Origin of the sequence: Pseudomonas sp. ATCC PTA-122608, from assembly GCF_001952855.1 — a bacterium.
Classification (GTDB): Bacteria; Pseudomonadota; Gammaproteobacteria; order Pseudomonadales; family Pseudomonadaceae; genus Aquipseudomonas.
In genome coordinates this window covers 1-56,183 of record NZ_LPNO01000014.1, presented here as the reverse complement: position 1 = coordinate 56,183, position 56,183 = coordinate 1, and the positions used below count along the sequence as shown (strand labels likewise).

Annotated in this window: 53 protein-coding genes, 2 tRNA genes and 3 pseudogenes (1 of these 58 running past the window's edge); 26 read left to right on the top strand and 32 right to left on the bottom strand. The window is 60.0% G+C overall.

Features of this window, described 5'->3' with window-relative positions; translation table 11 throughout:
• The 9 genes from AU074_RS15155 to recX all read left to right on the top strand — a co-directional run.
• Positions 1 to 549, top strand: the 3' portion of a protein-coding gene (locus AU074_RS15155) for a baseplate J/gp47 family protein (protein ID WP_076015392.1). The gene continues 492 nt to the left of window position 1, outside the view; 549 of the gene's 1,041 nt are visible here — the last part of the coding sequence; its start codon lies beyond the left edge, outside the window; the stop codon is at positions 547 to 549.
• Positions 537 to 1,136: a YmfQ family protein gene (locus AU074_RS15150; protein WP_076015391.1), complete on the top strand. Its 600-nt coding sequence runs from the start codon at positions 537 to 539 to the stop codon at positions 1,134 to 1,136. The genes AU074_RS15155 and AU074_RS15150 overlap by 13 nt, the downstream gene beginning before the upstream one ends.
• 11 nt (positions 1,137 to 1,147) lie before the next feature.
• A complete protein-coding gene (locus tag AU074_RS34515; protein ID WP_256576903.1) occupies positions 1,148 to 2,269 on the top strand; it encodes a hypothetical protein in 1,122 nt (373 codons plus the stop codon).
• Entirely contained in the window at positions 2,269 to 2,706 is a 438-nt protein-coding gene (locus AU074_RS15140) for a phage tail assembly chaperone (RefSeq protein WP_083676683.1), read from the top strand. Before AU074_RS34515 ends, AU074_RS15140 begins: the two co-directional genes overlap by 1 nt.
• A 28-nt stretch (positions 2,707 to 2,734) precedes the next feature.
• The gene (locus tag AU074_RS15135; RefSeq protein WP_076015390.1) at positions 2,735 to 3,292 is read left to right on the top strand and encodes a glycoside hydrolase family 19 protein; all 558 of its coding nucleotides are present in this window, start codon (positions 2,735 to 2,737) and stop codon (positions 3,290 to 3,292) included.
• The gene (locus AU074_RS15130) at positions 3,280 to 3,792 is read left to right on the top strand and encodes a lysis system i-spanin subunit Rz (protein ID WP_076015389.1); all 513 of its coding nucleotides are present in this window, start codon (positions 3,280 to 3,282) and stop codon (positions 3,790 to 3,792) included. Before AU074_RS15135 ends, AU074_RS15130 begins: the two co-directional genes overlap by 13 nt.
• Before the next feature lie 71 nt (positions 3,793 to 3,863).
• Positions 3,864 to 4,364: a CinA family protein gene (locus AU074_RS15125; RefSeq protein WP_076015388.1), complete on the top strand. Its 501-nt coding sequence runs from the start codon at positions 3,864 to 3,866 to the stop codon at positions 4,362 to 4,364.
• 83 nt (positions 4,365 to 4,447) lie between these two features.
• Positions 4,448 to 5,500, top strand: coding sequence for a recombinase RecA (recA, locus tag AU074_RS15120; protein ID WP_076015387.1), 1,053 nt, complete (start codon positions 4,448 to 4,450; stop codon positions 5,498 to 5,500).
• Between the two features lie 8 nt (positions 5,501 to 5,508).
• Positions 5,509 to 5,976 carry a recombination regulator RecX gene (gene recX / locus AU074_RS15115; RefSeq protein WP_076015386.1) on the top strand — a complete coding sequence of 156 codons (468 nt, stop codon included), beginning with the start codon at positions 5,509 to 5,511 and terminating at the stop codon, positions 5,974 to 5,976.
• A gap of 67 nt (positions 5,977 to 6,043) precedes the next feature.
• On the opposite strand, the gene AU074_RS15110 is transcribed toward recX, so the two are convergent.
• Positions 6,044 to 7,153 carry a TIGR00730 family Rossman fold protein gene (locus AU074_RS15110; RefSeq protein WP_076015385.1) on the bottom strand — a complete coding sequence of 370 codons (1,110 nt, stop codon included), beginning with the start codon at positions 7,151 to 7,153 and terminating at the stop codon, positions 6,044 to 6,046.
• A gap of 375 nt (positions 7,154 to 7,528) precedes the next feature.
• Entirely contained in the window at positions 7,529 to 7,969 is a 441-nt protein-coding gene (locus AU074_RS15105; protein WP_076015384.1) for a PA3611 family quorum-sensing-regulated virulence factor, read from the bottom strand.
• 209 nt (positions 7,970 to 8,178) lie between these two features.
• Between AU074_RS15105 and AU074_RS15100 the strand changes: the two genes are divergently transcribed.
• From AU074_RS15100 to AU074_RS15090, 3 genes are all read left to right on the top strand, one after another.
• Entirely contained in the window at positions 8,179 to 8,889 is a 711-nt protein-coding gene (locus tag AU074_RS15100; RefSeq protein WP_076015383.1) for a tRNA-uridine aminocarboxypropyltransferase, read from the top strand.
• A gap of 253 nt (positions 8,890 to 9,142) precedes the next feature.
• A complete protein-coding gene (erdR, locus tag AU074_RS15095; RefSeq protein WP_003208636.1) occupies positions 9,143 to 9,793 on the top strand; it encodes a response regulator transcription factor ErdR in 651 nt (216 codons plus the stop codon).
• Positions 9,794 to 9,868: 75 nt separating this feature from the next.
• Entirely contained in the window at positions 9,869 to 10,231 is a 363-nt protein-coding gene (locus tag AU074_RS15090; protein ID WP_003208635.1) for a diacylglycerol kinase, read from the top strand.
• On the opposite strand, the gene AU074_RS15085 is transcribed toward AU074_RS15090, so the two are convergent.
• A complete protein-coding gene (locus tag AU074_RS15085) occupies positions 10,228 to 11,154 on the bottom strand; it encodes a LysR family transcriptional regulator (protein WP_003208633.1) in 927 nt (308 codons plus the stop codon). The genes AU074_RS15090 and AU074_RS15085 overlap by 4 nt on opposite strands.
• 124 nt (positions 11,155 to 11,278) lie before the next feature.
• On the opposite strand from AU074_RS15085, the gene fpr reads away from it, so the two are divergent.
• Positions 11,279 to 12,058, top strand: a complete 780-nt coding sequence (fpr, locus tag AU074_RS15080; RefSeq protein ID WP_003189055.1) for a ferredoxin-NADP reductase — start codon at positions 11,279 to 11,281, stop codon at positions 12,056 to 12,058.
• A gap of 182 nt (positions 12,059 to 12,240) precedes the next feature.
• Here fpr and tsaA read toward each other — a convergent pair whose 3' ends face one another.
• From tsaA to rimO, 5 genes are all read right to left on the bottom strand, one after another.
• The gene (gene tsaA / locus AU074_RS15075) at positions 12,241 to 12,936 is read right to left on the bottom strand and encodes a tRNA (N6-threonylcarbamoyladenosine(37)-N6)-methyltransferase TrmO (protein WP_076015382.1); all 696 of its coding nucleotides are present in this window, start codon (positions 12,934 to 12,936) and stop codon (positions 12,241 to 12,243) included.
• Positions 12,933 to 13,400: a DUF1456 family protein gene (locus AU074_RS15070; protein WP_076015381.1), complete on the bottom strand. Its 468-nt coding sequence runs from the start codon at positions 13,398 to 13,400 to the stop codon at positions 12,933 to 12,935. The genes tsaA and AU074_RS15070 overlap by 4 nt, the downstream gene beginning before the upstream one ends.
• Positions 13,401 to 13,477: 77 nt before the next feature.
• On the bottom strand, positions 13,478 to 14,188 hold the full coding sequence (locus tag AU074_RS15065) for an rRNA pseudouridine synthase (RefSeq protein ID WP_076015380.1): 711 nt from the start codon (positions 14,186 to 14,188) through the stop codon (positions 13,478 to 13,480).
• Positions 14,189 to 14,259: 71 nt separating this feature from the next.
• Entirely contained in the window at positions 14,260 to 14,733 is a 474-nt protein-coding gene (locus tag AU074_RS15060) for a GNAT family N-acetyltransferase (protein WP_076015379.1), read from the bottom strand.
• Between the two features lie 103 nt (positions 14,734 to 14,836).
• Complete coding sequence (rimO, locus tag AU074_RS15055) at positions 14,837 to 16,177, bottom strand: 30S ribosomal protein S12 methylthiotransferase RimO (RefSeq protein ID WP_076015378.1); 1,341 nt, start codon at positions 16,175 to 16,177, stop codon at positions 14,837 to 14,839.
• Positions 16,178 to 16,478: 301 nt separating this feature from the next.
• On the opposite strand from rimO, the gene AU074_RS15045 reads away from it, so the two are divergent.
• Positions 16,479 to 18,380 carry a potassium transporter Kup gene (locus tag AU074_RS15045; RefSeq protein ID WP_076015377.1) on the top strand — a complete coding sequence of 634 codons (1,902 nt, stop codon included), beginning with the start codon at positions 16,479 to 16,481 and terminating at the stop codon, positions 18,378 to 18,380.
• Positions 18,381 to 18,434: 54 nt separating this feature from the next.
• Here the strand turns inward: AU074_RS15045 and AU074_RS15040 are convergent, their stop codons facing one another.
• From AU074_RS15040 to AU074_RS15025, 4 genes are all read right to left on the bottom strand, one after another.
• Positions 18,435 to 19,721: a virulence factor family protein gene (locus tag AU074_RS15040; RefSeq protein ID WP_076015376.1), complete on the bottom strand. Its 1,287-nt coding sequence runs from the start codon at positions 19,719 to 19,721 to the stop codon at positions 18,435 to 18,437.
• Positions 19,721 to 22,363, bottom strand: coding sequence for a bifunctional lysylphosphatidylglycerol flippase/synthetase MprF (gene mprF / locus AU074_RS15035; protein WP_076015375.1), 2,643 nt, complete (start codon positions 22,361 to 22,363; stop codon positions 19,721 to 19,723). The genes AU074_RS15040 and mprF overlap by 1 nt, the downstream gene beginning before the upstream one ends.
• A 280-nt stretch (positions 22,364 to 22,643) precedes the next feature.
• A tRNA-Met gene (locus tag AU074_RS15030) sits at positions 22,644 to 22,720 on the bottom strand.
• Positions 22,721 to 22,927: 207 nt separating this feature from the next.
• Positions 22,928 to 23,004: transfer RNA gene (locus AU074_RS15025), tRNA-Met, on the bottom strand.
• Between the two features lie 291 nt (positions 23,005 to 23,295).
• Between AU074_RS15025 and dinB the strand changes: the two genes are divergently transcribed.
• A complete protein-coding gene (gene dinB / locus AU074_RS15020; protein WP_076015374.1) occupies positions 23,296 to 24,354 on the top strand; it encodes a DNA polymerase IV in 1,059 nt (352 codons plus the stop codon).
• A 115-nt stretch (positions 24,355 to 24,469) separates the two neighbouring features.
• On the opposite strand, the gene AU074_RS15015 is transcribed toward dinB, so the two are convergent.
• The 4 genes from AU074_RS15015 to AU074_RS15000 form a co-directional block, all read right to left on the bottom strand.
• A complete protein-coding gene (locus AU074_RS15015; RefSeq protein WP_076015373.1) occupies positions 24,470 to 25,423 on the bottom strand; it encodes a hypothetical protein in 954 nt (317 codons plus the stop codon).
• A 20-nt stretch (positions 25,424 to 25,443) separates the two neighbouring features.
• A complete protein-coding gene (locus tag AU074_RS15010; RefSeq protein WP_076015372.1) occupies positions 25,444 to 27,159 on the bottom strand; it encodes a proline--tRNA ligase in 1,716 nt (571 codons plus the stop codon).
• Between the two features lie 187 nt (positions 27,160 to 27,346).
• Positions 27,347 to 28,888 carry an AmpG family muropeptide MFS transporter gene (locus AU074_RS15005; protein WP_076015371.1) on the bottom strand — a complete coding sequence of 514 codons (1,542 nt, stop codon included), beginning with the start codon at positions 28,886 to 28,888 and terminating at the stop codon, positions 27,347 to 27,349.
• Between the two features lie 43 nt (positions 28,889 to 28,931).
• Positions 28,932 to 29,246, bottom strand: coding sequence for an MGMT family protein (locus tag AU074_RS15000; RefSeq protein WP_256576911.1), 315 nt, complete (start codon positions 29,244 to 29,246; stop codon positions 28,932 to 28,934).
• Between the two features lie 202 nt (positions 29,247 to 29,448).
• Here AU074_RS15000 and AU074_RS14995 point away from each other — a divergent pair, with 202 nt between their 5' ends.
• Entirely contained in the window at positions 29,449 to 30,456 is a 1,008-nt protein-coding gene (locus AU074_RS14995; protein ID WP_076015369.1) for a DUF481 domain-containing protein, read from the top strand.
• Here the strand turns inward: AU074_RS14995 and AU074_RS14990 are convergent, their stop codons facing one another.
• Positions 30,457 to 31,215 (bottom strand): SDR family oxidoreductase, encoded by a 759-nt coding sequence (locus tag AU074_RS14990; RefSeq protein ID WP_076015368.1) that lies wholly within the window; start codon positions 31,213 to 31,215, stop codon positions 30,457 to 30,459.
• 75 nt (positions 31,216 to 31,290) lie between these two features.
• Between AU074_RS14990 and AU074_RS14985 the strand changes: the two genes are divergently transcribed.
• The 4 genes from AU074_RS14985 to groL all read left to right on the top strand — a co-directional run bounded on the left by AU074_RS14985 (position 31,291) and on the right by groL (position 34,803).
• On the top strand, positions 31,291 to 32,022 hold the full coding sequence (locus AU074_RS14985; protein WP_076015367.1) for a HugZ family protein: 732 nt from the start codon (positions 31,291 to 31,293) through the stop codon (positions 32,020 to 32,022).
• Positions 32,023 to 32,088: 66 nt separating this feature from the next.
• Positions 32,089 to 32,565, top strand: a complete 477-nt coding sequence (locus AU074_RS14980) for an FxsA family protein (RefSeq protein WP_008433587.1) — start codon at positions 32,089 to 32,091, stop codon at positions 32,563 to 32,565.
• Between the two features lie 247 nt (positions 32,566 to 32,812).
• Positions 32,813 to 33,109 carry a co-chaperone GroES gene (gene groES / locus AU074_RS14975; RefSeq protein ID WP_003208599.1) on the top strand — a complete coding sequence of 99 codons (297 nt, stop codon included), beginning with the start codon at positions 32,813 to 32,815 and terminating at the stop codon, positions 33,107 to 33,109.
• A gap of 50 nt (positions 33,110 to 33,159) precedes the next feature.
• Positions 33,160 to 34,803: a chaperonin GroEL gene (gene groL / locus AU074_RS14970; RefSeq protein ID WP_076015366.1), complete on the top strand. Its 1,644-nt coding sequence runs from the start codon at positions 33,160 to 33,162 to the stop codon at positions 34,801 to 34,803.
• Between the two features lie 114 nt (positions 34,804 to 34,917).
• Here groL and AU074_RS14965 read toward each other — a convergent pair whose 3' ends face one another.
• From AU074_RS14965 to AU074_RS14945, 5 genes are all read right to left on the bottom strand, one after another.
• Positions 34,918 to 36,345: a glycosyl hydrolase family 8 gene (locus tag AU074_RS14965; RefSeq protein WP_076015365.1), complete on the bottom strand. Its 1,428-nt coding sequence runs from the start codon at positions 36,343 to 36,345 to the stop codon at positions 34,918 to 34,920.
• Between the two features lie 85 nt (positions 36,346 to 36,430).
• Positions 36,431 to 37,726 (bottom strand): HAMP domain-containing sensor histidine kinase, encoded by a 1,296-nt coding sequence (locus AU074_RS14960; RefSeq protein ID WP_076015364.1) that lies wholly within the window; start codon positions 37,724 to 37,726, stop codon positions 36,431 to 36,433.
• Positions 37,716 to 38,414, bottom strand: a complete 699-nt coding sequence (locus tag AU074_RS14955; protein WP_076015363.1) for a response regulator transcription factor — start codon at positions 38,412 to 38,414, stop codon at positions 37,716 to 37,718. Before AU074_RS14955 ends, AU074_RS14960 begins: the two co-directional genes overlap by 11 nt.
• A gap of 74 nt (positions 38,415 to 38,488) precedes the next feature.
• Complete coding sequence (locus AU074_RS14950) at positions 38,489 to 39,232, bottom strand: phosphatase PAP2 family protein (RefSeq protein ID WP_076015362.1); 744 nt, start codon at positions 39,230 to 39,232, stop codon at positions 38,489 to 38,491.
• Positions 39,233 to 39,286: 54 nt separating this feature from the next.
• Positions 39,287 to 41,236, bottom strand: a complete 1,950-nt coding sequence (locus AU074_RS14945; RefSeq protein WP_076015361.1) for an LTA synthase family protein — start codon at positions 41,234 to 41,236, stop codon at positions 39,287 to 39,289.
• 201 nt (positions 41,237 to 41,437) lie between these two features.
• On the opposite strand from AU074_RS14945, the gene colR reads away from it, so the two are divergent.
• The 5 genes from colR to AU074_RS14920 all read left to right on the top strand — a co-directional run bounded on the left by colR (position 41,438) and on the right by AU074_RS14920 (position 45,211).
• Positions 41,438 to 42,121, top strand: coding sequence for a two-component system response regulator ColR (colR, locus tag AU074_RS14940; protein ID WP_003208587.1), 684 nt, complete (start codon positions 41,438 to 41,440; stop codon positions 42,119 to 42,121).
• A complete protein-coding gene (locus tag AU074_RS14935; RefSeq protein ID WP_076015360.1) occupies positions 42,111 to 43,391 on the top strand; it encodes a HAMP domain-containing sensor histidine kinase in 1,281 nt (426 codons plus the stop codon). The genes colR and AU074_RS14935 overlap by 11 nt, the downstream gene beginning before the upstream one ends.
• A gap of 188 nt (positions 43,392 to 43,579) precedes the next feature.
• On the top strand, positions 43,580 to 44,260 hold the full coding sequence (locus tag AU074_RS14930; RefSeq protein WP_076015359.1) for a class I SAM-dependent methyltransferase: 681 nt from the start codon (positions 43,580 to 43,582) through the stop codon (positions 44,258 to 44,260).
• A 4-nt stretch (positions 44,261 to 44,264) separates the two neighbouring features.
• Positions 44,265 to 44,981 (top strand): lipopolysaccharide kinase InaA family protein, encoded by a 717-nt coding sequence (locus AU074_RS14925; RefSeq protein WP_076015358.1) that lies wholly within the window; start codon positions 44,265 to 44,267, stop codon positions 44,979 to 44,981.
• The gene (locus tag AU074_RS14920; RefSeq protein ID WP_008433604.1) at positions 44,981 to 45,211 is read left to right on the top strand and encodes a hypothetical protein; all 231 of its coding nucleotides are present in this window, start codon (positions 44,981 to 44,983) and stop codon (positions 45,209 to 45,211) included. The genes AU074_RS14925 and AU074_RS14920 overlap by 1 nt, the downstream gene beginning before the upstream one ends.
• Positions 45,212 to 45,326: 115 nt before the next feature.
• Here the strand turns inward: AU074_RS14920 and AU074_RS14915 are convergent, their stop codons facing one another.
• The 6 genes from AU074_RS14915 to gcvH form a co-directional block, all read right to left on the bottom strand.
• The gene (locus AU074_RS14915; protein ID WP_076015357.1) at positions 45,327 to 45,815 is read right to left on the bottom strand and encodes an RDD family protein; all 489 of its coding nucleotides are present in this window, start codon (positions 45,813 to 45,815) and stop codon (positions 45,327 to 45,329) included.
• 95 nt (positions 45,816 to 45,910) lie between these two features.
• Positions 45,911 to 46,123 (bottom strand): cold-shock protein, encoded by a 213-nt coding sequence (locus AU074_RS14910; protein WP_003316897.1) that lies wholly within the window; start codon positions 46,121 to 46,123, stop codon positions 45,911 to 45,913.
• 389 nt (positions 46,124 to 46,512) lie between these two features.
• A complete protein-coding gene (gene gcvT, locus AU074_RS14905; protein ID WP_076015356.1) occupies positions 46,513 to 47,637 on the bottom strand; it encodes a glycine cleavage system aminomethyltransferase GcvT in 1,125 nt (374 codons plus the stop codon).
• A gap of 39 nt (positions 47,638 to 47,676) precedes the next feature.
• The gene (locus AU074_RS14900; RefSeq protein ID WP_076015355.1) at positions 47,677 to 49,053 is read right to left on the bottom strand and encodes an L-serine ammonia-lyase; all 1,377 of its coding nucleotides are present in this window, start codon (positions 49,051 to 49,053) and stop codon (positions 47,677 to 47,679) included.
• Between the two features lie 142 nt (positions 49,054 to 49,195).
• Positions 49,196 to 52,042, bottom strand: coding sequence for an aminomethyl-transferring glycine dehydrogenase (gene gcvP / locus AU074_RS14895; RefSeq protein ID WP_076015354.1), 2,847 nt, complete (start codon positions 52,040 to 52,042; stop codon positions 49,196 to 49,198).
• A 10-nt stretch (positions 52,043 to 52,052) separates the two neighbouring features.
• Positions 52,053 to 52,436, bottom strand: coding sequence for a glycine cleavage system protein GcvH (gene gcvH / locus AU074_RS14890; RefSeq protein WP_076015353.1), 384 nt, complete (start codon positions 52,434 to 52,436; stop codon positions 52,053 to 52,055).
• 301 nt (positions 52,437 to 52,737) lie between these two features.
• On the opposite strand from gcvH, the pseudogene AU074_RS34510 reads away from it, so the two are divergent.
• Positions 52,738 to 52,827 (top strand): annotated as a pseudogene (locus AU074_RS34510) (outer membrane lipoprotein carrier protein LolA); the annotation flags it as partial.
• An 11-nt stretch (positions 52,828 to 52,838) separates the two neighbouring features.
• Here AU074_RS34510 and AU074_RS14880 read toward each other — a convergent pair.
• From AU074_RS14880 to AU074_RS14865, 4 genes and pseudogenes are all read right to left on the bottom strand, one after another.
• Positions 52,839 to 54,347, bottom strand: coding sequence for a sigma-54-dependent transcriptional regulator (locus AU074_RS14880; RefSeq protein ID WP_076015351.1), 1,509 nt, complete (start codon positions 54,345 to 54,347; stop codon positions 52,839 to 52,841).
• A gap of 185 nt (positions 54,348 to 54,532) precedes the next feature.
• Positions 54,533 to 54,895 carry a DUF5064 family protein gene (locus AU074_RS14875; protein ID WP_063027653.1) on the bottom strand — a complete coding sequence of 121 codons (363 nt, stop codon included), beginning with the start codon at positions 54,893 to 54,895 and terminating at the stop codon, positions 54,533 to 54,535.
• An 18-nt stretch (positions 54,896 to 54,913) separates the two neighbouring features.
• Positions 54,914 to 55,784, bottom strand: a pseudogene (locus AU074_RS14870) (carbamate kinase).
• Between the two features lie 168 nt (positions 55,785 to 55,952).
• Positions 55,953 to 56,183: pseudogene (locus tag AU074_RS14865) on the bottom strand (ornithine carbamoyltransferase subunit F); the annotation flags it as partial.

The window sequence follows — 56,183 nt, the reverse complement described above, 5'->3', positions numbered from 1 at the left end:
ACCGGCGGTGTGGCGCGAGAAACCCTGGAGTCGCTGCGGGCGCGGGTGATTCGTTCCTATCGCGTTATTCCCCAAGGCGGTTCGGCACAGGATTACGAGACCTGGTCCCTCGAAGTGCCCGGCATTACCCGCGCATGGTGTCGCGGCAATTACCTGGGGCCGGGGACGGTGGGGGTGTTCGTGATGCGTGACGACGACCCGCAGCCGATCCCCAATGCCGCGCAACTGGCGCAGGTTCAAGCCCATATCGAGCCGCTGAGGCCAGTCACCGCTGATGTGTATGTGTTGGCGCCAGTGATGAAGCCGGTGGCTTATCAACTGCGGCTGACCCCCGACACCAGCGCCGTGCGCGCGGCTGTCGAGGCCCAATTGCGGGACCTGCACAACCGCGAGGCGGGGCTGGGCGACACCTTGTTGCTGACCCATATCGCCGAAGCCATCAGTACCGCGACCGGCGAGACCGATCACACGCTCACAAACCCGTTGGTGGACGTTGCAGCGGCGACCAATCAGTTGCTGGTGTTCGGAGGTATCACATGGCTGGAGTGAGAACCGCAGGCCAGTATCAAGAACAACTGATCGCCTTGTTGCCCAGCGGTCCGGCCTGGGACCTGGAGAGCGTGCCGCAGTTGGAGACGGTGCTCAAAGGCATCGCCGAAGAACTCACGCGCATCGACGCCCGGGCCTGCGACCTGCAAAACGAAATGGACCCGGTGACCGTCAGCGAACTGGTGCCGGAGTGGGAAAGGGTGATGCAACTGCCCGATCCCTGCCTGGGCTTGAGCCCGCTGTACGACGACCGCCGCTTGGCAGTGCGTCGACGGCTGTTGGCGGTGGGCAGCCAGCGCGCCGCGTACTACATCGAAATCGCCCGCAGCCAGGGTTATCCCGACGCCAGTGTCACTGAATATCGCGCCCCGCGCATGGGCCGCTCACGGTTTGGCGCTGCGCATTTTGGCACCTGGCAGGCGCATTTCATGTGGTCCCTTAACACCGGCGGCCGCCAGCACCTGGGGCGGCGGTTTGGGGCGAGTTATTGGGGAGAGCGGTTTGGCGTCAATCCGGGCAATGCCCTGGAGTGCCTGATTCATCGCACCGCACCTGCTCATACGCAGGTGCACATCAATTATGACTAGAGGGTAGAAGCGTGGATTATCCAAAGAGTGTGCCCAGTGTTGGGCTGGTGAATGGCAAGTTTGTGGATGAAAACCCGGTGACCGGGACGCCAGGGAGTTTGATTCCGGCGGCTTGGGGGAATGGGGTTACGCAGGAGATTTTGAATGTGTTGGCGGCGGCAGGGATTGCGCCGGATGAGACCAAGACGGATCAGTTGGCGCAAGCGTTGAGTGTGTTGAGTGATTGGTTGAAGTTGAAGAACAAGCCGACGACGTTGGCGGGGTATGGGATTACCGATGGTATGCCTGCGGGGGCGGGAGGCCTTCTTGCGGCTGCTCCTATTGTGAAAGGCAAAGTGTCTGATCTTCCCGTCTCTCAGTTTGTGAGCGTAACGGAGGCGACTACCGATAAACCTGCAGCTGTGAGCTATGGCGCTGGGCTGCACATAAAGTATCCCGATCGAAAGTATGGCTTTGATCTTCTTTCAGGCGTTACGGGGGAGTGGTTTGGTATGCGCAGGCTTGCTGAGGATGGCAGCGGCGCATGGCGAATGTTATGGCATGACGGCAACTTCAATCCGGCTGCCAAAGCAGATAAAGCAACCTCGCTGGCAGGATATGGAATTACTGATGCATTAGTGGTTGGAGGGACTAGCCGTCAACGACCTAGTTTGTCCGCGCAAGTTCTGGGGGAGCTTGGCAATGGTACCGGTGGCGCGTTGGAAATTCGTGAGGCGCAGGAAGTCAGTAATACCCAGACCGGTTTCGACTATGCGCCGCGAATCCTGTTTCACTGGTCGGGGCTGGTTGCCAGGTCCTTGGCTATGAACTCTGCAGGCGAACTCATGTGGGGATCACAGACAGCTTGGACTTCCGGGAATTTTGACCCCGCGCGTAAAGCGAATGTGGCTACTACGCTGGCGGGTTACGGGATTACCGATGCGCTGTCAGCTTCCAGCTTTCTCAAGCCTGTAGCTGGGCAATGGATCCAGATAGGGGGGAGCGGTGTGCTTCCAGCAGGCGGAACGTGGGCCTTTTTCTGTGCCAATTACAACGGTAACGGGGCTGCGCTTGGTGGCAACGCCGGAGTGGCAGCTGGTGGTACTGCGGTAGGTAATGGAAACTGTGTCGGTTTTGCATGGAGGATTCAGTAATGGATAACGAACAACGTCCTGAGCAGTACAACATAGAGGACATTTATCTTAAAAAGGACGGTAGCTACTTAGTCACCTTGGATGGCTATCCCTACCATGTGACTGAAGCAGAAACTCCGGACGTTTATCGTGCAGTGCGTTTACTGATTGATTCGGGTGAGCAGTGCCAGGAACACATCGACCCCATCATTTCCGATGCTGAAGCCCAGGCAAATGAGCGCATGTGGCGTGACTCGGAAATACAGCGCATCAGTTGGGTGCGTGATCGTCATCGCGATCAGTTGGACATGGGATTGAAAACCACGCTCTCCACTGAGCAGTTCAAAGAGTTGCTCAAATACACTCAAGCATTGCGTGACTGGCCCCAGGCTGAGAGCTTTCCCTCGATAGCCAAACGGCCCGCTGGATTGCCTTGGTTGGACGCTGTTGCTCAGTAAATATCTGGGCGTGTGAGAGTAAAAAACGATGCTGATAACACTCCCTCAACTTATCCAAGTAATGCCTGGAGCCCGCCTTAGAGCGGGCATTTTTTTAGCTTCTTTAAATGAGGCTGCCGCACATCACCAAATCACTACATCCAAACGCATCGCCGCCTTCCTCGCCCAAATCGGCCACGAGTCCGGCGAACTGCGCTACGTACGTGAACTGGGCAGCGATCAATACCTGAGCAAGTACGACACAGGCACCCTGGCCGCACGCCTGGGCAATTCCCCTGAAGCCGATGGCGATGGCCAGAAGTATCGCGGGCGTGGCCTGATCCAGATCACTGGCCGGCGCAACTACCTGGCATGCAGCCAGGCGTTGTTCGGCGATGAGCGTCTGTTGCAGCAACCGGAGTTGCTGGAGCAGCCGCAATGGGCGTGCGAGTCCGCCGCGTGGTTCTGGCAGAGCAATGGCTTGAACGAACTGGCCGACAAAGACCATTTCACCACCATCACCCGACGTATCAATGGCGGCCTTAACGGTCTGGAGAACCGTCTGCAGTTGTGGGCCCGGGCGAAGGCGGTGTCATGGGTTTCCTGACGTCGTATCGCCTGCTTGGCTTTTTGCTGTTGTTGGCCGTTTCGGCTGGGGTTGCCTGGCAGGTACAGGCCTGGCGGTATGGCACACAACTTGAGCGCCAGGAGGCTCAGCATGCAGAAGCGCTCAGCCAGCAAAGCCAGTCTGCCCAGCGCCAACAAAAGGCTGAACAGGACAAACGCCTGGCACTGGAGCAACAACTCAGCGCCAGCGACCAACAACACACCCGGGAGCTTTCCGATGCACAGCGTGATCAGGCTCACTTGCGGGATCGCCTGGCCACTGCTGATGTGCGGTTGTCAGTCCTTCTCGACACCAGCGACCCAACCAACGGCTGCCCAATGCCAGCCACCGCCACCTCCGGCAGCGTGGTTCATGCAGCCCCGCGAGCCCGACTTGACCCGGCGCATGCTCAACGAATTATCGGCATCACCGACGACGGCGATAACGCGTTGATCGCCTTGCGTGCTTGCCAGGCGTATGTCCAGGCCGTCACGCGTTAGTCTCTTGTAACTTGCATGGCCCATGGGCTCCTGTAGGGTAGGCAAACGCCCGCCCACCCCAGGAGACGACCGTGAAGGAAATTACTCAACTCGCCGCTGAACTTGGCCGACGCTTGCAGGTGCTCAATGCCCACGTCACCACCGCCGAGTCGTGCACCGGCGGCGGTATCGCCGAGGCCATCACGCGGATTCCCGGGAGTTCGGCCTGGTTTGAGGCAGGCTACGTCACGTATTCCAATCGCCAGAAGACTCGGCAACTGCATGTGCCGGAAGAATTGTTCCCCAAGGTGGGTGCCGTCAGTCGCGAAGTGGTGGAGGCGATGGTGCGGGGCGCCCAGGAGAAAAGCCTGGCCCGATTTGCCGTAGCGGTCAGCGGCGTCGCCGGGCCCGATGGGGGTTCTCCGGACAAGCCGGTGGGCACTGTATGGCTGGCCTGGGGGGTGGGCGATGAGATCACCGCCGAGCTCGAACACTTCCCCGGCAACCGCGACGAGGTCCGCCGACAAACGGTAAAGGCCGCGCTAGAGGGCTTGTTGCGACGAGCTGCAGCAGAAATAGAAAATCAGGGGTAGGCGATCACGGATCTTTGTGGAACAATACTGTCTACTTATACAGGTGTTGGCCGCCAGGCCTTATTGATTACGTGAGGACTTTAATGGACGACAACAAGAAGAAAGCCTTGGCTGCGGCCCTGGGTCAGATCGAACGTCAATTCGGCAAGGGTGCCGTAATGCGTATGGGCGATCACGACCGTCAGGCGATCCCGGCTATCTCCACTGGCTCTCTGGGTCTGGATATCGCGCTCGGCATTGGCGGCCTGCCAAAAGGCCGTATCGTTGAAATCTACGGTCCTGAATCTTCCGGTAAAACCACCCTGACCCTGTCGGTGATTGCCCAGGCACAAAAAATGGGCGCCACCTGCGCGTTCGTCGATGCCGAGCACGCCCTGGATCCAGAATACGCCGGCAAGCTGGGCGTCAACGTTGACGACCTGCTGGTTTCGCAACCGGACACCGGTGAGCAAGCGCTGGAAATCACCGACATGCTGGTGCGCTCCAATGCCATCGACGTGATCGTCATCGACTCCGTGGCAGCCTTGGTACCCAAAGCTGAAATCGAAGGCGAAATGGGCGACATGCACGTAGGCCTGCAAGCCCGTCTGATGTCCCAGGCCCTGCGTAAAATCACCGGTAACATCAAGAACGCCAACTGCCTGGTGATCTTCATCAACCAGATCCGTATGAAGATCGGTGTGATGTTCGGCAGCCCGGAAACCACCACCGGTGGTAACGCGCTGAAGTTCTACGCTTCGGTCCGTCTGGACATCCGTCGTACCGGCGCGGTGAAGGAAGGTGACGAGGTTGTTGGTAGCGAAACCCGCGTTAAAGTCGTGAAGAACAAGGTGGCTCCGCCGTTCCGTCAGGCTGAGTTCCAGATTCTCTACGGCAAGGGTATTTACCTGAACGGCGAGATGATCGACCTGGGCGTGCTGCACGGCTTCGTCGAGAAGTCCGGTGCCTGGTATGCCTACAACGGCAGCAAGATCGGTCAGGGCAAGGCCAACTCCGCCAAGTTCCTGCAGGACAACCCTGAGATTGCCACGGCGCTTGAAAAGCAGATCCGCGACAAGCTGCTGACCCCGACTGCCGACGTCAAATCGACGTCCACCCGGGAAACGGCTGACGACATGGCCGACGCTGACATCTGAGCCAAACGATGAGCGTTGTACTGGATACACCCGTCGCCGTAAGGCGCACTGCAATGGACCTGCTCGCACGACGCGAGCATGGTCGAGTCGAGCTGACGCGTAAACTGCGTCAGCGCGGCGCAGATCCTGAGATGATCGACGCAGCCCTTGACCGCCTGACGGAAGAAGGGCTGTTGTCGGAATCCCGTTACCTCGAAAGCTTTGTCTCTTACCGAGCTCGATCCGGCTACGGCCCTGCGCGAATTCGTGAAGAGCTAAGCCAGCGTGGCCTGCAACGTGCTGACATCGAACTCGCTTTGCGTGAGTCCGGCATCAGTTGGCAGGCGCAATTGGAAGATACTTGGCGTCGCAAGTTTGCCGGTCATCTGCCGATTGATGCGCGGGAGAGGGCGAAGCAAGGTCGCTTTTTGAGCTATCGCGGATTCTCGATGGAGATGATCAGCCGCTTGTTGAGCGGTCGGGATATGGATGACTGAAGTACTTGGCAGCAATGTAAAAGGCCCGCTATGAAAATAGCGGGCCTTTTTTCGTTTCAGGGGCAGGTCACGCCGTCTCTGTCACCCGCTGCTGCGTTTTCCCCTGAGCCTCGGCCCAGTTTTCCGGCAAGTTGATGTAATCCACCAATTCCCGCAACCGGCCCTGGTCACGCCCATTGAAGTTGAATACCAGCCGCGTCAAATGGCTGAAGCTTGGCTCGTCATGCTCCTCGCCGGTGTACGCAATTTGTTGGAAGTCGCCACTGAGGCGAAGACTGGCAAATGCCTCCTGCAGGTGGGCCAGTGCGTGGTCACTCAACGGATGATGCATGCGAATCACAAATTGGCGCTTCAGCCAGCGAGTGGAGTGGAAGTTCGCATAGAACTGATTGATCTCTTCCACTGCCTCTTCAGCGTTGTATACCAGGCGGACCAGCTTGAGGTCGGTGGGCAGGATATAGCGATTGGCTTCAAGCTGGCTGCGGATAAAGTCCAGGGCGCCTTGCCAGAAGCTACCGCCCGGTGCATCCAGCAGTACCACTGGAACCAGCGGGCTTTTGCCGGTCTGGATCAGGGTGAGTACTTCCAGCGCTTCATCCAGGGTGCCGAAACCGCCCGGGCACAGGATCAAGGCATCGGCTTCCTTGACGAAGAACAGCTTGCGGGTGAAGAAGAAGTGAAAGGACAGCAGGTTCTCGGTGCCATCGATGGTCGGGTTGGCGTGCTGTTCAAAGGGCAGGGTAATGTTGAACCCCAGGCTGTGCTCCAGGCCAGCCCCTTCGTGGGCCGCCGCCATGATGCCGCCCCCGCCGCCAGTAATCACCATCAGGTCCGAGCGCGCCAGAACTGCGCCCACTTCCCGGGCCAATGCGTACAGCGGGCTTTCCACCGGTGTGCGCGCCGAGCCGAACACGGTGACTTTGCGTCGGCCCTTGAATTGTTCAAGCACACGGAAAGCGTGGTCGAGTTCGCGGATGGCCTGCAAGGTGATCTTGGCATTCCAGCGGCTGCGGTCGTCCTGGGCCATGCGCAACACGGTGAAGATCATGTCGCGATAAAGGGGGATATTCGGGCTGTTGGGCGCAATCAGGTGGAGTTGCGCTTCGACCTGCTGCGTGAGGTCGGTGCCGTTTTCTTCAAATTGACGGATCAGGAGTTCATTCGGTTCGTAAGGCATTCAACTTCTCCTTCTTCACAGAACCCTGGGTGCCGGCGAGAAATTCGTCGGGACCACGACACTGCATGTGTCGTTGCCTCTGATTAACGAGGTGGGCGAAACCGGTTCTGTATGTTCCTTATGTTTAAAAACCTTTGCACTGCACGCTCAGGAGGGCAACCCTCTTTTGCCCTGAAAATGTTACAGAACGGTGTGAAAACCCGATGTTCCAGGCTTTCAGGATGAATTGATCATGAGCCTATAAAGTCTTGGCTGGCAACCGCTTATTGATCACTTCTGAGGGAGTTTAGACGTTGCCGCGAACGGGCACTTACGGATAGTTCGGTGGGGCATATTGCGCGCCGCTGATCAGCGGCGCGCGACAGGGGGCATTACTTATTTTTTCTTCTTCGCAGCAGCCGGTGCGGGGCAGTCTGCTTCCTGGAACTTGACCGACGCCACCGGGCGGTTGGTTTTATTCTCGGTAATGTCGTAGCGCATGATCGCACCCTTGGCCATCAGCTCGCGATAACCCTTGTTCAGGCACACGCTTTGGCCCAGTTGGAAGTACACCGCCTTGGGGTTAGCGCGCATTTGCTCGGCGCGGTCGGGCAGTACGCTGAGATGGTCAATCAGCTGCAAGCCTTCAACGGTGTAAGCCACTTCCAAGGTCTTTTCGTCGATTTCCCGTGGCAGGTCTTTGTTGGTTTCCTCTGCGACGCTTTGCAGCTTCCTGTTCATTTGGGCCTCCAGCAACGAGGCCGCTTGGGCACCCAAAGGCAAGGCCAACGCCAGGGCGACGGACGGAACAACAGTGCGCAGCATAAGACGCAGCATAAAACTCTCCTGATTCGGTTACTGGTGCATAGACCAGCCACTGCGCTGTGCGTTCAGTGGCGCGGGATTATAGGTGAGCGCCTGCCATTACGGCCAGCCTATTGCCGGGAAGTGCAGGTAGGCGAGGGTGCCTCTGGTAAACTCCGGTAACTTTTACCTTCCTGAGTTCTATCCGTGTCGATTTCCACTTTCCTGCAGCGGCGCACCCGATGAGCCATGCCGTCTCCCGTTTGCGCACCCAGCGCCTGGCGCGCGCCCTCAAGCCGTTCGTGGCGCGAGGCTCGCGTGCCGAGCGCTGCCCCGGCTGCCGGGTAATTCCCGAGTATTGCCTGTGCGCGTGGCGGCCCAAGGTCCAGGCCAAATCCGGCATGTGCCTGCTGATGCATGACGTAGAGCCGATGAAACCCAGCAACACCGGCTGGCTGATTGCCGATGTGATCAACGACACGACAGCGTTCCCCTGGTCGCGGACTGAGGTAGAGCCCGAATTGCTGACCTTGCTGGCTGACCCGCAATGGCAGCCTTATATCGTCTTCCCCGGCGAATTCGTGGCCCCGGAGCGGGTGGTCAATCAGGTCAAGCTGGAAGAGGGCAAGCGCCCGCTGTTCATTCTGCTGGACGGTACCTGGAGCGAGGCGCGCAAGATGTTTCGCAAGAGCCCGTACCTGGAGCACTTGCCGGTGCTGAGCCTGGCGCCCGAGCAACTGTCGCGCTACAAGCTGCGCCGCTCCAAGCGTGATGACCACTTCTGTACCGCTGAAGTCGCTGCGCTGTGCCTGGAACTGGCTGAAGACCAGGCGGCCAGCGAAGTGCTGGATGCTTATCTGGATGTATTCAGCACCCACTACCTGGCCGCCAAATTTCAGCTGGCGCTGGACCCGGCCGATGTCGTCCATACTCGCCTTGCACCTTATCTATAGGTGTCATGGCCAGCCGACCTTTGCATGATGGCCGCGTAAACGCGCAGCCCGCTAGAATGGCCACGGGCGTAGCGCTTGACCACCCAGGCTACGCTGGGCATGCTTGGCGCCGATTGGGGCGCTGTCACAGATTGGATACGTCGTCTTTTGACGTTGAGCGCGCCCTTTGGTGACTGCTGGCCTGGCAGACACCTTGCGTGTTGGCGAGCACTGAACCCATCAGTGTCCCCATAAAAACAGGATCATTTAATAAATGGCCACATACGAAATCCTGATTGCCGATGATCACCCGCTGTTTCGCAGCGCGCTGCACCAGGCGGTCACGCTGGGCCTGGGGCCAGATGTACGCCTCGTCGAAGTGGCCAGCATTGCCGAGCTGGAAACCCGCCTCACTGAAAAATCCGACTGGGACCTGGTTCTGCTGGACCTGAACATGCCCGGTGCCTACGGTTTTTCCGGGCTGGTGCTGTTGCGCGGGCAATACCCGCAGATTCCGGTGGTGATGGTCTCGGCCCAGGAAGAGGCTTCGGTGGTGGTGCGCTCCAAGGAGTTCGGTGCCAGCGGTTTCATTCCCAAGTCCAGCTCCATGGAAGACATCCAGAAAGCCGTGCGCACGGTGTTGGATGGCGATGTCTCCTGGCCGCCGCAGGCCTTTGAAGAGATCAATGTCTCCGACGAAGCCAAGGCCGCCCGTGATGGCCTGGCCAGCCTGACGCCCCAGCAGTTTCGCGTGCTGACCATGGTCTGCGAAGGCCTGCTGAACAAGCAGATTGCCTACGAGTTGAGTGTGTCGGAAGCGACCATCAAAGCCCACGTTACAGCGATTTTCCGCAAGCTGGGCGTGCGTACCCGGACCCAGGCGGCGCTGCTCTTGCAACAACTTGAGTCAATTTCGCAGCATTAAGACACTGTTCATTCACGTTTTTTTGACTTTGCGTGCTCTAGTTTCCCCACACCTTTTTGCTCAGTTGCCTACTCTATGTCGCCTTTCAAAGGTCAAACCGGTATCAAACGTATCTTCAACGCGGGGGGATATTCCCTGGATGGCCTGCGTGCGGCATTCACTGGCGAGGCGGCTTTTCGTCAGTTGGTGTTGCTCAATGTCATCCTGATCCCGCTGAGTTTCTTCCTGAATGTCAGCCGGGTAGAGCGGGCGCTGCTGATTGCGGTGTGCTTGCTGGCGTTGATCGTCGAGTTGCTCAACTCCGCAGTTGAAGCGGCGATCGACCGGATTTCCCTGGACCTGCACCCCTTGTCGAAAAACGCCAAGGACATGGGCAGCGCCGCGCAGTTCGTCGCGCTGACCATGATTACCCTGGTGTGGGCCGTGATCCTGATCTAGGCAATGGTCGGCAGTACAATCTCGTCGCTGCGCTGCACGCCGGCGGTAAAGGAACGGCACAGCTCGAGAAATTCGCGCATGGCCGAGGTCTGGTACTTCTGCTTGTGCCAGATGAAGTAGAACTGCCGGGCCAGGTCCAGGTCCGGGGTTTCCACCGGTACCAGGCTGCCGCGCCGGAAGGCGTCGCGCAGCGCCAGCCGGGAGATGCAGCCAATTCCCAATCCTGATTCCACCGCCCGCTTGATCGCCTCGGTGTGTTCCAGCTCCAGGCGGATATTCAGCGCGCTGCGGTGATGCCGCATGGCCTGGTCAAAGGTCAGGCGCGTACCGGAGCCTTGTTCCCGCAGGATCCACGCCTCATGGGTCAACTCTTCCATGGTTGCCTGGCCGCGCTTGGCCAGATGATGCTGGGGCGCACAGAACACCACCAACTCGTCTTCCACCCAAGTTTGCACCTCGATGTCCGGGTGGCTGCAGTCACCTTCGATTAGACCCAGATCAATTTCGTAGTGCGCCACCTGATGCACGATATGCGCAGTGTTCTGCACATGCAGCTTCACCTGGCTCTCGGGATGCTGCTGCATGAAGCTGCCGATCAGCAGCGTGGCCAGGTAATTGCCGATGGTCAGGGTCGCGCCGACCGCCAGGGAGCCGAAGCCCGACTTGCCGTTGAGCAGGTCCTCGATCTCCTTGGCCTGGTCCAGCAGCGCCACTGCCTGGGGCAATAGCTGATGCCCGAGGGCGTTGAGGCTCAGGCGTTTACCGGCGCGGTCGAATAATTGGCAGCTGGATTGACGCTCCAGCTCGGTAATCGAGGTGCTGGCGGCGGATTGAGATAAGGCCAGAAGGCCAGCAGCGCGCGAGACGCTTTCCTGCTGGGCGACGGCGACGAAGACTTGCAGTTGACGTAGAGTAAATCGCATATCGATATAACCGATAACCCTTATCTTAATAATCCAGTTAACAGATATTGTCGCCGCCATTAGAATGCTGTGCAATTGCGCATCCATCATTTGGCGCAGACCCATTTCCAGGAGTCCCCCGTACATGAGCAACATGAACCACGAGCGTGTCCTCAGTGTTCATCACTGGAACGACACTCTGTTCAGCTTCAAGTGCACCCGCGATCCGGGCCTGCGCTTCGAGAACGGTCAGTTCGTGATGATCGGCCTGCAACAGCCTAATGGCCGCCCGCTCATGCGCGCTTACTCCATTGCCAGCCCGAACTGGGAAGAGCATCTGGAGTTCTTCAGCATCAAGGTGCCCGATGGCCCGCTGACTTCCCAATTGCAGCACTTGAAGGAAGGCGACGAGATCATCATCAGCAAAAAACCGACGGGCACCCTGGTGCTTGACGATTTGAAGCCGGGCAAGCACCTGTACCTGCTCAGCACCGGTACTGGGCTGGCGCCATTCATGAGCGTGATCCAGGACCCGGAAACCTACGAGCGTTTCGAAAAAGTGATCCTGTGCCACGGCGTGCGTTACGTCAACGAAGTCGCCTACCGTGAATTCATCACCGAGCACCTGCCGCAGAACGAGTTCTTCGGCGAGGCCCTGCGTGACAAGTTGATCTACTACCCGACCGTGACCCGCGAGCCGTTCGAAAACGAAGGCCGCCTGACCGACCTGATGCGCAGCGGCAAGCTGTTCAGTGACATCGGCCTGCCGCCGATCAATCCTGAAGACGACCGCGCCATGTTGTGCGGCAGCCCGAGCATGCTGGATGAAACCAGCGAAGTGCTGAACAGCTTCGGTCTGAAGGTCTCCCCGCGTATGCGTGAGCCGGGTGACTACTTGATCGAGCGTGCGTTCGTCGAGAAGTGACCGTGGGTCACTTGTAGGAGCGAGCTTGCTCGCGAAAAACGTTAACGATAACGCGCGTATCCTGGATTAGCGCGGTGTACTTGCGTTCTTCGCGAGCAAGATCGCTCCTACAGGTGACTGAGTCACCAAAGAAAAGCCCGCGTTGCCTGTAAAGGCAGCGCGGGCTTTTTTGTTTTCGGGATTTACTTGGTCGCAATCACTTCCAGCACACAAATCATCCCGGCCTCGGGATAGTGCCACCGCACGTCCACATCCCAGAACTGCGCCCCGTATTCCCGCTCTGGCCCCGGCGTCTGGTACGCCGGCCGTGGGTCCTGCGCCAGACACTGCTCGATCAACGCCACCAATGGCTCGTCAAGGCGCTGAGCGTGGCCTTGTGCCTGTTGCAGCGCAGTCTTCAGCCACTGCACGGGAATCAGCTGTGGCGCAGCGCTGGCGATGCTGTTGGCCGCAGTGTCAACGATGTCTGCGTACGGCACGTACGGCTTGATATCGAGAATCGGTGTGCCATCCAGCAGGTCGATGCCGGATATCCACAGGCGGCCGTCCTCCACCTTGTCCAGCTTGACCACCGATTGGCCAATGCCATTCGGCCGGTGGGTCGCGCGAGTAGCGAATACGCCCATGGACTTGTTGCCCCCCAGACGCGGCGGGCGCACTTTCAGGCGGGGCTTGTCTTCCAGTGCCTGGTGGAACAGGAACAGCAGCCACACATGGCTGACCTGTTCCAAACCCTGCACCGCCTCACCCTGGTCGAACGGCGCCACCAGTTCCAGCACGCCTCGGGCGGCGGGCGCCAGTTGTGGCTGGCGCGGGATGGCGAACTTCTCCTTGAAACAGGAGCGGACAAAGCCGATGGGCGAGACGGTGTAGGTCACGGGCTTACGCGAACGCGCAGGGTCAGGCCCTTGAGGAAGTTGCGCAGCAACTGGTCACCGCAGGTGCGGTAGTTGGTGTGGCCGAACTTGCGGAACAGCGCGCTCAGCTCAGGCTTGGACACCGGAAACTCCGAAGCCTTGAGGATCGCGTGCATGTCGTCTTCCTTCAGTTCGAAGGCCACGCGCAGTTTCTTCAGGATGATGTTGTTGGTCACCGGCAGTTCGATTGGCTGCGGTGGACGGGTTTCGTCCTTGCCGCGCTTGAAGATCACCAGGCCATCGAGGAAATGCGCCATGACTTCGTCAGGGCAGAACACGAAGCCTTCTTCCTCGTCTTTCTTGAGGTAGGTCAGCAGGTCGTCCTTGGTGACTTCCATGCCGCCGAGCTTGATGATCTCGACCATCTTGTTGTCGCTGATGTCGAGCATGTAGCGCACGCTGCGTAGTACGTCGTTGTGAATCATGGTGGGCAATCCTGGTCATTCAACTGTGGACACCGCCCAGGCAGGCGGTATCGAGAGATTCGGCGGCGAAAAAAGTCTTAGAACTTTTCTTTGCCGGACAGATAACGCCATTGGCCTACCGGCACTTTGCCGATGGAGACTCCGCCAATGCGGATGCGTCGAATGGCGACGACTTTCAGGCCAACGGCTTCGCAGAACAAGGCAATCACACCCGGTTGCGGGTTTTTCAACGCAAAGCGCAGGCGGTTCTCGTTCTGCCAGCTGGCTTTCACCGCTGGCAATTCCTTACCTTTGTAGGTCAGGCCGTGGTTGAGGCGGTTCAGGCCGTGGGCGACCATGTCGCCGGACACTTCCACCACGTATTCCTGTTCGATCTTGTTCGCGTCAGCGGTCAGCTTGCGCAGGATCTTCCAGTCCTGGGTGAACACCAACAGGCCGCTGGCCTTGGCTTGCAGGTCGCTGCTGGCGGTCAGGCGCAGGAAGTGGCCTTTGAGCGGGCGCTTGCTGAAGCGGTGTTCTTCCGACAGGGTCTCGGCGTTGATCGACGCCATGGCCGTCTCGGCATCCACACCGGCAGGCGTGTGGAACAGGATGGTCACCGGCTCCGGCGCAGTGGCCTTGGCCTCTGGGTCAAGCTCGACCGTCTGGGTGGTGACCTTGAACTGCGGCTCGTCGATCACTTCGCCGTCCACCGTGACCCAGCCGCCTTCGATGAACAGCTCAGCCTCCCGACGGGAGCAACCGACCAGTTCGATGAGGCGTTTGGAGAGGCGTAGGGGTTCAGTCATGACAAGGGCCGAAACAAAAGGGGGCGGCTATTGTACCTGTGTGGCGCCGGTTAATCCCGGCTCCATTTCATTTAGCCGCGACGTGCCTGTTGCTGGGCCTGGCGCAAACGCATGTGCAGCAACGGATAAGGCTGGCCCATGCCGTCGTGGTCCGTGCGTCCGATCACCTCAAAGCCTTGCTTGAAGTAAAAACCCAGGGCCTGCGGGTTCTGTTCGTTGACGTCGAGTTGGTCGGCGTTCATGGACTCGATGGCATAGCGCAGCAATTGCCGGCCCAGGCCCTGGCCACGGTGCTCGGGATCGATAAACAGCATCTCGACCTTGCCCGCCGCCACTCCGGCAAACCCGGTGATGCGTTGGCGCGAGTCCTTGGTGCAGATCAGCATCACCGCGTCGAGGTAGCGGGTCAGCACCAGGTTTTTCAGCAACTCGATGTAACTGTCCGGCAGGAAATCATGGGTGGCTCGCACCGATGCCTCCCAGATACGGGTCAGTTCCTGATAGTCGCTGGATTTGGGTGTATGGATAACCGAATGCTGACGCATGCCCGCTGCCCCTTGCTGATGTTTGGCGCTGATGGGCCAAACGATAGACCTAAAAAAGCCCCGCATCTTGTCCAGAGGCAGGGCTTTTTCATTTCTTTACATCTTATGCGCGCTTTTCAGCCCACAGGTCGTACTCGTCGGCGTCGGTCACGGTGCACCAGACCTTGTCACCCGGCTTCAAGTCGCTGGCATCGTCGATGAACACGTTGCCGTCGATTTCCGGCGCATCGAAGAAGCAACGGCCAACCGCGCCTTGCTCGTCGACTTCGTCGATCAGTACTTCGATCTCACGGCCGATGCGCAGTTGCAGGCGCGCCGAGCTGATGGCCTGCTGGTGCGCCATGAAGCGCTCCCAGCGGTCCTGCTTGACGTCGTCCGGCACGATGGCAGCGTCCAGCAGGTTGGCCGGAGCACCTTCCACCGGGGAGTACTGGAAGCAGCCGACGCGGTCCAGCTGGGCCTCGGTCAGCCAGTCCAGCAGGTACTGGAAGTCTTCTTCGGTTTCGCCGGGGAAGCCGACGATAAAGGTGGAGCGGATGATCAGTTCCGGGCAGATCTCGCGCCAGTTCTTGATGCGCGCCAGGGTCTTGTCTTCGAAAGCCGGGCGTTTCATGGCCTTGAGGATCTTCGGGCTGGCATGCTGGAACGGGATGTCCAGGTACGGCAGGATCTTGCCGGCGGCCATCAGCGGGATCAGCTCGTCAACGTGCGGGTACGGGTAAACGTAGTGCAGGCGCACCCATACACCGAGGCTGCTCAGGGCTTCGCAGAGTTCGGTCATGCGGGTTTTCACCGGCGCGCCGTTCCAGAAACCGGTGCGGTATTTGACGTCGACGCCGTAGGCGCTGGTGTCCTGGGAGATCACCAGCAGCTCTTTCACGCCGGATTTGACCAGGCGCTGGGCCTCGTCCAGCACGTCGCCCACCGGACGGCTTACCAGCTTGCCGCGCATCGACGGGATGATGCAGAAGCTGCAGCTGTGGTTGCAGCCTTCGGAAATCTTCAGGTAGGCATAGTGGCGCGGGGTCAGCTTGATGCCTTGCGGCGGCACCAGGTCGATCAGCGGGTTGTGGTCCTGGCGCGGCGGCACTACCTGGTGCACGGCGTTGACCACTTGCTCGTACTGCTGCGGACCGGTCACGGCCAGCACGCTCGGGTGCACGTTGCGGATGGCGCCTTCTTCCACGCCCATGCAGCCGGTGACGATCACCTTGCCGTTTTCCTTGATGGCTTCGCCAATCACTTCCAGGGACTCTGCCTTGGCCGAGTCGATGAAGCCGCAGGTGTTGACCACCACCACGTCCGCGTCCTGGTAGGTGGACACGACGTCATAACCTTCCATGCGCAGTTGGGTAAGGATGCGTTCGGAGTCGACCAGAGCCTTTGGGCAACCCAGGGATACAAAGCCGACCTTGGGGTTGGCTTTTGCGATGGTGGTGGACATGTCTAACCTCGGTATTGAATGACGCCGCCCGTCGTGCACGAAAGGTGGCGGATGGGCGTTTGGCACGCCTCTGATCAAAAAGTGCGCAATTCTATCGACGGGAATCGCTCTTGACCAGCTTTATGCAGGGAAATACGACGAGTGCTGCGCTATGCTTCGCGCCGTTGCACCTGAGTGAATTTCCTCGGTCAATAAATCGTCTGTAACGAGAAGTAAAACAGCGCATGCTGTGGACAGCATAGGCGCCCGCAGCAGGCGCGCTGTTTATAAAAGACCGCAGGTCAAAGGGCAGGAGTGGTTGATGGGTCAGGCAAGTAGTCAGGCAGCAGGTGCCGAGCAGTCCAACGCAAAGCCGATCGGCATGCTGGTGGCGGCAGTGGGGGTGGTTTACGGCGATATCGGTACCAGCCCGCTCTACACCCTTAAAGAGGTGTTTACCGGCGGCTATGGGGTTCAAGTCAACCATGACGGTGTGCTGGGGATCCTGGCGCTGATCTTCTGGTCGCTGATCTGGGTGGTATCGATCAAATACATGCTGTTCGTGCTGCGTGCCGATAACCAGGGCGAAGGCGGCATCATGGCCTTGACCGCGTTGGCGCGACGGGCGGCAGGTGAGCGCAAGCGATTGCGCAGTTTCCTGGTGGTATGTGGCCTGTGCGGCGCGGCGCTGTTCTACGGCGACAGCATGATCACTCCGGCGATTTCCGTGTTATCGGCGGTGGAAGGTCTGGAGCTGGCGTTCGATGGCCTGGAAAAGTGGGTCGTGCCGATCGCCCTGGTGGTGCTGGTGGCCCTTTTCCTGATCCAGAAGCATGGCACCGATCGCATCGGCAAGTTGTTCGGGCCGGTGATGGTGACCTGGTTCCTGGTGCTGGGCGGCCTCGGCGCCTATGGCATCACCCAGCATCCGGAAGTACTCAACGCCATGAACCCGATGTGGGGCGTGCGTTTCTTTGAGGCTCACCCGGGTATTGGCGTGGCCATCCTAGGCGCGGTGGTACTGGCGTTGACCGGTGCCGAGGCGCTGTACGCCGACATGGGCCACTTCGGCCGTAAGCCCATCGCCCGTGCCTGGTTCATTCTGGTGTTGCCGGCACTGGTGCTCAATTATTTCGGCCAGGGTGCCCTGCTGCTCGGCGATCCTGAAGCCGCGCGCAACCCGTTCTACCTGCTGGCGCCGAGTTGGGCGCTGATCCCGCTGGTGGTGTTGTCCACCCTGGCCACGGTGATCGCGTCCCAGGCGGTGATCTCCGGCGCGTTCTCCCTGACCCGCCAGGCTATCCAGCTGGGTTACATCCCGCGCATGCATATCCAGCACACCTCCAGTGCCGAACAGGGCCAGATCTACATCGGCGCGGTGAACTGGTCGCTGATGGTCGGCGTGATCCTGCTGGTGCTGGGTTTCGAGTCCTCCAACGCACTGGCATCGGCTTACGGTGTGGCGGTGACCGGCACCATGCTGATGACCACCATCTTGGTGTCGGCAGTCATGCTGCTGCTGTGGAAATGGCCACCAATATTTGCAGTGCCGGTCCTGGTTTGCTGCCTGTTGGTGGACGGGCTGTACTTCGCGGCCAACGTGCCGAAGATCGTCCAGGGCGGCGCCTTCCCGGTACTCGCGGGGATTGTGCTGTTCGTGCTGATGACCACATGGAAGCGCGGCAAGCAGCTGCTGGTAGACCGCCTCGACGAAGGTGGCCTGCCGTTGCCGATCTTTATCAGCAGTATCCGCGTGCAGCCGCCTCACCGCGTGCAGGGCACTGCGGTATTCCTCACCGCGCGGCCCGACGCCGTGCCCCATGCGCTGTTGCACAACCTGCTGCATAACCAGGTATTGCACGAGCAAGTGGTGCTGTTGACGGTAGTCTACGAAGACATTCCGCGTGTGCCCGTCTCGCGCCGTTTTGAGGTGGATTCCTACGGCGAAGGCTTCTTCCGCGTGATCCTGCATTTTGGCTTTACCGATGAGCCGGACGTGCCCGAGGCGCTGAAGCTGTGCCATCTGGATGACCTGGACTTCAGCCCGATGCGCACCACCTACTTCCTCAGCCGCGAAACCGTGATCGCCTCCCGCATCAAGGGCATGGCGCGCTGGCGTGAAGGGTTGTTCGCCTTCATGCTCAAGAACGCCAACGGCAACCTGCGCTTTTTCAAGCTGCCGGTTAACCGGGTGATCGAGCTCGGTACCCAGGTAGAAATGTAAGCCCAACAAAAAGCCCCCGGTGCCTTGCGGCAGCGGGGGCTTTTTTGTGGGCGCTTATTCGGCCGGGGTTTTGCCCTGGCGCTTCTCGATGATATCTACCAAACGCTTGGCCAGCGCCGGGTAGTTCTCGTCGAAGTGATGGCCGCCAGGCAGCTTCATGGCCTCACCGACTGCCGTCTTGTCGGTGCAGCCACTCTCGTCGACTTCTTCGGCACCGTAGATGCACACCACCTTGTCGGCTGGCAGCTTGGCCATTTCCGGGCCGGTAGCGGCTTCTTTGCCGGCGTTGCCCAGCCAGCCTTCCACTTCGATCTCGAAGCTGCCGGTACGGGCGAAGGCCAGCAGGATGATTGCGTCTACACGCTGCTGCTCGTTTTCCGGCAGGCGGTTGTAGATGGCCGGCAACACGTCGGCGCCGAACGAGTAACCGGTCAGCACGAAGCGCTTGGTGCCCCATTTCTGCCGGTAGTGTTGCATCAGCTCGGCGAGGTCCTTGGCGCTTTGTTCCGCAGACTTGTGCTGCCAGTAGTAGCGCAGGGTATCGATGCCGACCACCGGGTAGCCGATCTTGGCCATTTCACCGGCCACGTCGCGGTCCAGGTCCCGCCAGCCGCCGTCACCGGAGAGGAACAGGGTGACGGTGTCCTTGGCCTGGCCAGCTGGCACTTCGACCACCGGGATTGCCAGGCCGCCGTTGTCCGAGCCCACCAGTTGCTTGCGCAGCTCGTTGTTCAGCACTTGCGGGTAGTGAACGTCATAGTCGCTGATGCTGGTGGTGGCGCGCGGCGTGTCGCGTACGAAACTGGCGGCATCATCGTCAGGGTTATCGTTCCAGGCCACCAGCCAGTTGCCGTGGGCCGAGGTTTTCGGCAGCGGGTCGTTGCAGCCAGGTTGTGCCAGCGCGAAACCTACGGAAATGGCATTCGCCTTGTCGTCGTTCTGCGCGGCCAGCCAGCGCCAGGCCAGGGCTGCGCCAGGGCCGATGCCGCTGACCAGGGTCGCCGGGCCGGCAAGCTGGCCCAGGGCGGTTTGCAGGGCTTGTTCCTGCAACTTGCAGTCGTCCTTGGGCAGGATCACCTGGACGATCTGCGCTGCGCCGCCCTGGCTGAGGGCGATCAGTTGGCTGTCGGTCAGGGTTTCATCGGCCAGCACGGCCACGGCTACACGTGCCTTGGGCGCGGTGCCCGGGGTTACGCGGGTAAGGACCGTGCCGTCAGCCTGTGGCAGTTGTTCCAGAGTCGGTTGCGGTGCAGGGCGGTTCCAGTACCAGTAGCCGCCACCAACGATCAGTGCCAGTACCACCAAAAATGCCAATACATACCGCCAGGAGCGTCGAATCATCAGCGTTTCACCAATCCAGTCAAGCCGCCCGCAATCAGGGCGGCGGTGTCGGCCAGTGCCACCAGCGGATCAAGTCCTGCGGGCACGGCCATATAACGGGGTTCCCAGTCAGGCTGGAACTTGTCTTTGAAGCGGCGCAAGCCTTGGAAGTTATACAGTTGCTCGCCACGGCGGAACACCATCGAGCCCAGGCGTTGGGTCAGCGGGGCGCCACGTCGTGGTTGCAGGCCCGACAACGGCACCATGCCGAGGCTGAAGCGGGCGTAGCCATGGTTCTTATAATGTTGAATCAAGCCGACCATCATGAATTCCATGGTCAGCTTCGGCGCGTCCGGGTGCGCACGCATCAGGTCGAGACTGGCCAGGTCATGGCTGTAGGTCTCAAGCAGGTTCGCAAACGCTACCGGGCGCCCTTCGAAGCGAATGATCGCAATCCGAAAGTGCTTGAGGTAGTCGTCGCTGAATCGTCCGAGGGAAAAGCCTTTTTCCCGCACGTTCTTGCCGGTCAGCCATGCGTCGGAGATGACTTTCAGCTCCTCCATAGGCGCCTGGCCGGGTTCGTGGATCTCCAGGGACAGGCCGTCTCGGGTCCCGCGGTTCCAGGTGTAGCGCAGGTCCTTCATCTCTTTGCCCTTGGCTTCCAGGTCAAAGCGTTTCAGGTCGACCCGGGCTTCTTCACCCAGCTTGATCGCGGTCAGGCCGATGTCCATGTAGTACGGCAGGTTCTCTGCCCGCACCTGGTAGAACACCGGGCGCGCATGGTGAATGTCGCACAAGTCACGGAACTGCCAGATCATCTCGGCCCGTTGCAGGGTCGGGCCGATCGGGTCATACAAAGCCACCAGGCTGCGGCCGCGACGAGCGTACATCAGGAACGCTTCGTCGTTGGGGTGAAACAGCAGGGCCTTGTCGCCGGTCAGCGCCAGGCCGCCGTCGGGTTGCGCCGAGTTCATCAGGATCTTGGTGGCGCGCTCCAGCTCTTCGGGGGTCGGCAGATGGATGATCGGGCGCGCGGTACGCAGCAGCCAGGTCAGCGAGACCACCACCAGCACCACGGCAGCGCCCAGCAGCGAGCGCAAGCCACGCGGGGCGTTGGCGTCGAGGGTGAACTGCCACCACAGTTGATGGCTGTAGGGCACGTCCTGGTAGGCGAACAACAGCAGCCAGATCGACGCACCGAGCACGCACACGCTGGCAACAAGATACAGCGGCGAGAAGGGCAGTTCGGTCAGGCGGCTGGCGCGATAGAACGAACGCCGAAAGATCGCCAGCAGCACCGCCGTCATGGTCATCAGGCTGGCTTCTTCCCAGTCGAAACCCTTGAGCAAGGAGAGCAGGGCGCCCGTCAGCAGCAGCACCATGGTCAGCATCCACGCGGCCGACAACCGGCGACGCAGGCCCTGGGCCAAGAGCAGGCAAAGCACGCCGATCAGGCTGGCACCAAAGTGCGAAGCGTCAATCAGGCGATGAGGAATCAGGAAGCCGATGTTTTCCAGGCGTGAGTCGATTTCCGGGGTTGCGCCGGAAAACAGCAGGACCACGCCTGACAAAAAAACCAGTACGGCCAGGATCGGTGCAGCGAGGCCCGAGGCCGCCCGCAGGCTTTGCTGTGTATGGAACAGACGCTGGGCTTCATTGACCAGCAGGAATACGCATGCGATCAACAGTGGCAGCACCACATAGATCATCCGGTATAGCAGCAATGCGGCAGCCAGTGGCGCGGCGCCCAGCTTGTCGGCAAAGGCGGCCAGCAGGATCGCTTCGAACACCCCGACGCCGCCCGGTACATGGCTGAGCACGCCGGCGGCCAGGGCCAGCAGGTACACGAGCAGGAACGGGCCAAAGGGTGGCGCTTCCGGCAGCAGCATATACAGCACGGTGGCGGCAGCGGCGACGTCGAGGGCGGTGATGATCAGTTGCAGAAAGGTCAGGCGACGGCCCGGCAGGCGCAAGGTGCGGCGCCCGGCCTTGACCAGCAGGTTGTCCGGGTAAGGTTGTTCCGGCAGCCGGCGACGATAGATGCCGATGCACAGTGCTGCCGTCAACAACAATACGGCGCCAGCGACACCACCCAGCAGGCTCGCGGGTAAATGCAGCGCGCTGGACGCGGCGGGCAGGTTGCTCAGGGTGGCCAGGGCAGCCAGTGGCGGCAGGGCGCAACCCAGGGCCAGGCTGGCAAACACGGTCATGCGGGCCACTTCGGAGGCACCGATGCCATACCGTGCATATAAACGGTAGCGTACCGAACCGCCCGAGAGCATCGACAGACCAATCGCATTGCCAATGGCGAAAGCGGTAAAGCCGCCGTAGGCCAAGGTCTTGGCAGGCAGCTTCACGCCGGCATAGCGGGCGCCGGAAAATTCATAGCCCAACAGAATGATAAAGCCGGCGACAGCGGCACCGAATGCGCCCAGCAGGGCGGGCTTCGGCACTTCCAGGATCGAATCGTGGAGCGCGTACAGGTCCAGCTCAAGCAGCAGGTGGCGACAGGCGATAAGGGCGATTGCGAACAGCAACAAAGTGACGGCCAGTCCGATGGGCTGGCGGTATTTGCTCAACAGATCCAGCCAGCGCAAACGGGTGGGAGTGATCGGTTGTGTCGCTGTGACAGTGTCTTGTGGTTCAGACGAGTTGGCGCGCATCAATCACCTCGTGGATTGTGCGCGACAGGATGGAGGTATCCAGCCAAGTTACCAATCCCTATGGACAAAATAATTACAAATATTAACGCGTATCGCGAAGTGCAGCGACAGCGCCCATTGGTCGTAGAAGGACAGTGCTTGAAGACTTAGCATAGCTTGCAATGAGATGGACTCTACAAACCGTGTACGGTTTCATGAAAGATGCCATGCCATTGTTTCAAAAGGACTTTTTCGTCAGATACAAAAAAGGCCACTCTTTCGAGCAGCCTTTTTTGATGTTTGGTTGCGGGAGCCGGATTTGAACCGACGACCTTCGGGTTATGAGCCCGACGAGCTACCAGACTGCTCCATCCCGCGTCTGTGTGGCGGCATTCTACAGAGCAACGGCAGGGTGTCAACCGTTAATCGAACGATGGGTCAAATAAGTGCAAATTAGCGTCGGATTGTCACGCGCGTGCGGTAAGTGCGCGATTGGGAAAGGATTTTTGTCAGACAATCGAAAAGAGGGGCTAAAACAGACAGGCACAAAAAAGGCCACTCTTTCGAGTAGCCTTTTTTGATGTTTGGTTGCGGGAGCCGGATTTGAACCGACGACCTTCGGGTTATGAGCCCGACGAGCTACCAGACTGCTCCATCCCGCGTCTGTGTGTCGGCATTCTACAGAGGAACGCGAGTGTGTCAACCGCTGATTCAAAGAAAAGCGCTTGTGGTTCAATCGGTTAGCTCTCCAAGGTGGCCCCTTGATAGGCCGCGGGGCCAGTCTGGCCGAGGCTTTCAGCTCTATTGGGGGGTGTGTTTCGATTGAGAAAATGAATTCATCTACGAATTTTCCTACCGCTTAGGCGGAAGATTCAAACTACTGGTGCTATATACAGGTGTGAATGAGATACTGCCCGCCTGTTCGTTTTCTGCCCAGAATCACTGCCTTATATATGACGCAGCGCAAAATCATCCACGTCGACTGTGATTGCTTCTACGCCGCCATCGAGATGCGCGACGACCCGACCCTGGCGCAAAAGCCCCTGGCGGTCGGTGGCTCGGCAGACCGTCGCGGTGTGATCGCTACCTGCAACTATGAGGCGCGGGCTTATGGTGTGCGTTCAGCCATGTCGTCCCGGCACGCGTTGAAGCTGTGTCCGGACCTGACCATCGTCAAGCCGCGCATGGACGCTTATAAAGAAGCGTCCAAGGAAATCCAGACGATCTTTCGCGACTACACCGACCTGATCGAACCGTTATCCCTGGACGAAGCCTACCTCGACGTCTCCGACAGCCCGCATTTCGGCGGCAGCGCCACGCGCATCGCCCAGGACATTCGCCGGCGGGTCTCCAATCAATTGCATATCACCGTTTCTGCCGGCGTGGCGCCGAACAAGTTTCTCGCCAAGATCGCCAGCGACTGGAAAAAACCCAACGGACTGTTTGTGATCACCCCCGATCAGGTCGAAGACTTTGTCTCGGCGCTGCCGGTGAAAAAGCTCCACGGCGTGGGCAAGGTAACGGCCGACAAGCTGACGCGGCTGGGGATCGAAGACTGCCTGCAACTGCGAGAGTGGAACAAGCTGGCGCTGGTGCGTGAATTTGGCAGCTTCGGCGAGCGGCTTTGGAGCCTGGCCCGTGGGATCGATGACCGTGTGGTGCAGAACGATAGTCGCCGGCAATCCATCAGCGTGGAAAACACCTACGACGTCGACCTGCCGGACTTGCCCAGTTGCCTGGAAAAGCTGCCGGAGCTGATGGACACCCTGGCCGGACGCATGGCGCGCATCGACAGCAGCTATCGGGCGGGCAAGCCGTTCGTCAAAGTGAAGTTTCACGACTTTACCCAAACCACCCTGGAGCAGGCCGGGGCAGGGCGGGATCTGGAGAGTTACCGGCAGTTGCTGACCCAGGCTTTCAATCGTGGCGGCAAGCCGGTGCGATTGTTGGGAATAGGTGTGCGTTTGCTGGACTTGAGCAGCGGCAACGAGCAGCTCCAATTCCCCTGGTAGAAACCGGAAACCAAATGTGGGAGCGGGCTTGCTCGCGAATACGGCGTGTCAGCCAGCATATGCATCAACTGACACACCGTATTCGCGAGCAAGCCCGCTCCCACATTTAATGGCTTCAGCGTGCCCCGGGATCCGCCACCAGCCGACCCGCATCCTTGGTCAATGCCTGCAAGAATTCCTGCTGCAACTCCGGATCGTTGCGGGTCAGTTCAATCAGGCTTTGTTCCAGCTCGCTGGCTTCTTCTTCCAGGCCCAGCTCCGACAGGCGCTTGACCCGGTGCACCCACTCGTTGACTTCATCGTCTTCGAGGTCGTCGTAGATCAACCCGTGAGCTTCGAGCAATTTGCTGCGCAGGGTGCTGCTGACGGCCAGGGATGAGTCCGAGTGCACGTCATCCTGGGCATCTTCAACGCTGATCTTCAGGATGCTGATGCGGTTCAGGTCCTGCTCGGCAAACGGGCTGTCCAGCAGGTTCAGGCGCAGCACGCCGTTACGGTCGGTGGTCAGTTCATGGGTTTGCTTGCCAGCCGTCACCTGTACCGGGCGCTCGCTCCAGGGCAGGCTCGAATACTCCACACGCTTGTCGCGCTGGACTTCATCGATGCCCGCCAGGTTCTGTTGCGCCCGACCATGGGATTGCACGTTCATGAACGGGTTGATCCCGTCCACGCCGTAGCTGAGCCAGTCACGGGTCACGCTGGCAGGCAAGTTGCCCAGGGCAAAGATATTCGCCACGTTGGCGCCGACGCCCGCCACGAGCGCGACCGCGCCGAGGGGCATCTCATAGAGTTTGCGCCAAGGCTGGTAGGGCGTGTAGCGGTCGTAACGACGGGTGACTTCGAATTCGGTGACCTCAAAGGTCTTTTGCTCGTGAATGCGCACCCGGCGTTGCGGCAGCTCCAGCACCTTGGGTTCGCCCACGTCGATCTGCAGGCTGTGATCGAGCAATTTGCGCTCGACACGTTCCTCGTGCTCGCTGCGTTGCGACATTTGGTTGGCGCAGCCGCTGACCAGCAGGGCGCCACATAACGTGGCGCCCCCCAGGGCTATGGTGTTTCGCTTGAACATGACGACTCTTGATATGGTTTTCAGCGACGAATACGCGCCTGAAGGAAAGACAGCACGTCAGCCACCGGCAACGGTTGGGCTTCGGCTTCGGTCCGGCTCTTGTATTCCAGATTGCCATCGGCCAGGCCGCGGTCACTGACCACGATCCGGTGCGGGATGCCAATCAGTTCCATGTCGGCGAACTTGATGCCCGGGCTGGTTTTCTTGTCCCGATCATCCAGCAGCACTTCAAAACCGGCCGCCGTCAGTTCGGCGTACAGCTTGTCGGTGGCCTCGCGTACTTGCTCGGTTTCGTAGCGCAGCGGTACCAAGGCTACCTGGAACGGCGCGAGGGCGTCACTCCAGATGATGCCTTTCTCGTCGTTGTTCTGCTCGATGGCAGCCGCAACCACGCGGGAAACACCAATGCCGTAGCAGCCCATTTCCAGGGTGATCGGCTTGCCGTTCTCGCCCAGCACTTCGCACTTCATCGCCTTGCTGTACTTGTTGCCCAGCTGGAAGATGTGCCCGACTTCGATGCCGCGCTTGATTTCCAAGGTGCCCTTGCCGTCCGGGCTCGGGTCGCCGGCAACCACGTTGCGCAGGTCGGCCACGGTCGGAACCGGCAGGTCACGTTCCCAGTTCACGCCGAAGTAGTGCTTGTCATCGATGTTCGCACCGATGCCGAAGTCGCTCATCAGCTCAACCGAACGGTCGATGATGATCGGCAGTGGCAGGTTCAGCGGGCCCAGGGAGCCAGCGCCGGCGCCAATCGCGTCACGCAGTTCTGAGTCGGTGGCCATGACCAGCGGGTTGGCAACGCCTGGCTGCTGGGCGGCCTTGATTTCGTTGAGCTCGTGGTCGCCGCGGATCACCAGGGCGATCAGCTTGCCTTCTTCCTCGGCGCGCACGATCAGGGTCTTGATGGTCTTTTCAATCGGCAGATTGAATTTCTCCACCAGGGCTGCGATGGTCTTGGTCTCAGGCGTGTCCACCAGGCGCAGCTCTTCGCTTGGCGCAGGGCGGGAGGTTTCCCGTGGCACGGCTTCGGCTTTCTCGATGTTCGCCGCGTAGTCGGAACCGTTGCTGAACACGATGTCGTCTTCACCGGACTCGGCCAGCACGTGGAATTCGTGGGAACCGGCACCGCCGATGGAGCCGTTGTCGGCTTCAACCGGGCGGAATTTCAGGCCCAGGCGGGTGAACACGTTGCAGTAAGCGGTGTGCATGCGGTCGTAGGTGACTTGCAGGGACGCCTGGTCCGGGTGGAACGAATAGGCGTCCTTCATGATGAATTCGCGGCCGCGCATCAAACCGAAGCGTGGGCGGATTTCGTCACGGAATTTGGTCTGGATCTGATACAGGTTGAGGGGCAGCTGTTTATAGCTGCTCAACTCGTTGCGCATCAGGTCGGTGATCACTTCTTCGTGGGTCGGGCCGGCGCAGAAGTCGCGGCCATGACGGTCCTTGAAGCGCAGCAATTCAGGGCCGTACTCTTCCCAGCGCCCGGATTCCTGCCACAGCTCAGCCGGTTGGGTGCTCGGCATCAACACTTCCAGAGAGCCGGCAGCGTTCATTTCTTCACGAACGATGGCTTCGACCTTGCGCATCACCTTCAAGCCCATGGGCAGCCAGGTGTACAGGCCCGAGGCCAGTTTGCGGATCATGCCGGCGCGCAGCATCAGCTGGTGGCTGATCACGACCGCGTCGGAAGGCGTTTCTTTCTGTGTGGCGAGCAAATATTGACTGGTGCGCATGGTAGGCCGTTGTCGGTTGCTTGGACTTGAAATGACGTTGGATTGTACGGGCGCTTGCCGCCGACGTACAGGCATCAGGATGCAGAGCTGTCTGTAGGAGCGAGCTTGCTCGCAAAGATCGTCAACGATTACACGGGAAACCGGGATAAACGCGGTGCCTGTGAGTGCTTCGCGAGCAAGCTTGCTCCTACAGCGGGGAGGTGTCCTCGGGAGGATTCAACCGAATCCGCCGGCTTTCCTGGAACCAGTGCAAGGCAATCAGAAGCAGCGTCGGCACACCCAGCAGGCAGGTGATCAGGAAGAAGTTGTGGTAACCGAACTTCTCGACCATCACCCCCGAATACCCGCCGATCAAACGTGGCAGCAGCAACATGATCGAGCTGAGCAACGCGTATTGGGTGGCGGAGAACTTCAGGTTGGTCAGGCTCGACAGGTACGCAACAAACGCCGAGGTCGCCATGCCGGAACTGAAGTTGTCCAGGGAGATGGTGAAAATCAGCATCTGCAAATCCGGGCCCATGTCGGCGAGCATCACGAACAGCAGGTTAGTGCCGGCCGATGCAATGCCGCCGATAAACAGGATCGGCAGGATCCCGAAACGCACGATCAGCAGGCCGCCCATGCCGGCACCCAGCAGGGTCATGATCAGGCCGAAGACCTTACTGACGCCGGCGATCTGGTCCTTGGTGAAACCCTGGTCGATATAGAACACGTTGGCCATGACGCCCATTACCGTGTCCGACATGCGATAGGTGGCAATCAGCCCCAACAGCAGCAGGGCCTGCCAGCGGTAGCGCAGGATGAAGTCGTTGACCGGTGTGAGCACCGGCGCCAGGCCCCGGCGACCCATGGTCGACAGGCACAGGGTGGTGAGGATGATATAGAGGATGGCCCGCAGGAACGCGCGGTCTTCCAGCAGCAGATCCAGCAGGCTCACGCCCTGGAACAGCACGCTGGCGAAGTCTGTGTTGTACAGCTGGGTAAACATCGCAGGCACCGAGACCAGCAGCACAATCAACACGAACACCGACACTAACTGGTGAGCAAAGCTGTAGCGTCCGGCCTGCAGTTGGGTGCGCAATGGCACATTGGGCTCGCGCATCAGCAGCGTGGTCAGCAGCGCGGGCACCATCAGCACACCAAACAGCACGTAGGTGCCGGTCCATGCCGAGTGCTTGTAATTGAAGCCGGTGGAGCCAAAGCCTTCAGCGAAAAACAGTGCGCCGGCCGTCGCCAGCAGGGCCGCAATTCGATAGCCGGACATATAGCTGGCGGCCAGCGCAGCCTGGCGGCTGTCGTCGGCGATTTCCAGGCGGTAGGCGTCTACGGCGATGTCTTGAGTGGCGGAAGCGAAGGCGACGATTACCGCGATAGCGATCAGCCAAGACAGGTGCTTTTGCGGATCGCAAAAGCCCATGCCGATCAATCCAAGGATAACCAGCGTCTGGGACAAGACTAACCAGGATCGACGACGTCCGAGCTTGCCGAGCAGCGGCAGGCGCCATTGGTCAAGCAAGGGCGACCAGACCCACTTGAAGGCATAGGCCAGGCCGATCAAGCTCGCGTAACCGATGGTTTCGCGGGCCACACCGGCCTCACGCAACCACACCGAGAGCGTCGAGAACACCAACATGTAAGGCATGCCGGCAGCAAAGCCGAGCAACAGCAGCACTAACGTCGAGGGGCTGGCATAGGCGGCGAGCGCGGCGCGCCAGGTTTTACGGGGCATGGGCTGGAGTCTGCCTCAGAATTACGCAAATAAAGCGCGCACTCTAACCGCTGTGCTCTACCGGGCGCCAGCCATGACGCTGAATATCAACACGATTGTTCACGATGCTGACGCCTTCGCCGCGCAAACGCGCACGTTGCTCGTCACCTGAGGCACTGCCCACCGGCAGACTTATCCGACCACCGGCACCCAACACCCGGTGCCAGGGCAATTTGGTGTCCTCGGGCAGTTGGCTCAGGGTGCGACCCACCCAACGTGCGGCGCGACCCAAACCGGCGAGCTGCGCCAGCTCCCCGTAGCTGATTACGCAGCCTTCAGGCACCTGGGCGAGGGTCAGGTACAGCCCGGTGCGACGCATTTCAGCGGGGCTTTGCGGAGCGTCGGTCGTTTCGTTCACGGTGGCATATCCGATGAAAATATCCGTCTATTTGTAAGAAATGTCTGCAAAATGGGCGGCTGAGAACGGAACTCGATACAAATACCCGAGTCAGTCCTTGCTAAGAAGTTATCCACCCCGATAATGCCCGTTTTTTCGTCAAACTCGAGCCCCATATCCGCTTATGTTGTCCAGAACCCTGCTGTGCCTCGCTGTATTCAGCGCCTCCACGCCTCTGCTCGCCGATACCGTCTGGTTAAAGAACGGTGACCGTCTGACCGGCAAGATCAAGGTTTTCGACGGCGGCAAGCTGCTGATCCAGACTGATTATGCCGGTGCCATCCCGGTGGACTGGAAGCAGGTCAAAACCCTTGAAAGTGATCAGGAGCTGCTGGTCAAGCAGGATGCCTACACCGGCGAGAAGGCCAAATCACTGCAGGCGGCCGATGACGGCAAAGTCATCCTGGCCAACGGTGAGGCGCCCAAGACCGTCGAACTGGCCAGCATCCAGCAGATCATCAAGCCCAAGCCCGTGATCGAAGACCTGGTGTGGAAGGGCAATGTCGACATGGCGCTGGACTACAAGCGCGCGGAAAAAGACACCAACGACTACGACATCGACTTCAAGACCACAGCTCGTCATGGCCAGTGGCGTCATACCGGCCAGGGCGAATACAACCGCGAATTCCAGGACGACGTGACCACCACCGACAACTGGGCGCTGGAATACGACCTCGACCGGTTTATCACCGAACACTGGTTCTGGCAGGGCCGTTTAACCTACAAGCGCGACAAGGTTGAAGACCTGTCACGCCAGCGCACCGTGGGTACGGGTCCGGGCTACCAATTCTGGGACGACGAACTGGGCGCGTTCTCCCTCGGTTCGCTGGTCAACCGCACCGACTATGAATACCAGGACGGCGGCAAAGACAACTTCTACTCGCTGGCAATGAAGTGGAACTACAACCGCTACCTGGTGGGCAAAACCGTCGAATTCTTCACCAATGGTGAGTTGGGCAAGCCGCTGGCCGGACCGTCCGACTACTCCCTGGATGCGGAAATGGGCTTGCGCTATAAAGTCACCGAGTGGGCTTCCCTCAACCTCAAGGCCGAGCGCGACGTGATCAGTGGCGACTCGGAAAGTGCGTTGAGCAAGACCCGCTATACCGCAGGGTTCGGCGTCGCCTGGTAATTAAAGGCGTAACCCGCCGTCCATTTCCAGGATTCGCCCGGTGTAGTAGTCGTTTTCGAAGATGTACGCCGCTGAATGGGCAATCTCCTCAGGCCGCCCCATGCGTTTGAGGGGAATGCCCGACGTCATCCTCTCCAGTGCCTCGGGCTTCATGCCCAGGGACATCTGCGTCTCGATAAACCCCGGCGCAATGCCTGCGACGCGGATGCCATAGCGCGCCAGCTCCTTGGCCCAGGTCACGGTGGCGGCCGCTACACCGGCCTTGGCGGCCGAGTAGTTGGTCTGGCCGACGTTGCCGGCGCGGGAGATCGACGAGATATTGATGATGGTGCCCTGGTTCTTCAGCTCCACCATTTTTGCCGCCACTTCGCGGGTGCACAGGAACACGCCGGTGAGGTTCACGTCGATCACCGCCTGCCACTGGGCCAGGCTCATCTTGGTCATCTCGCCATCCTTGACCTTGAGCAGCAAGCCGTCGCGCAAAATCCCCGCGTTGTTGATCAAACCGTTGATCGCGCCGAAGTCTTCGGCGATCTGTGCCACCGTCTGGCACACCTGCTCTTCATTCGCCACGTTGCATAGATAGGCCCGGGCCGTTACGCCGTGTGCCTGGCAGGCTTCCACCGCCTGCTCGAGTTTTTCCTGATTGAGGTCCACCAGCGCCAGGTGCGCGCCCTTGGCTGCGAAATACTCCGCCATGGAACGGCCCAAACCCTGGCAACCGCCGGTGATAATGATTACTTTGTCGTTGAGATGCATTCGCAAGTCCTGTGGGCGGAATTAATCGGCTATCCAAGTTTGTTTTTTGACGGAATTTATCAAAGGAGTCATAAGTTGAGCGCGCACGTTGCCAAGAATGCCCGAGAACTACTGCTCAAGGAATACCGTGGGGCACTTGCCACCTTGTCCAAGGCCATGCCCGGCTTTCCGTTCGGCTCAGTGGTGCCGTACTGCCTGGATGCCGAGGGCCGGCCGCTGATCCTGATCAGCCGTATCGCCCAGCACACCCATAACCTGCAGAAAGACCCCAAGTGCTCGCTGCTGGTGGGTGAGCGTGAGGCGGACGACGTGCAAGCGGTAGGGCGCCTGACCTACCTGGCCGAGGCCGAAAAGCTCGAAGACAGCGCCGCGATTGAAGCCGCAGCCGAGCGTTATTACCGCTACTTCCCTGATTCTGCCAACTACCACAAGGCCCATGATTTTGACTTCTGGGTACTTAAGCCGGTGCGCCACCGTTATATCGGCGGGTTCGGCGCGATTCACTGGGTCGACCAACTGACCCTGGCCAACCCGTTCGCCGGCAAGGCCGAGCTGAGCATGATCGAGCACATGAACAGCGACCACACCAAGGCCATTGCCCACTACGTCGAACTGGCCGGCTTGCCGACCACCGAGCCTGCACAATTGGCCGGTATCGACAGCGAAGGCATGCACCTGCGCATTGGCCAGGCACTCTACTGGCTGCCCTTTGCCGAGCCTTGCAATACGCCGACACAAGTACGCGAAGCCTTGGTTTTCTTGGCTCACGCTGAGGTCTGGCCGAAAAAAGCAGCCGCCGAAGCTTGAATTCACGAAACGGCGACGTCATCTAAGGTGAAGTAGCAAGGCATTCTTGCGTTGAGGAACCATTTGATGCGCCCTTTTTTGTTGCTCTTTTTGTTGTTCCCCGTGTTGGAGCTGTTCGTATTCGTACAAGTCAGTGGGGCAATCGGGTTTTTCCCGGCGCTGCTGCTGATCATTCTCGGCTCGATGCTCGGCGTTCTGGTGCTGCGCGTCGCCGGCCTGGCCACGGCGCTGCGTGCCCGTGAAAGCCTGAATCGCGGCGAACTGCCGGCCCAGACCATGCTCGAAGGCTTGATGATGGCATTGGCCGGTGGCCTGTTGATCCTGCCGGGCTTCATCAGCGATGTGGTTGGCCTGGTGATGTTGCTGCCATTCACTCGCAAGCTGCTGGCGGGCAAGATGCGCCAGCGTGCCGAAGAGGCTGCGATCCGCCAGCGCGCCTTCGCCGACGACCTGCAACCCCGTGGTGGCCCGGCCCCGCGCCAGCCCCTGGGGCGTGAAGGTGACGTGATCGAAGGCGAGTTCGAACACCGCGACCCCAAGTAATCTCCTCACTGGCACGGCACCCGCGGGTGCCGCGCGGCTTTTGAACACGCCCCCGACACAAAAATTTTCATCTCTGCACCTTGTAATAAGCTTATGCGCCCTTATGTAACGGTCACCGCAAGGTTTCTGGTGGCGACACCAGACAGACTTCCGCGTTTCGCACCGCGAACCGCGACCGGCGCCGCCGGAATTTAACTAGCCGGAATTGACACCGGCCGATGAAAAACACAATTAGGAGAGATCGACAATGAGCAAGCTTCGTCCTCTGCATGACCGCGTCGTCATCCGTCGCAGTGAAGAAGAAAAGAAAACCGCTGGCGGTATCGTGCTGCCAGGTTCGGCTGCTGAAAAAGCCAACCACGGTGTGATTCTCGCTGCTGGCCCAGGCAAGACCCTGGAAAACGGTGAAGTACGTGCGCTGGCTGTGAAAGTGGGTGACAAGGTTGTTTTCGGCCCTTACTCCGGCAGCAACACTGTGAAAATCGACGGCGAAGACCTGCTGGTAATGGCTGAGAACGAGATTCTCGCTGTTCTGGAAGGCTGATTTCCCCGTTCATCTTCCCGTTACTACAAAGTATTTAAGGAATATCGATCATGGCTGCTAAAGAAGTTAAATTCGGCGATTCCGCCCGTAAGAAAATGCTCGCCGGTGTGAACGTCCTGGCTGACGCAGTAAAAGCGACCCTGGGCCCTAAAGGCCGTAACGTGATCATCGAGAAGAGCTTCGGCGCTCCGACCATCACCAAGGACGGCGTTTCCGTCGCCAAAGAAATCGAGCTGAAAGATCGCTTCGAAAACATGGGCGCGCAGCTGGTCAAAGACGTTGCCTCCCGTGCCAACGATGACGCAGGCGACGGCACCACCACCGCTACCGTTCTGGCTCAGTCGATCGTCAACGAAGGCCTGAAAGCCGTCGCTGCCGGCATGAACCCGATGGACCTGAAACGCGGCATCGACAAGGCGACCATCGCCATTGTCAAAGAGCTGAAGTCCCTGTCCAAGCCATGCGCTGACACCAAGGCAATCGCTCAGGTCGGCACCATCTCGGCCAACTCCGACAGCTCCATCGGCGACATCATTGCCGAAGCCATGGAAAAAGTCGGTAAAGAAGGCGTGATCACCGTTGAAGAAGGCTCGGGCCTGGAAAACGAACTGTCGGTTGTTGAAGGCATGCAGTTCGACCGTGGCTACCTGTCCCCGTACTTCGTCAACAAGCCAGACACCATGACCGCCGAGCTCGACGGCCCGCTGATCCTGCTGGTTGACAAAAAGATCTCCAACATCCGTGAGCTGCTGCCAGTTCTGGAAGCTGTTGCCAAGGCCGGCCGCCCACTGCTGATCGTTTCCGAAGACGTTGAAGGCGAAGCCCTGGCGACTCTGGTTGTGAACAACATGCGCGGTATCGTGAAAGTGGTTGCTGTAAAAGCACCTGGTTTCGGCGATCGTCGCAAGGCCATGCTGCAGGACATCGCTGTTCTGACTGGCGGTACCGTTATCTCCGAAGAGATCGGCCTGAGCCTGGAAAGCGCTACCCTGGAACACCTGGGTAATGCCAAGCGCGTCACCGTGACCAAGGAAAACACCACCGTGATCGACGGTGCTGGTGTTGAAGCTGACATCCAGGCACGTGTTACCCAGATCCGCGCTCAAGTGGCTGACACCACTTCCGACTACGACCGTGAAAAACTGCAAGAGCGTCTGGCCAAGCTGTCCGGCGGCGTTGCAGTGATCAAGGTTGGCGCTGGTTCCGAAGTTGAAATGAAAGAGAAGAAAGCCCGCGTTGAAGACGCCCTGCACGCTACCCGTGCAGCCGTTGAAGAAGGCGTGGTACCTGGCGGTGGCGTGGCACTGGTTCGCGCTCTGCAGGCTATCTCGGAGCTGAAAGGCGACAACGCTGACCAAGACGTCGGTATCGCTCTGCTGCGTCGTGCTGTTGAAGCACCTCTGCGCCAGATCGTTGCCAACTCCGGCGACGAGCCAAGCGTAGTTGTCGACAAGGTCAAGCAGGGTTCGGGTAACTTCGGTTACAACGCTGCTACCGGCGAATACGGCGACATGATCGAAATGGGCATCCTGGACCCAGCTAAAGTGACTCGTTCGGCTCTGCAAGCGGCTTCGTCGATTGCCAGCCTGATGATCACCACTGAAGCAATGATCGCCGAGATCAAAGATGACGCTCCAGCTGGCGGCGGTATGCCAGACATGGGCGGTATGGGCGGCATGGGCGGCATGATGTAAGCCAGCCTTACCCCGATACTGAAAAACCCCGCCTGCAGCGATGCAGGCGGGGTTTTTTTTGATCGTTCCCACGCTCCGCGTGGGAATGCCGCCAGGGCCGCTCCGCGTCTCGCGTTAGCTGACGCCACGACGCCCGAGGAGTTTCTTGAACATGAAGCCGCGAGCCAGCATCAACTGCGAGGCAGGCGGCAAAGATGCCACGGGTCCCGGTGCCGCAGCGCCGGATGACGGATGGACAGGCACGTGCGCGGTTTTGTTGACGGGCGCAGGTCGGGGCCGCTCCCAATGGCCGGACATGACGACCATGCCCAACAGTTTTAGGGTGTTGCCGTAGTAGTCATGATCCCGGATGGACTGGCGTTGCAGGTTGTCCCAAATGTTATTGAGCCACAGCTGATTGTCGGGGCTGATCATTGCGCTGACTCCGAGCGCCGCCACAAAGGCCGGCTCATTCTGCGCTTCCTCGATTGAACTGCCGTCGATCCGGTAACCACTGTTGAAGTTGCCTGGCTCATCGCGGGTGGTGGCGCGTGCCCAGCGGTTGAAGGTAGTCAAGGTGTACAGCGCGCGAGGGTCACCGTACATCAGGTAATCCAGGCCGATGCGCCACGGGTAACGGGCGGCATTCCACGAGTAGCCGCCGTCGTATTGACCTTCCACCAATTCGGATCGCGCAGGGGTGATCGAGGTATCCAGGTGGCTGATGAAGTCTGGTACCAGGCCGCTGTTGGCGCTGTAGCGTTGGGTAAAGTCGCTGATGATCGAATAGGTTTTGTCGCGAACCGCCTGCCAGCGTTTATCCCCGGTCATGGCGAAAAAACTGTAGAGGTGCGACTGCATGAAATCCGAGGTGCGGGTGGTGTACTCAAGCTCCGGGTCGCCGTCGGTGCCGGCCCAGTCGCCGAGCATCAGATGCTGAGTCCTGGGGTGCACTTCGTGCTTCATGATCGCCGCCATGACCGTGTTCGCCTCGCTGCGGTAGTCAATGGTGCCTTGGCTGCCCCATTTCTGGTCGGCCAGCAGCAGGGCGTAGGCGATGTCCAGGTCGCCGTCGGTGGCACTGACGTCGCCACGGAAAGGGTCGGTGGAGTCGCCGCAACCCTCGATCTGGTTCCAGGCCATCAAGCCGGGATCGGACGCTGCCGGGTGATCCTGGAAGTAGCGCACCATGCCGTCGAAGATTTTTTGGGCGTCTTCATCGTAGTCGGCCATCATCACTGTGAGCAGCATGCCGTAGCCATGAGCCTCTGACACCGTGATGGTGTTGGGCGCGGCGCCACCGCCCACCGGTTTGTGGTCGGCGTTGACCTTGACGAAATACCGGCCGCTGCCGCATTCCCCTGAGAGATACACCGCCTTCCAGTCCTTGTAGAACGTGACCAATTGTTTATCCATGATCGCCTGGGGCTGGCGATTGGGCAGGATGGTGCCGGGGTAGTAGGGCGCGTGAGCACTCTGGGCTGCGCTGCTGCCTGACCATGAACCGGCGGCCATGCACAGTGATAACAGCAGCGTAGGCAGATGCCGTCTAGGGTGACGCATGAACTGACTCTCCAACCTGATCCAAAGGACAAGGTCGCGAGGTTAGCGGCAGCGCGGATGTTTCACTGTCACAGGCTGTAACAGCCTAACCCGGGCGCAGCGCCAGGGTCAGGGTCAGGCGTGCGCCGCCCAACGGGCTGCGGGTGATCGACAGTTCCCCACGGTGCCAATGGGTCGCGCGCTTGGCCAGCGCCAGGCCCAGGCCAAACCCGCTGGGCTCGTCTCCGCCCATGGCCAGCCGTACGAAGGGTTCGAAGATTTTTTCGCGGTTTTCCGGCAATACGCCGGGGCCGTCATCGTCCACATGCAGCACCAGGTGCTGGTCCTGGCACGCAGCGCTGACGTTCACCCGTTCGCGGGCATAAGTGATGGCGTTGCTCAACAGGTTACGCACGATCAAGTGCAGCAGGGCGCGGTCGCCGATCAGCTCCAGTTCGGCCGGCTGGGTGTCCAGGGTCAGCAAGCGATGGTGCCCGTCGAGCAGGGCAAGCTCCTGCTGCAGCCAGTCATGGATGTTGATCGGCTCATGCTGCAGGTCGCTGGGTGCATCGGCCAGCCGGGCAAAGGCGAGGCTGGCGCGAACCAGCGACTCCAGCTCTTCGATGTCGGTTTGCAGGCGCTCTTGCAGGCGGGTGCGGGTGTCGGGGTCGGCGCTTTTACTCAGCAGTGCCAGAGCAAACCGCATCCGGGCCAACGGCGTGCGCAGTTCGTGGGACACCGCCTGGGAAACCTCGCGGTGGCGTTCGCCCATCGAGGTGATGTCCTGGGCATGCTTGCGCAAGGTCTGCAGCAGCGGCGTCCATTCCTGGCTCATCGCCGGCAGCAGCGTGTTGGGCGTGCGGGCGAGGGCAGTGATACTCGCGTTGAGGGTGTTGAGGTCGTGGGTGTATTTGCGCCGGGCACGCAGGGCGATCCAGAGAAGCAGCAATACCGGCAGGCCAGCGACACAGGCGGTCACCCCGTACACCGGGTATTGCAGCAGGTCCTTCACTTCGGCGGTTCCCCACATGGGGCCGAATTGAATCACCGTGTCATCGTCCAGCGGGAAGTAGGTGACGTCCTCATCGCTGTTCTGCGCCGGTTGATGATGGTCGAGCATCACAATGGCTTCGGGTGGCAGCTCGATATCGTCCTTTTTCACCACGCTCACCGGGTACTGAAAGCGTGCTTGCAGCGACTCGACACGCGCCTCCCATTGTTCGGGGGGCAGGGTCTTGAGTTGCTCGGCAACCAGATAACCCGGCCCGGCCATCAGGCGCAGAAAGCTGTAGTCGCCGATAAACACCGCAGCGTTGGTGCACAGCCACAACAGGTAAAGGGTGAGGGCGGCCCAACTGGTGCCGGTCGCGATTGCCATCCAGGGGCGCACTTTAGACAGCATGTTGACTCCCGCTCGGGATTTCGACGAACAGGTATCCCTGCGCCGTGATGGTCTGGATGGTCACGGGGCACTCAAGGCTCATGAGTTTCTTGCGCAAGCGCGACACCCGCATATCAATCGAACGGTTCAGGCCGTCGTACTCCAGGCCGCGCAGGCGCTGGAGCAGTTTTTCCCGGGTGAGCAATACGCCGCAGTGACGGGCGAAGATGGCAAGCAGCTCGAACTCGGCCACCGAAAACTGCAAGGGCGCCTCGCCAAGCCAGGCGAAGTGGTTGTTCAGGTCCAGTCGAAAAGCGCCCCACTGATAGTAGCTGCGAGGTGCCTGAGGATGGCGGCGCAGCAGCGAGCGGATCCTCGCCAACAACAATTGCGGGTCGATCGGCTTGACCACGTAGTCGTCGGCCCCGGCGGCAAACCCCACCAATTGCTCGGCGTTCTCGTCCAGCGCCGTCATCATCAGGATCAACCCGGGGTAGTGGTCGCGAATCTGTCGGCACAGGGTGAAACCGTCGATGCCCGGCAGCATCACATCGAGGATCAACAGCGCGGGCTGCTCATCGCGGATACGTTGGGCGGCGCGGTCGCCACGGTGTTCCACGGCCACGGTAAACCCCTCGGCACGCAGGAACTCGGCGGTGAGTGCCGCCAGGGGCAGGTCGTCTTCGATCAGCAGCAGGGTATCGGACATGGCTCAGCAGGATCGTTGCCAAAAAAGTGCGCAGAGTGTTGCGCCCTTGCCCCCGGCGAGGCAAGGGCTGTTCATTAAGGCGTTACGGGCTGCTTATGGAGGGCGGGTTGTGGTGCTTTCACCGGTCGATACAGCAGGAAGTAATAGGCCCCCAAACAAATCAACCAGCTGAAAATCGCCGTCCACACGTTATGGGAAAGAAAGTGCGCGCCCTGCATCGTGCGGCTCACCGAGAGCACCGTGCCGAGGCCCAGTGCAAACATAAACGCCGGGCGTGCCACCCGGGGCCGGCGATCCCTCAGGGCAAAAAACAACGCAAACAGGGCAAACCCGGTCGCTGCATGCCCGCCCGGCCAGCAGCGTCCGGGCTTGTCGGTCGGTGGCCTCGGGCTCAGCAACTCGCTGTAAGTCTCCTGCCCACCAAATTCCTTGACGCTCCACGGGCATTGCACCGCGGTCGCCGTCTTCAACGGCGAAACAAACGAGGTGGCCAGCGCCAGCGAGAGCACCAGGCAGCCCAGTTCCCGGCGATAGGGTTTAAGCCGCTCAAAAATAAAGGCACCGGCAAACCCGGCGATCGCCAGCACCGAAAACACGATCACCATCTGCTTGGCGCGATCGTGAAGAATGTCCTCCAGAAAAAAACTGTGCCGGCCCACAAAGCCGCCTTCGGAAGCGTTGTAAAACAGCTTGGCGATGTCCATGTCCAGCGATGTCAGCTCCAACAGCAGCATGGCCACCGCCAGCACGGCAGGCACACCGAGACACAGCCAGAAGTTGAGGGGTTGGGATACCGGACGAACAGCGATTGCTTGCATGGCGAACTCAGACTCTAAAAAAAGCCCCGGTCAGACCTGGCCGGGGCATTTTGGTTAGCGTGTACTCACCTGGGGAACCTCGTCCTTGGGCACCCTCCAGCTCAGCAACTGTTGTTTGTAGCCATAACTGGCGCCCTGGTAGTAGGTGATGGCCCGCTGGATCAATGGGTCATCGCTACCTACGCGGGTTTCATGGCTGTCCCCCAGTGCCTGGTCATGGCGACGCAGGCCTTGGCGTGGGCTGAGAATCGCCAGGTCATTGCCGTCGAACAACCCCAGGTACTGGTAATTGCCCACCACTACCCGTGGCGGCAGTGGGTTGTCTTGCAGCAGGTTGCGGCCAAAAAACGTCGACTCGTAGCTCAGGTTCAGCAAGCCCAGCAGGGTGGGCGCCAGGTCGATCTGGCTGGCCAGCTTCGCGTTCTCGCCGGCGTCCACCAGCTTGGGGGCGTAGATGAACAACGGAATCTGGTAATTCACCATCGGCAGGTCTTCCTTGCCCGCGCTGCCCGCCGTGTGGTCGGCGACGAAGATAAAGATCGTGTTGTCGAACCATGGCTTCTGGCGCGCTGCCTCCAGGAACTGGCCGATGGCATGGTCGGTGTACTTCACCGCGCCGTCGCGGCCGTCACCGGATTTGATATCAATGCGGCCTGCCGGGTAGGTGTACGGGCGGTGGTTGGAGGTGGTCATCAGTTGCAGCAGGAACGGTTGCTGCTTGGCGTAGTCGGCATCCGCCAGTTTCAGCGTCTGTTTATAGAGGTCTTCGTCCGCCATGCCCCAGGCGTTTTTGAAGCTGATTTCTGCTTCGGGCACGCTGCTTTGGTCGACTACGCGGTAGCCGTTGCCGCTGAAGAACGCGTTCATGTTGTCGAAGTAGCCGCGTCCGCCGTAGACAAACACGCTGTCATAGCCGATGGCGTTGAGCTGTTGGCCCAGGCTACCGAACCCGCTTTCGCGGCCGATGCGCTTGACGATCGAACGCCCCGGCGTCGGTGGAATGGCCAGGGTGATGGCTTCCAGACCGCGGTCGGTGCGGGTGCCGGTGGCGTAGAAGTTATTGAAGTACAGGCTCTGTTTGCGCAGCGCGTCGAGGTTGGGCGTCAGGTTATTCGGGTCGCCGTTGCTGCCCATGTACTTGGCACTGAAGCTCTCGATGGTCACCAGTACGATATTGGGTTTGCGCAGCGTGCCCGGGTTGGTAATGGCGCGACGGATATCCAGCGGGTCCGTGCCGATAAACCGTGCATTGGGCTCGCTGAGTTCGGCGCGCAACTGCTTGGCGACCACATCGGCCGGCAGGCTCTTGTAGAACTGGTTGTAGTCCAGCTCGTTATTACGGAAGGCGGCGAAGAACTGATACGGGCCGTTGCTCGCCAGTTCATTGTTGTAGGCGTTACCGCCCTGGCTGCGCGGGCTGTCCTGGTTGATCAGTTGCAGGCTCAGGCCGGCCACCACCAACAAACCGAGGGCGTTGAGCAGGCGTTTGCGCATCGCAGGCAACGGCGAGTTCATCGCCGCGTTGAACGGTTTACGCAAGGCCAGGCTCAAGACAATTGCCAGCACCGCCAGCAGGCTCAGCAACTTGCCGATCGGATAAGACTCCAGCAGGTTGTTCAGCACCTCTTTGGAGTACACCAGGTAGTCCACGGCAATAAAGTTGAAGCGCACGCCGAACTCGTCCCAGAACAACCACTCGGCCACGCTGGTGAAGAGCATGGCGAACAGGCTGACGGTCAGTACCGCTTGCAGGAACCAACGATGACCCCGACGCCGCCACAAGCCTGGTGGGCACAGCAGCAAGTACAGGCCCAAGGGCAGGGCGGCATAGGCGAGGAAGCCGAGGTCATACAGCAGGCCCACGCCGAATACCGGCAGCAGGTTACCGCTGACTTCATCCAGGTGAGTCACCAGCAGCAGGACGCGCGTTAGTAGAAAAACAACCAGCCAGGCACCGGTCACCAGCAGCAAATAGCGCATTGGTGCCGTTTTTGGAAAACCCATGTCAATGTTCCTTATTTACGATGGGCGCGATCTTCGCGCTGACACTGTAGTCAGCTTGTGAACCTATAGTGAAAAACTCGTTAAGTTCCCCAATCGGTTGAAAACAGTAATCGGTGCGGCCTTCAGGCCTAGCCGTGAGCCATACTTGGCCTTAAGCTGCGCGAGCCAACACGGCCGTTACCGCGTACGGAGACACTGCCCATGCGAATTTTATTGGTTGAAGACAACCGCGATATTCTGGCCAACCTGGCGGATTACCTGGGGCTGAAGGGCTACACCGTAGACTGTGCGCAGGACGGTTTGTCGGGCCTGCACCTGGCTGCCACCGAACATTACGACCTGATTGTGCTCGACATCATGCTGCCCGGCATTGACGGCTACACCCTGTGCAAACGCCTACGGGAAGACGCGCGCCGCGACACGCCGGTGATCATGCTCACTGCGCGCGACCAACTGGATGACCGGCTGCAGGGCTTCAAGTCCGGCGCCGATGACTACCTGCTCAAGCCATTCGCCCTGTCGGAATTGGCCGCGCGCATCGAAGCGGTGCTGCGTCGTGCCCAGGGCGGCGGTCGCCGTGCGCTGCAAGTCGGTGACCTGAATTACGACCTCGACACCCTGGAAGTCACCCGCGAAGGGCGCCTGCTCAAGCTCAACCCGGTCGGCCTGAAGCTGCTGGCGGTGCTGATGCAAAAAAGCCCCCACGTGCTGCGCCGCGAGATTCTCGAAGAAGCCCTGTGGGGCGATGACTGCCCGGACAGCGACAGCTTGCGCAGCCACGTCCATCAACTGCGTCAGGTGATCGATAAACCCTTCGCCAAACCGTTGCTGCAAACGGTGCACGGTGTGGGTTATCGCCTGGCCGAGGGTCGTGATGGAGTTTAAGCAAAGCCTTGCCCAGCGGATCATCATCGCCTTCGCCTTGATGAGTGCGTTGGTGGCGGGGGCCTTCGCCATGGGCATCGTCGCCACGGTGCACCTGGTGGAAGAAAAACTCATTTCGGCAGGCCTGGGCGGTGACTTGCAACGCCTGCTGCTGATGGACAGCGTCGAGGACTGGAGCCACCGTCCCGAGCCCGACCAATTGTTCTACTTCAGCGGCGGCCCCGGCGATTTCGAGCTGCCCAAGGATCTGCGCCATCTGGAGCCTGGTTTTCACGAGGTGTTTCGGGAGGCGCTGTCCTACCATGCCATGGTCGAGGTGGTCGACGGTCGCCGTTATGTCCTGTTGCAAGACCAGAGCGATTTCGAAGAGCGCGAGCGGGTGCTGTTTGCCGTGGTGCTGGTGGGGTTTGTGCTCAGCCTGGCGTTGGCGGTATTCCTCGGCTGGGTGCTGGCGCGCAAGGTAATGGCACCGGTGGTACGCCTGGCCCGCCAGGTGCGGCACCGCGACCAATTACTCGGCCTGGCGCCACCGCTGGCGCCGGATTACGCCGCGGATGAAGTCGGCGAGCTGGCCGTGGCCTTTGACGCCACCCTGGGCCGTTTACGCCAGGCGTTGTCCCGGGAGCAGCTGTTTACCAGTGACGTCAGCCACGAGTTGCGCACCCCGCTGATGGTTCTCGCCAGTTCCTGCGAGCTGTTGCTGGAGAACCCGGCGATTGACCAGCGCGGCCGCAAGCAGGTCGAGCGCATTGCGCGGGCCTGTGAAGAAATGCGCGAACTGGTACAGACCTTCCTGATGCTGGCCCGTGCCCAGCGCGAGGAGGCAGGCATGTCGCCCCAGGCCAGCCTGGCGCAGGTGGCCGAGGACTTGCTGGGGATCTGGCGTGAGCCGATCGAGCGCAAAGGCCTTGAGCTGATCTATCAACCGGGCAATCCACTGGATACCCGCTACAACGCGACCTTCCTGCACGCGGTCATGGGCAACCTTTTGCGTAATGCCCTGCACTACACCGAGCACGGCTTGATCCGCCTTACCCTGGAACCGAGCGGTTTTGTGGTGGAAGACACTGGCGTGGGCATTCCCGAGGACAAGCGCGAAGCGATGTTCGAACCGTTTGTGCGCGGCAGTGAAAAGCGCGGAGAAGGCCTGGGCCTGGGTTTGTCCCTGGTTCAGCGCATCTGTGAGAACCAGGGTTGGAGCGTCAGCCTCAGCACCATGGAGCCCAATGGCTGCCGCTTTCACGTCGAGTTGAGTCAGGTCAAAGACTGATGGCTGCCCTGCCGCTAAGCTGCCGCAGACTCCCTCATTTTCGCCGAAGATGGCATCATGCCACGACTTGTGTCTGCAAAGTTTTGTAATGTATACGATTCGACAGGACAAGTTTTTCACAACGTGTTGACCTGTTGATCACAGGATTCTCCTTAAGGTTGTAGGCATTAGTAACTGGAGACCCGGTGATGCCTACCCCAATCAAGCTCGAATTTTCCGATAAGTACGACGATCAGCACGCGCAGAATTATTTGCTCAAACATCAGGACAATCTGGCTCGCCGGTTGTCCCACAAACGCGACGAGCAATTGGCGCGTGGTGCGTTGGCCATGGCCGGTGAGCCTGGCCTGGTGCTGGACCTGCCATGTGGTGCCGGGCGTTTCTGGCCGCTGCTGGCAGAAAAGCCCAACCGTGTGATCATCGGCGCCGACAACTCAGCGTCGATGTTGAAGATCGCCACGGTCGCCCAACCGGCGGATGTGGTGAAACGGGTACGCCCCTTGCAGACGTCTGCCTTTGATATCGATTTGCCAGATAACGCGGTCGACAGTATTTTCTGCATGCGCTTGATGCACCACATTGGTGACCCCGAGCACAGGCTGGCAATACTGCGCGAATTTCAGCGTGTTACCCGCGACAGCGTGATTATCTCGTTGTGGGTAGACGGCAATTTCAAGGCCTGGAAACGCAAGCGTGCCGAAGTGCGCCGTCGCAAAAAAGGTGAGCAGGAAGGTTACCAAAATCGGTTCGTGTTACCGGCTGCTACTGTTGAGGCAGAGTTTGAGCAAGCCGGTTTCCGTGTTCAGGAATCCCTGGACTTCATACCGCTCTACGCCATGTGGCGAGTGTATGTATTGCGCAAGAGGTAACAGGATGGCTGTCGAGTGTTTACCAGGTAGTGAAGTAGCTCCCGAGGAGCGATTTGATTATTTCTGGCGCCAGCAGGGCGAGTGGGTCGAAGAGCCCAATCGTCGTCGTGGCGGTGAAAGTGGTGTGCAACGGGTGACGGGCACCAATGGTCGTTTGCTCTATAGCAAGCGCCAGACGGGCCATATCTACCGCAGTTGGCTCCATCCGTTTGGGCGCCCCACGGTGTTGCGTGAGCGTGACGCCCTGAAGGGCCTGCGTTTGCTGGATGTACGCGTGCCGGAGTTGGTGTTCTGCGAGGCCCGTCGCGACCCTGAGCACCAATGGAAGGCGTTGTTGGTGACGGCGTCGCTGGACGGTTTCGACGAGATCGAAAACTGGTACGCCGCGGGTGGTCGTGAGCAGTATGGCGAGTTGGTGCATGAGCGTTTGCTCAAGGAACTCGCGGGTACGTTGGCGCGGATGCACAAAGGTCGTTGGCAGCATGGTTGCCTGTATATCAAGCATATCTTTGTGCGGGTGACGGGTGAGGGTGACGCGGCCAAGGTTGAAGTGGCGCTGCTGGACTTCGAGAAGTGCCGCCAGCGGTTGACGGCTTTGCGGGCGGCCCGGCATGACATGTTGCAGTTACGCCGCCATTCGTCGTGGAACTCTACGGACTGGCAGAAACTCAGCTACTTTTACGAGACGGCGTTTGGCAGCGCTATCAAAGGTTTAACGTAATGAAGCTAGAAATTGCACGAGGTTTGTTTCTGTTGGGGGCTTTGGGCATAGCTGCCCTGGCCCTGGCTGCCTGGGAGCAGCCCCGGACACAAGTTCTCAGTGCGGTGCAGGGTGTCGGGCAGCAATGCCCGATGCCGCGGATCGCCAAGGTCGGTGTCGCGGCCAAGCCTGATCATGAGTTGTTGTTGTTCATGTTTGGGATGTCCCAAGGGATGAGGCCACAGAGTTGAAGAGATTGAAGCCCAAATAAAAGGCCTCGTGTTTACGAGGCCTTTTATTTGGGCTTGATCCTTCCCACGCAGAGCGTGGAAACGCTCCAGGCAGCGGATATGTCCCACTCCAAACCTACTTCTTTTTCTTCGGAATCCGCACCAACTGCGTGTCGGAATAAATGTCGTGCCAGCTGCGTTTCTGCTTGTCGAACAACGACCAGATAAACCCCAATCCCGCACACAACCACGAAGCAATCGACACCACAAACCGCAACAACGCCTGCCACAGACTGATCCGCGACCCATCAGCGTTCTGCACCCGCACCCCCCAAACCTGCATCCCCAGGGTCTGCCCCGAATGCGTCCAGAACTTGGCAAAAAAACCAAACAACACAAAAAACAAAATCGTCGACAACAACGGGTCACCATCCAGCGCGCCAGACTCGGAAAGCGCCCGCAACTTGGCCTCCCCGACAAACCCCATCCACACCAGCTTGTAGATAAAGGCCGTGACGATCAGCAAGGCAGTGCACAACAAGAAGTCATAGAACATCGCTGCCAGACGACGGCCCAGGCCTACGGCGGGAAACTCGCCTTGGGGGCTCAGCAGGTGTTTCGACATGACATGGCTCTCAGCAGGAAAAAAGCCATTTTACGGAAGAACGCCAATAAAAAAGCCCCTGATGTCATATCAGAGGCTTTTTGTCGCAGAAAGGATCAGCCTTCTGCTTGTACTTCGTCGGCTTGCATGCCTTTTTGGCCTTGCACCGCGATGAAGGTCACTTTCTGGCCTTCCTTCAGGCTTTTGAAGCCGTTGCCCTGAATAGCGCGGAAGTGGACGAACAGATCCGGACCGCTTTCTGGAGTGATAAAACCAAACCCTTTCTCGTCGTTAAACCACTTGACGGTACCGCTCTGACGTTCAGCCATTTTCTTATTTCCTTGACGCTAAAAATTAATGACAGCCCCTTTCACATGAAAGAGTACTGGGCTGAGTTGCAGGAAAGTAAGAGACGTCGAACGGGTTGTAGCAAACTTTGGCTACTGCCCAGGTCCAGGTTCAAAGCGACCCATGCAAACACAGTGGGCAAACTCTACGCCAACTAAGACAGAAAAAACAAGCCCCGGAAAAAGCCCAGGTTTTGCTCGGCTTCATTACAGTTCTGTTCACAATGTGGAACGTCTTTATTCGATAGAATTCGTCACTTGTTATAGGTGACGGAACATAACATTGACTATCGACAGTGCACTTTAATGTGGCGGTTGCGTTACAGATTAGTGCACGTTAACGCAACCGCGTTACTTATAGGAACAGTCAATCAACCACGGTAGTAACGTTGTGGCACGAATGGCATTTTACTTACACGTAGTGGCACCTTTTTCCCGCGCACCAATGCAGATACTTCGGTATCCAGTGCGATGAATGCGCTGTCCAGGTAACCCATGGCCAGCGGGCCACCCAGGCTCGGGCCAAAACCGCCGCTGCAGACGCTGCCGATCACGGTGCCGTGTTCGTCGACGATCTCTGCACCTTCACGCACCGGTGTCCGCTCCTGTGGCAACAGGCCCACGCGTTTGCGGCTTACACCGGCTTGTTGCTGGGTGAAGATTGCGTCGGCACCCGGGAAGCCGCCGGCACGCGCGCCATCAGCACGACGGGCCTTGGAGATCGCCCACAACAGGCTGGCTTCAATCGGTGTGGTCTCGGTGTTCATGTCATGGCCATAGAGGCACAGGCCCGCTTCCAGGCGCAGGGAGTCGCGGGCGCCGAGGCCGATGGCCTGCACTTCGGTTTCGGCCAGCAGGCTGCGGGCCAGGGCTTCGGCGCTGGCGGCCGGCACCGAGATTTCGAAGCCGTCTTCGCCGGTGTAGCCCGAGCGGCTGACGTAGCAGTCCACGCCCAGCAGGCGGGTCGGTGCGAATTGCATGAAGGTCATGTGCTTGACCTCCGGCGCCAGGCGCGCGAGTACGCTGACAGCGGCCGGGCCTTGCAGGGCCAGCAGGGCGCGTTCCTCGAACAGTGGTTCGATGGTGCACTGGTCACCGATGTGCTGGCGCAGGTGGGCCAGGTCCTGGTCCTTGCAGGCAGCATTCACCACCAGAAACAGTTCGTCGTTACCCAGGTTGGCAACCATCAGGTCATCCAGGATGCCGCCTTGCTCGTTGGTGAACATCGCGTAGCGCTGCATGCCCACCGGCAGGTCGATGATGTCCACCGGTACCAGGGTTTCCAGGGCCTTGGCGGCACCGGCGCCGGTCAGGCGGATCTGGCCCATGTGCGACACATCGAACAACCCGGCCTGTTCACGGGTGTGCAGGTGTTCTTTCATCACGCCCAGCGGGTATTGCACCGGCATGTCGTAGCCGGCGAAGGGCACCATGCGTGCGCCCAGTTCGAGGTGCAGGGCGTGCAACGGGGTTTTCAACAGGGTTTCGGTGGACATATTCAGCTCCTGAAAAACGTGCGGACGCGCTGGTGGGCGTCAGCACTCGATAATGTTGACCGCCAAACCGCCACGGGCGGTTTCCTTGTATTTGCTTTTCATGTCGGCGCCGGTCTGGCGCATGGTGCGGATGACCTTGTCGAGGGAGACGAAGTGTTGCCCGTCGCCGCGCAGGGCCATGCGCACCGCATTGATGGCCTTGACCGAACCCATGGCGTTGCGCTCGATGCAGGGCACCTGTACCAAGCCGCCGATGGGGTCGCAGGTCAGGCCGAGGTTGTGTTCCATGCCGATCTCGGCGGCGTTTTCTACCTGGGAAACCGTACCGCCCAACACTTCGCACAGGGCGCCGGCGGCCATGGAACAGGCCACGCCGACTTCCCCCTGGCAGCCGACTTCGGCGCCGGAGATCGAGGCGTTTTCCTTGTACAGAATGCCGATGGCCGCGGCGGTGAGCAGGAAACGCACCACGCCGTCCTCACTGGCCCCCGGGATAAAGCGCATGTAGTAGTGCAACACCGCCGGCACAATCCCGGCCGCACCATTGGTGGGCGCAGTCACCACGCGCCCGCCGTTGGCGTTTTCTTCGTTGACCGCCAAGGCGTACAGGTTGACCCAGTCCAGCACCGACAACGGGTCACGCAGTGCCGATTCCGGGTGCTTGCACAGTTGGCGATGCAATGCGGCGGCGCGTCGCTTGACCTTCAGGCCGCCCGGCAAAATCCCTTCGTTGCGACAGCCCGCGTCTACGCAATCCTGCATTACCTGCCAGATTTTCAGCAGGCCGGCGCGGGTTTCCGCTTCCGGTCGCCAGGCGCTTTCATTGGTCAGCATCACCTGGCTGATGGACAGCCCATAGGTGGCGCAATGGCCGAGCAAGTCCTTGGCACTTTTGAACGGGAAGGTCAGGGGCGTGGCGTCTTCGACGATGCGGTCGTGGCCGGCGGCGTCTTCATCCACCACAAACCCGCCGCCCACCGAGTAGTACTCGCGGCTGCGAATCTGCAGGCCGGCTGCGTCGAAAGCGCGGAAGATCATGCCGTTGGGATGATAGGGCAGGGGTTTGCGAATCATCGCCAGGTGTTCTTTCTCGTTGAACGCAATGCTGTGTTCGCCGAGCAGGTTCAAGCGTGCGTTGCCGCGAATTTCCGACAAGCGTGCGGCGACGGTTTCAGTGTTCACGGTGTCCGGGTGTTCGCCTTCCAGGCCCAGCAATACGGCCTTGTCACTGCCGTGGCCTTTGCCAGTGGCGCCGAGGGAGCCGTAGAGTTCCACCTTGACGCAGGTGGTGGTGGCTAACAGGTTATCGCGCTTCAAGCCTTCGACGAATCGAGCGGCAGCGCGCATCGGGCCGACGGTGTGGGAGCTGGAGGGGCCGATGCCAATCTTGAACAGGTCGAACACGCTTAAAGACATGGTTGTTCTCCGGTTTCTTATTATTTATCGGATGTACTCGGTCCAATTGTGGGAGCGGGCTTGCTCGCGAAAGCGGTGGGTCAGTCACCAGATGTATCAACTGACACTCCGCATTCGCGAGCAAGCCCGCTCCCACATTAGGTTACGCGTAGCTCTCGATCGACGGGCACGCACACACCAAATTGCGATCGCCAAACACGTTGTCGACCCGGCCAACCGGCGGCCAGTACTTGGCTTCGATCAACGATGCCACCGGGTACACCGCTTGCTCGCGGCTATATGGGTGGCTCCATTCGCCAACCAGTTCCGCGGCAGTGTGCGGCGCGTTCTTCAGCGGGTTGTCATCCTTGTCCAGCGAGCCATTTTCCACCGCGCGGATTTCTTCGCGGATAGCGATCATCGCGTCGCAGAAGCGGTCCAGTTCTTCCCTGGATTCGCTTTCGGTCGGCTCGATCATCAGGGTGCCGGCTACCGGGAACGACATGGTCGGCGCATGGAAACCAAAGTCGATCAGGCGCTTGGCCACGTCATCCACGCTGATGCCGCTGCTGTCTTTCAACGGGCGCAGGTCGAGGATGCATTCGTGGGCCACCAGGCCATTGCTGCCGGTGTACAGCACGGGGTAGTGCTCTTCCAGGCGACGGGAAATGTAGTTGGCATTCAGGATCGCCAACTGCGAAGCGCGCTTGAGGCCCGCGCCGCCCATCATGCTGATGTACATCCAGGTGATCGGCAGGATGCTCGCGCTGCCGAACGGTGCGGCGCAGACCGCGCCTTCCTTGCGTTCCATCGCGGCATGGCCGGGCAGGAACGGCGTCAGGTGGGATTTGACGCCAATCGGGCCAACGCCCGGGCCGCCACCACCGTGGGGAATGCAGAAGGTCTTGTGCAGGTTCAGGTGGGACACGTCGCCGCCGAACTTGCCCGGGGCGCAGAGGCCGACCATCGCGTTCATGTTGGCGCCGTCGATGTACACCTGGCCGCCGTTGTCGTGAATGATCCCGCAGATTTCGCGGATGCCTTCTTCGAACACACCGTGGGTGGACGGGTAGGTGATCATCAGCGCAGCGAGGTGTTCGCGGTGCTCGATAGCCTTGGCGCGCAGGTCTTCGATGTCGACGTTACCGCGTGCATCGCAAGCGGTGACCACTACGCGCATGCCGGCCATGTTGGCGGTGGCAGGGTTGGTGCCGTGGGCCGACGACGGGATCAGGCAGATGTCGCGGCGCTCTTCGCCACGGCTCTGGTGATAGGCACGAATCGCCAGCAGGCCAGCGTACTCGCCCTGGGAACCGGCGTTCGGTTGCAGGGAGATCGCGTCGTAACCGGTGGCCGCGCAGAGCATGGCTTCCAGTTCGGTGGTCAGTTGCTGGTAGCCGGCGCTTTGCGAAGCTGGGGCGAACGGGTGCAGGGCACCGAACTCGGCCCAGGTCACCGGGATCATTTCGCTGGCGGCGTTGAGCTTCATGGTGCACGAGCCCAGCGGGATCATGGTGCGATCCAGGGCCAGGTCCTTGTCGGCCAGCTTGCGCAGGTAGCGCATCAGCTCGGTTTCGGAGTGATAACGGTTGAACACCGGGTGGCTGAGGATCGGCGACTGGCGCAGCAGCGCGGCCGGCAAGGTGCTTTCAACGCTGGCAGCCAATGCGGCGAAGTCTGGCAGGGCTTTGCCGCTGGCGAACACGCTCCACAGGGTTTCGATATCGGCCTGGGAGGTGGTTTCGTCCACCGACAGGCCAAGGCGCTCGCCATCAACCACACGCAGGTTGATGCGCTGGGCGCGGGCCTTGTCGTGCAGGGCGGCGGTTTGCGCGCCGGTCTTGATGGTCAGGGTGTCGAAGAAGTGGGCTTGTTCAACCGCCAGGCCCAATGCGCTCAAGCCTTTGGCGAAGATCGCGGTCAGGTGATGGATGCGGTTGGCAATCTGGGTCAGGCCTTTCGGGCCGTGGTACACGGCATACATGCTGGCGATGTTGGCCAACAGCACTTGGGCGGTGCAGATGTTGCTGGTGGCCTTCTCGCGGCGGATATGTTGCTCGCGGGTCTGCATGGCCAGGCGCAGGGCCGGCTTGCCGAAACGGTCCACGGAGACGCCTACCAGACGGCCCGGCATGTCACGCTTGAACGCATCCTTGGTGGAAAAGTACGCCGCGTGCGGGCCACCGAAGCCCAGCGGCACGCCGAAGCGTTGTGCACTGCCGATGGCCACGTCGGCGCCGAATTCGCCCGGCGGGGTCAGCAGCGTCAGGGCCAGCAGGTCAGCGGCCACGGCCACCAGCGCATTGGCGGCGTGGAAGCGCTCGGTCAGTTCGCGGTAGTCGAACACGTCACCGTTGCTGGCCGGGTATTGCAGCAATGCGCCGAAGAAGGCGCTGACGTCGGTCAGTTCACGCTCGTCGCCCACGACTACGTCGATGCCCAGCGGCTCGGCACGGGTGCGCAGTACGTCGAGGGTTTGCGGGTGGCTGTGCACGGAGGCGAAGAACGCGTTGCTGCCTTTGTTCTTGCTCAGGCGTTTGCAGAAGGTCATGGCTTCGGCAGCGGCGGTGGCTTCATCCAGCAGCGAGGCGTTGGCGATCGGCAGGCCGGTGAGGTCGCTGATCAGCGTCTGGAAGTTCAGCAGCGATTCCAGGCGGCCCTGGGAAATCTCAGGCTGATAAGGCGTGTAGGCGGTGTACCAAGCCGGGTTTTCCAGCAGGTTGCGCAGGATCGGCGACGGTGTGTGGCAGTTGTAGTAGCCCTGGCCGATGTAGGTCTTGAACAGCTCGTTCTTGGCGGCAATCGCCTTGATCGAAGCCAGTGCGTCGGCCTCGCTCAGGCCGTCGCTCAGGCCCAGTACGGCGGTGCCCTTGATGCTCTCCGGGATCACGCTGGCGCTCAGGGCTTCCAGGGAATCAAAGCCCAGGGTGGCGAGCATGTGTTGCTCGTCGTCCTGGCGCGGGCCGATGTGACGGGCGATGAATTCGTTGGCGGTGGTCAGATTAGTCATGGCGCGCTCCTCAGGCTTCAGCGTTGGCTTTGATCAGGCGGTCGTACGCATCCTGATCCAACAGCTTAGCTACTGCATCGGCATCAGCCGGTTTAAAGCGGAAGAACCAGCCTTCGCCCATCGGGTCTTCGTTGACCAGTTCGGGGCTGCCGTCCAGTTGGTCGTTCACTTCGAGGACTTCGCCGTCCAGCGGCATGTACACGCCGCTGGCTGCCTTGACCGATTCAACGGTGGAGGCTTCTGCGCCCTTGTCGTAGGACTGCAGTTCAGGCAGTTGCACGAAAACCACATCACCCAGCGCGTTCTGCGCAAAAGCGGTAATGCCCACGGTAACGCTGCCGTCGGCTTCGGCGCGCAGCCATTCGTGATCTTCAGTAAAGCGCAACTCGCTCATGGAAACTCCTCAGGGCCAGATTCGTCTGGTGGACGGGATTGGAATAATGGGGAGTTGCTTAGCAAAATCGCGGCCAATGTTTTTTTATCTTTATAAAACAATTGGTTACTGATTACGGCGCGTGATGTTTGAACGTTGACTGTAGCGATATCGCTACAGCTGGGCCGTTGAAAAAAAGCCTATGAGGATCAAAGCCTTGCATGGCGACGGCTGAAGGTAGCTGTATCGATATCGTTCCGCTGTAGCGCTTTCAGTACAGGTAAGTGTCGCTTTTAGCTGCAACACCCTTGTAGGAGCGAGCTTGCTCGCGAAGGTCGCCAACGATGACTCGAGAAACCTGGAGGAACGCGGTGTGCTTGAGTTTTTCGCGAGCAAGCTCGCTCCTACAGTGGGGCCAAGGCGTCAGGGTTTGTTGGGAATGCCGTATTTGCGCAAGCGGTGGGCAATGGCGGTGTGGGAAGTTTGCAGGCGGCTGGCCAGCTGGCGAGTGGACGGATAGCTGACATACAGCTTCTCCAGCAACCCGCGCTCGAAGTCTTCCACCGCCTGCTCCAGGCTGTCGACTTCACCGTCGTTCTGGCGCGCGACCGAGGTGCCGGCAATGTCCAGGTCGCCAATGTCCACCAGGCTGCTTTCGCAAATGGCGGCGGCGCGGAAGATCACGTTCTGCAACTGCCGCACGTTGCCCGGCCAACGGTTGCCCAGCAGCGCCGGATAGGTGCCCGGCGCCAGGCGGCACACCGGGCGCTGGATCTGCGCGCAGGCCTGCTGCATGAAGTAGCGGGCCAGCAGCAGGATGTCCTGGCCGCGCTCGCGCAGGGGCGGCACTTCGACGTTGAGCACATTGAGGCGGTAGAACAGGTCTTCGCGGAAGGTGCCTTCGCTGACCATTTTTTCCAGATCGCGGTGGGTGGCGCTGAGGATCCGCACATTGACCTTTACCTCACGGTCGCCACCTACCCGGCGGAAGCTGCCGTCGTTGAGAAACCGCAGCAGCTTGGCTTGCAAGTACGGTGACATTTCACCGATCTCGTCGAGGAACACCGTGCCCTGGTTCGCCAGTTCCATCAGCCCCGGCTTGCCGCCACGCTGGGCGCCGGTGAACGCGCCGGGGGCGTAGCCGAACAGCTCGCTCTCGGCCAGGTTTTCCGGCAGCGCCGCGCAGTTCAGGGCCAGGAACGGCGCACTGTGGCGCGCACTGATGGCGTGGCAGGCGCGGGCGACCAGTTCCTTGCCGGTACCGGTCTCGCCCTGGATCAACAATGGTGCATCCAGCGCCGCCACCCGTTGCGCCCGCGCCTTGAGGGTGCGGATCGCCGGGGACTCGCCCAGCAGCGCGTCGAAACCTTCGGCATGGTCGTGGTGCAGCGCCGACAGTTGTTCGCCGATGCGGTTGGGTTGGTACAGGGTCAGCAGGGCGCCGGCGTCGGTGATCGGCGTGGCGTCCAGCAGCAGGGTCTGGCCGTTTACGTTGATTTCCCGCAGGGCCAGGCGAAAGCCGTGTTCGAGCAAGGTGGCCAGCAGCTTTGGGTCGTCGAACAGTTCGTTGATGCTCTCGCCGGCGGGCTCGCGACCGTACAAAGCGATCAAGGCCGGGTTGGCCAGGAGGATCTTGCCGGCGCTGTCCAGGGCCAGTACCGGGTCGGTCATGGCTGCGAGCAGGGCGTCGAGTTGCAGGTGCTGGCGCTGGCCGGGGAGGATGTCGACCACGGTCACGGCTTGCACGCCGCGCACGCTGAACAGTGCATCGCGCAGTTCTTCCAGCACCTCGGCGCTCAGGGTCGGGGCGTCGATGTAGACGTTGGGCGGAACCATTTCCACCGCATCCAGGTTGAGATTGCGCCCACCGAGCAAGGCCAGGACTTCCTGGGTGATGCCGACGCGGTCGATGAAGCTGACGTGGATACGCATGGGGCGGTTAGCGGTTCTGGCGAGCGATAGGCGGCAAGTATGCCTTGGAGGAGGGGTCAGGTGAAATCTGTAGGAGCGAGCTTGCTCGCGAAAAACGCACAAGCACCGCGTTCATTCAGGATGCCAGCGTTATCGTTGGCGACCTTCGCGAGCAAGCTCGCTCCTACAGTGGGTTGTGGCCGCGGTTATTCGAGGTGTTCGGGTTTGACCGGATCCCCCGGCTTCACATCCAATTGATGCCGCACATCCTCAAACATCAAATCGTACTGCTTGTGCATTTGCCCATTGAGCACGGCAATCTTCGGCATGCCGTACTTCTGCGCGATATTCATCGCGTGCCGGGCGAAGTCGAACGACTGGTCCTTGGGCAGGAAAAACTCTTCCTTGAGCTCCTTGTCCTGCACCGAGCCGTGCATTTTGAAGAGCATTCCTTTGCCTTCCTTTGGGTCCTGGCTGACTTCGTAGTCGATGCACAGGTTGTAGCTGTAGTCATCCTTGTTCAGCGCGTGGCGTTCGATGTGCAGGTGACCAGGTTCAAAGGTAGCCATAGGCATTTCTCCTCTACTTCACAGGTAGGTGATTCCGGGTTTCGCCGTGCTGATTCGCGTGCCGGCACTGCCCTGGACGATCGCTTCGATGTCCGAGAGTGAACCGATCACTGCGGTTTTGCCAGTCTGGCGGGCGAACTCGCAGGCGGCCTGGACCTTGGGCCCCATGGAGCCGGCGGCGAAGCCGAGCTTTTCGATTTCGTCCGGGTGTGCCTGGCCGATGGCTTTCTGCGTCGGTTTGCCGAAGTCGATAAACGCGGCATTGACGTCGGTGGCGATCACCAGCAAATCGGCGTTCAGTTGCCCGGCCAGCAACGAGGAACACAGGTCTTTGTCGATCACGGCTTCAATGCCCTTGAGCTTGCCGTCTTCGCCGTACATGGTCGGAATCCCGCCGCCACCGGCGCAGATCACGATGCTGCCTTTTTCCAGCAGCCACTGGATCGGGCGGATTTCAAAGATCCGCTTGGGCCGTGGGCTGGCAACCACACGGCGATATTTGTCGCCATCGGGGGCAATCGCCCAGCCTTTTTCGGCGGCGAGCTTTTCCGCTTCGGCCTTGGAGTAGACCGGGCCGATCGGCTTGGTCGGGGTCTGGAAGGCCGGGTCCTTGGCGTCGACTTCAACCTGGGTCAAGAGCGTGGCGAACGGCACTTCGAAGTCCAGCAGGTTGCCCAGTTCCTGTTCGATGATGTGTGTAAGCCGCCGCTTGCAGCGACAGCAGGCCCACTTGCGGGCCATTGCCGTGGGCAATCACCAGCTCGTTGCCGCTGTGGATCTTGGCGATCTGTTCGGTGGCGATGCGGATATTGGCCCGTTGATTGTCTGCGGTCATGGGTTCACCACGGCGCAGAAGGGCGTTGCCGCCCAGTGCAACGACGATACGCATAATTCAATCCTTCTAAAATTCGGCCTTGTGAACACAGGACAAAATGTGGGAGCGGGCTTGCTCGCGAAAGCGGTGTATCGGCGAAAGATGCAGCGACTGACACGCCGCCTTCGCGAGCAAGCCCGCTCCCACATTGACTGTGTTTCGGCAGTGGGAGCGGTGTGAGGTTTAGATATCCGCCAACGCCGACACCAGGATCGCCTTGATGGTATGCATGCGGTTTTCCGCCTGCTCAAAGGCAATGTTGGCCGGGGACTCAAACACTTCTTCGGTCACTTCCACACCGTTGGCCAGGTTCGGATAACGCGCGGCGATGTCCTTGCCGACCTTGGTTTCGCTGTTGTGGAACGCCGGCAGGCAGTGCATGAATTTCACGCGTGGATTGCCCGAGGCCTTCAT

Coding starts and splice junctions, on each gene's coding strand:
- AU074_RS15065 (WP_076015380.1), bottom strand. CDS start 14,188: ATGACTGAACCCCTACGCCTCTCCAAACGCCTCATCGAACTGGTCGGT.
- AU074_RS14980 (WP_008433587.1), top strand. CDS start 32,089: ATGCGCCCTTTTTTGTTGCTCTTTTTGTTGTTCCCCGTGTTGGAGCTG.
- gcvH (WP_076015353.1), bottom strand. CDS start 52,436: ATGAGCGAGTTGCGCTTTACTGAAGATCACGAATGGCTGCGCGCCGAA.
- AU074_RS15070 (WP_076015381.1), bottom strand. CDS start 13,400: ATGATTCACAACGACGTACTACGCAGCGTGCGCTACATGCTCGACATC.
- AU074_RS15150 (WP_076015391.1), top strand. CDS start 537: ATGGCTGGAGTGAGAACCGCAGGCCAGTATCAAGAACAACTGATCGCC.
- AU074_RS14960 (WP_076015364.1), bottom strand. CDS start 37,726: ATGCTGTCTAAAGTGCGCCCCTGGATGGCAATCGCGACCGGCACCAGT.
- recA (WP_076015387.1), top strand. CDS start 4,448: ATGGACGACAACAAGAAGAAAGCCTTGGCTGCGGCCCTGGGTCAGATC.
- recX (WP_076015386.1), top strand. CDS start 5,509: ATGAGCGTTGTACTGGATACACCCGTCGCCGTAAGGCGCACTGCAATG.
- AU074_RS14995 (WP_076015369.1), top strand. CDS start 29,449: ATGTTGTCCAGAACCCTGCTGTGCCTCGCTGTATTCAGCGCCTCCACG.
- AU074_RS15135 (WP_076015390.1), top strand. CDS start 2,735: ATGCTGATAACACTCCCTCAACTTATCCAAGTAATGCCTGGAGCCCGC.
- gcvP (WP_076015354.1), bottom strand. CDS start 52,042: ATGACTAATCTGACCACCGCCAACGAATTCATCGCCCGTCACATCGGC.
- AU074_RS14915 (WP_076015357.1), bottom strand. CDS start 45,815: ATGTCGAAACACCTGCTGAGCCCCCAAGGCGAGTTTCCCGCCGTAGGC.
- erdR (WP_003208636.1), top strand. CDS start 9,143: ATGGCCACATACGAAATCCTGATTGCCGATGATCACCCGCTGTTTCGC.
- groL (WP_076015366.1), top strand. CDS start 33,160: ATGGCTGCTAAAGAAGTTAAATTCGGCGATTCCGCCCGTAAGAAAATG.
- AU074_RS14945 (WP_076015361.1), bottom strand. CDS start 41,236: ATGGGTTTTCCAAAAACGGCACCAATGCGCTATTTGCTGCTGGTGACC.
- AU074_RS14880 (WP_076015351.1), bottom strand. CDS start 54,347: ATGCGTATCCACGTCAGCTTCATCGACCGCGTCGGCATCACCCAGGAA.
- AU074_RS15130 (WP_076015389.1), top strand. CDS start 3,280: ATGGGTTTCCTGACGTCGTATCGCCTGCTTGGCTTTTTGCTGTTGTTG.
- AU074_RS15005 (WP_076015371.1), bottom strand. CDS start 28,888: ATGCCCCGTAAAACCTGGCGCGCCGCGCTCGCCGCCTATGCCAGCCCC.
- AU074_RS14950 (WP_076015362.1), bottom strand. CDS start 39,232: ATGCAAGCAATCGCTGTTCGTCCGGTATCCCAACCCCTCAACTTCTGG.
- gcvT (WP_076015356.1), bottom strand. CDS start 47,637: ATGTCCACCGAAACCCTGTTGAAAACCCCGTTGCACGCCCTGCACCTC.
- dinB (WP_076015374.1), top strand. CDS start 23,296: ATGACGCAGCGCAAAATCATCCACGTCGACTGTGATTGCTTCTACGCC.
- AU074_RS15100 (WP_076015383.1), top strand. CDS start 8,179: ATGAGCCATGCCGTCTCCCGTTTGCGCACCCAGCGCCTGGCGCGCGCC.
- AU074_RS15040 (WP_076015376.1), bottom strand. CDS start 19,721: ATGATTCGACGCTCCTGGCGGTATGTATTGGCATTTTTGGTGGTACTG.
- AU074_RS15090 (WP_003208635.1), top strand. CDS start 9,869: ATGTCGCCTTTCAAAGGTCAAACCGGTATCAAACGTATCTTCAACGCG.
- AU074_RS14990 (WP_076015368.1), bottom strand. CDS start 31,215: ATGCATCTCAACGACAAAGTAATCATTATCACCGGCGGTTGCCAGGGT.
- AU074_RS14930 (WP_076015359.1), top strand. CDS start 43,580: ATGCCTACCCCAATCAAGCTCGAATTTTCCGATAAGTACGACGATCAG.
- AU074_RS15010 (WP_076015372.1), bottom strand. CDS start 27,159: ATGCGCACCAGTCAATATTTGCTCGCCACACAGAAAGAAACGCCTTCC.
- AU074_RS14965 (WP_076015365.1), bottom strand. CDS start 36,345: ATGCGTCACCCTAGACGGCATCTGCCTACGCTGCTGTTATCACTGTGC.
- AU074_RS15110 (WP_076015385.1), bottom strand. CDS start 7,153: ATGCCTTACGAACCGAATGAACTCCTGATCCGTCAATTTGAAGAAAAC.
- AU074_RS15085 (WP_003208633.1), bottom strand. CDS start 11,154: ATGCGATTTACTCTACGTCAACTGCAAGTCTTCGTCGCCGTCGCCCAG.
- groES (WP_003208599.1), top strand. CDS start 32,813: ATGAGCAAGCTTCGTCCTCTGCATGACCGCGTCGTCATCCGTCGCAGT.
- AU074_RS14875 (WP_063027653.1), bottom strand. CDS start 54,895: ATGGCTACCTTTGAACCTGGTCACCTGCACATCGAACGCCACGCGCTG.
- AU074_RS14900 (WP_076015355.1), bottom strand. CDS start 49,053: ATGTCTTTAAGCGTGTTCGACCTGTTCAAGATTGGCATCGGCCCCTCC.
- mprF (WP_076015375.1), bottom strand. CDS start 22,363: ATGCGCGCCAACTCGTCTGAACCACAAGACACTGTCACAGCGACACAA.
- AU074_RS14935 (WP_076015360.1), top strand. CDS start 42,111: ATGGAGTTTAAGCAAAGCCTTGCCCAGCGGATCATCATCGCCTTCGCC.
- AU074_RS14920 (WP_008433604.1), top strand. CDS start 44,981: ATGAAGCTAGAAATTGCACGAGGTTTGTTTCTGTTGGGGGCTTTGGGC.
- AU074_RS15015 (WP_076015373.1), bottom strand. CDS start 25,423: ATGTTCAAGCGAAACACCATAGCCCTGGGGGGCGCCACGTTATGTGGC.
- AU074_RS15060 (WP_076015379.1), bottom strand. CDS start 14,733: ATGCGTCAGCATTCGGTTATCCATACACCCAAATCCAGCGACTATCAG.
- AU074_RS15000 (WP_256576911.1), bottom strand. CDS start 29,246: ATGCGTCGCACCGGGCTGTACCTGACCCTCGCCCAGGTGCCTGAAGGC.
- AU074_RS14955 (WP_076015363.1), bottom strand. CDS start 38,414: ATGTCCGATACCCTGCTGCTGATCGAAGACGACCTGCCCCTGGCGGCA.
- fpr (WP_003189055.1), top strand. CDS start 11,279: ATGAGCAACATGAACCACGAGCGTGTCCTCAGTGTTCATCACTGGAAC.
- rimO (WP_076015378.1), bottom strand. CDS start 16,177: ATGTCCACCACCATCGCAAAAGCCAACCCCAAGGTCGGCTTTGTATCC.
- AU074_RS15105 (WP_076015384.1), bottom strand. CDS start 7,969: ATGCTGCGTCTTATGCTGCGCACTGTTGTTCCGTCCGTCGCCCTGGCG.
- AU074_RS15140 (WP_083676683.1), top strand. CDS start 2,269: ATGGATAACGAACAACGTCCTGAGCAGTACAACATAGAGGACATTTAT.
- AU074_RS15045 (WP_076015377.1), top strand. CDS start 16,479: ATGGGTCAGGCAAGTAGTCAGGCAGCAGGTGCCGAGCAGTCCAACGCA.
- colR (WP_003208587.1), top strand. CDS start 41,438: ATGCGAATTTTATTGGTTGAAGACAACCGCGATATTCTGGCCAACCTG.
- AU074_RS14925 (WP_076015358.1), top strand. CDS start 44,265: ATGGCTGTCGAGTGTTTACCAGGTAGTGAAGTAGCTCCCGAGGAGCGA.
- AU074_RS14910 (WP_003316897.1), bottom strand. CDS start 46,123: ATGGCTGAACGTCAGAGCGGTACCGTCAAGTGGTTTAACGACGAGAAA.